Source organism: Micromonospora pisi, assembly GCF_003633685.1.
In the GTDB taxonomy this organism is placed as follows: Bacteria; Actinomycetota; Actinomycetes; order Mycobacteriales; family Micromonosporaceae; genus Micromonospora_G; species Micromonospora_G pisi.
Map to the genome: position 1 here is coordinate 286,622 of NZ_RBKT01000001.1, position 56,509 is coordinate 343,130.

At 71.0% G+C, this 56,509-nt stretch carries 52 protein-coding genes and 1 pseudogene (2 of these 53 cut by a window edge); 24 read left to right on the plus strand and 29 right to left on the minus strand.

The features are described 5' to 3' along the window. On the minus strand, positions 1–149 hold the 5' portion of the coding sequence (locus BDK92_RS01215) for a DUF4012 domain-containing protein (protein ID WP_121153777.1). The gene continues 1,582 nt to the left of window position 1, outside the view; only the first 149 of its 1,731 coding nucleotides appear in the window; its start codon is at positions 147–149; the stop codon falls past the left edge of the window. A gap of 329 nt (positions 150–478) precedes the next feature. On the opposite strand from BDK92_RS01215, the gene BDK92_RS01220 reads away from it, so the two are divergent. Further along, positions 479–1,075, plus strand: coding sequence for an arsenate reductase/protein-tyrosine-phosphatase family protein (locus BDK92_RS01220; protein ID WP_121153779.1), 597 nt, complete (start codon positions 479–481; stop codon positions 1,073–1,075). Here the strand turns inward: BDK92_RS01220 and BDK92_RS01225 are convergent. The 9 genes from BDK92_RS01225 to egtA all read right to left on the minus strand — a co-directional run bounded on the left by BDK92_RS01225 (position 1,056) and on the right by egtA (position 9,393). Then, the gene (locus BDK92_RS01225; protein WP_121153781.1) at positions 1,056–2,582 is read right to left on the minus strand and encodes a tyrosine-protein kinase domain-containing protein; all 1,527 of its coding nucleotides are present in this window, start codon (positions 2,580–2,582) and stop codon (positions 1,056–1,058) included. The genes BDK92_RS01220 and BDK92_RS01225 overlap by 20 nt on opposite strands. A gap of 329 nt (positions 2,583–2,911) precedes the next feature. Further along, the gene (locus tag BDK92_RS01230) at positions 2,912–3,151 is read right to left on the minus strand and encodes a hypothetical protein (RefSeq protein ID WP_121153783.1); all 240 of its coding nucleotides are present in this window, start codon (positions 3,149–3,151) and stop codon (positions 2,912–2,914) included. A gap of 128 nt (positions 3,152–3,279) precedes the next feature. Next, the gene (locus BDK92_RS01235; RefSeq protein WP_121153785.1) at positions 3,280–3,576 is read right to left on the minus strand and encodes a DUF1622 domain-containing protein; all 297 of its coding nucleotides are present in this window, start codon (positions 3,574–3,576) and stop codon (positions 3,280–3,282) included. Beyond that, a complete protein-coding gene (locus tag BDK92_RS01240) occupies positions 3,573–3,986 on the minus strand; it encodes a DUF1622 domain-containing protein (RefSeq protein ID WP_121161461.1) in 414 nt (137 codons plus the stop codon). Before BDK92_RS01240 ends, BDK92_RS01235 begins: the two co-directional genes overlap by 4 nt. A gap of 135 nt (positions 3,987–4,121) precedes the next feature. After that, positions 4,122–4,709 (minus strand): TMEM165/GDT1 family protein, encoded by a 588-nt coding sequence (locus tag BDK92_RS01245; protein WP_121153787.1) that lies wholly within the window; start codon positions 4,707–4,709, stop codon positions 4,122–4,124. Positions 4,710–4,996: 287 nt separating this feature from the next. Next, a complete protein-coding gene (egtD, locus tag BDK92_RS01250) occupies positions 4,997–5,962 on the minus strand; it encodes an L-histidine N(alpha)-methyltransferase (protein ID WP_121153789.1) in 966 nt (321 codons plus the stop codon). Then, positions 5,959–6,780, minus strand: coding sequence for a class II glutamine amidotransferase domain-containing protein (locus BDK92_RS01255; protein WP_121161463.1), 822 nt, complete (start codon positions 6,778–6,780; stop codon positions 5,959–5,961). Before BDK92_RS01255 ends, egtD begins: the two co-directional genes overlap by 4 nt. 49 nt (positions 6,781–6,829) lie before the next feature. Further along, positions 6,830–8,155: an ergothioneine biosynthesis protein EgtB gene (gene egtB / locus BDK92_RS01260; protein WP_121153791.1), complete on the minus strand. Its 1,326-nt coding sequence runs from the start codon at positions 8,153–8,155 to the stop codon at positions 6,830–6,832. After that, a complete protein-coding gene (gene egtA, locus BDK92_RS01265) occupies positions 8,152–9,393 on the minus strand; it encodes an ergothioneine biosynthesis glutamate--cysteine ligase EgtA (protein WP_121153793.1) in 1,242 nt (413 codons plus the stop codon). Before egtA ends, egtB begins: the two co-directional genes overlap by 4 nt. A gap of 186 nt (positions 9,394–9,579) precedes the next feature. Between egtA and BDK92_RS01270 the strand changes: the two genes are divergently transcribed. Continuing rightward, complete coding sequence (locus BDK92_RS01270; protein WP_121153795.1) at positions 9,580–11,067, plus strand: serine/threonine-protein kinase; 1,488 nt, start codon at positions 9,580–9,582, stop codon at positions 11,065–11,067. A gap of 86 nt (positions 11,068–11,153) precedes the next feature. Then, a complete protein-coding gene (locus BDK92_RS01275; RefSeq protein WP_121153797.1) occupies positions 11,154–12,416 on the plus strand; it encodes a nucleotide sugar dehydrogenase in 1,263 nt (420 codons plus the stop codon). 69 nt (positions 12,417–12,485) lie between these two features. Here the strand turns inward: BDK92_RS01275 and BDK92_RS01280 are convergent, their stop codons facing one another. After that, entirely contained in the window at positions 12,486–13,079 is a 594-nt protein-coding gene (locus BDK92_RS01280) for a pentapeptide repeat-containing protein (RefSeq protein ID WP_121153799.1), read from the minus strand. A 52-nt stretch (positions 13,080–13,131) separates the two neighbouring features. Then, on the minus strand, positions 13,132–14,124 hold the full coding sequence (locus tag BDK92_RS01285; protein ID WP_121153801.1) for an NAD-dependent epimerase/dehydratase family protein: 993 nt from the start codon (positions 14,122–14,124) through the stop codon (positions 13,132–13,134). A gap of 218 nt (positions 14,125–14,342) precedes the next feature. On the opposite strand from BDK92_RS01285, the gene BDK92_RS01290 reads away from it, so the two are divergent. The 4 genes and pseudogenes from BDK92_RS01290 to BDK92_RS41065 all read left to right on the plus strand — a co-directional run. Continuing rightward, on the plus strand, positions 14,343–15,344 hold the full coding sequence (locus BDK92_RS01290; protein ID WP_121153803.1) for an NAD-dependent epimerase/dehydratase family protein: 1,002 nt from the start codon (positions 14,343–14,345) through the stop codon (positions 15,342–15,344). 2 nt (positions 15,345–15,346) lie between these two features. Next, on the plus strand, positions 15,347–16,414 hold the full coding sequence (locus BDK92_RS01295; RefSeq protein WP_121153805.1) for a glycosyltransferase family 4 protein: 1,068 nt from the start codon (positions 15,347–15,349) through the stop codon (positions 16,412–16,414). Then, on the plus strand, positions 16,411–17,670 hold the full coding sequence (locus tag BDK92_RS01300) for an LCP family protein (protein ID WP_121153807.1): 1,260 nt from the start codon (positions 16,411–16,413) through the stop codon (positions 17,668–17,670). Before BDK92_RS01295 ends, BDK92_RS01300 begins: the two co-directional genes overlap by 4 nt. Before the next feature lie 69 nt (positions 17,671–17,739). Continuing rightward, positions 17,740–17,835, plus strand: a pseudogene (locus tag BDK92_RS41065) (IS982 family transposase); the annotation flags it as partial. On the opposite strand, the gene BDK92_RS01305 reads toward BDK92_RS41065, so the two are convergent. After that, a complete protein-coding gene (locus BDK92_RS01305) occupies positions 17,828–18,085 on the minus strand; it encodes a hypothetical protein (RefSeq protein WP_147456874.1) in 258 nt (85 codons plus the stop codon). The pseudogene BDK92_RS41065 and the gene BDK92_RS01305 overlap by 8 nt on opposite strands. Before the next feature lie 551 nt (positions 18,086–18,636). On the opposite strand from BDK92_RS01305, the gene BDK92_RS01310 reads away from it, so the two are divergent. Beyond that, complete coding sequence (locus BDK92_RS01310) at positions 18,637–18,963, plus strand: hypothetical protein (protein ID WP_121153811.1); 327 nt, start codon at positions 18,637–18,639, stop codon at positions 18,961–18,963. Between the two features lie 151 nt (positions 18,964–19,114). Here the strand turns inward: BDK92_RS01310 and BDK92_RS01315 are convergent, their stop codons facing one another. Then, a complete protein-coding gene (locus BDK92_RS01315) occupies positions 19,115–20,017 on the minus strand; it encodes a 1-aminocyclopropane-1-carboxylate deaminase/D-cysteine desulfhydrase (RefSeq protein ID WP_246016715.1) in 903 nt (300 codons plus the stop codon). A gap of 178 nt (positions 20,018–20,195) precedes the next feature. Here BDK92_RS01315 and BDK92_RS01320 point away from each other — a divergent pair, with 178 nt between their 5' ends. From BDK92_RS01320 to BDK92_RS01330, 3 genes are all read left to right on the plus strand, one after another. Continuing rightward, on the plus strand, positions 20,196–20,360 hold the full coding sequence (locus BDK92_RS01320) for a hypothetical protein (protein ID WP_425462205.1): 165 nt from the start codon (positions 20,196–20,198) through the stop codon (positions 20,358–20,360). A 239-nt stretch (positions 20,361–20,599) separates the two neighbouring features. Next, positions 20,600–23,224: a class III lanthionine synthetase LanKC gene (lanKC, locus tag BDK92_RS01325; RefSeq protein ID WP_121153815.1), complete on the plus strand. Its 2,625-nt coding sequence runs from the start codon at positions 20,600–20,602 to the stop codon at positions 23,222–23,224. An 80-nt stretch (positions 23,225–23,304) separates the two neighbouring features. Next, positions 23,305–23,433 (plus strand): SapB/AmfS family lanthipeptide, encoded by a 129-nt coding sequence (locus tag BDK92_RS01330; RefSeq protein WP_121153817.1) that lies wholly within the window; start codon positions 23,305–23,307, stop codon positions 23,431–23,433. Between the two features lie 86 nt (positions 23,434–23,519). On the opposite strand, the gene BDK92_RS01335 is transcribed toward BDK92_RS01330, so the two are convergent. Next, positions 23,520–24,122, minus strand: a complete 603-nt coding sequence (locus BDK92_RS01335; protein ID WP_121153819.1) for a response regulator transcription factor — start codon at positions 24,120–24,122, stop codon at positions 23,520–23,522. A gap of 96 nt (positions 24,123–24,218) precedes the next feature. Then, positions 24,219–24,824 carry a response regulator transcription factor gene (locus tag BDK92_RS01340; RefSeq protein WP_246016716.1) on the minus strand — a complete coding sequence of 202 codons (606 nt, stop codon included), beginning with the start codon at positions 24,822–24,824 and terminating at the stop codon, positions 24,219–24,221. Positions 24,825–25,022: 198 nt separating this feature from the next. Between BDK92_RS01340 and BDK92_RS01345 the strand changes: the two genes are divergently transcribed. After that, positions 25,023–26,216, plus strand: coding sequence for an aminotransferase-like domain-containing protein (locus tag BDK92_RS01345; RefSeq protein WP_121153823.1), 1,194 nt, complete (start codon positions 25,023–25,025; stop codon positions 26,214–26,216). Positions 26,217–26,250: 34 nt separating this feature from the next. On the opposite strand, the gene BDK92_RS01350 is transcribed toward BDK92_RS01345, so the two are convergent. Next, on the minus strand, positions 26,251–26,886 hold the full coding sequence (locus BDK92_RS01350; protein ID WP_147456875.1) for a hypothetical protein: 636 nt from the start codon (positions 26,884–26,886) through the stop codon (positions 26,251–26,253). Positions 26,887–27,129: 243 nt separating this feature from the next. Between BDK92_RS01350 and BDK92_RS01355 the strand changes: the two genes are divergently transcribed. Then, positions 27,130–27,639, plus strand: a complete 510-nt coding sequence (locus tag BDK92_RS01355; RefSeq protein WP_121161467.1) for a GNAT family N-acetyltransferase — start codon at positions 27,130–27,132, stop codon at positions 27,637–27,639. Positions 27,640–27,673: 34 nt separating this feature from the next. Here BDK92_RS01355 and BDK92_RS01360 read toward each other — a convergent pair whose 3' ends face one another. The 5 genes from BDK92_RS01360 to BDK92_RS01380 form a co-directional block, all read right to left on the minus strand. Further along, a complete protein-coding gene (locus BDK92_RS01360; RefSeq protein ID WP_121153827.1) occupies positions 27,674–28,660 on the minus strand; it encodes an aldo/keto reductase in 987 nt (328 codons plus the stop codon). A gap of 134 nt (positions 28,661–28,794) precedes the next feature. Continuing rightward, entirely contained in the window at positions 28,795–30,882 is a 2,088-nt protein-coding gene (locus BDK92_RS01365; protein ID WP_121153829.1) for an NPCBM/NEW2 domain-containing protein, read from the minus strand. A 387-nt stretch (positions 30,883–31,269) separates the two neighbouring features. Beyond that, the gene (locus BDK92_RS01370; protein ID WP_121153831.1) at positions 31,270–31,863 is read right to left on the minus strand and encodes a hypothetical protein; all 594 of its coding nucleotides are present in this window, start codon (positions 31,861–31,863) and stop codon (positions 31,270–31,272) included. A 249-nt stretch (positions 31,864–32,112) separates the two neighbouring features. Beyond that, a complete protein-coding gene (locus tag BDK92_RS01375) occupies positions 32,113–32,979 on the minus strand; it encodes a bifunctional 5,10-methylenetetrahydrofolate dehydrogenase/5,10-methenyltetrahydrofolate cyclohydrolase (protein WP_121153833.1) in 867 nt (288 codons plus the stop codon). Then, on the minus strand, positions 32,976–33,596 hold the full coding sequence (locus BDK92_RS01380; RefSeq protein ID WP_121153835.1) for a cyclodeaminase/cyclohydrolase family protein: 621 nt from the start codon (positions 33,594–33,596) through the stop codon (positions 32,976–32,978). Before BDK92_RS01380 ends, BDK92_RS01375 begins: the two co-directional genes overlap by 4 nt. A 281-nt stretch (positions 33,597–33,877) precedes the next feature. Between BDK92_RS01380 and BDK92_RS01385 the strand changes: the two genes are divergently transcribed. Then, the gene (locus tag BDK92_RS01385; RefSeq protein ID WP_121153837.1) at positions 33,878–34,801 is read left to right on the plus strand and encodes a TIGR03620 family F420-dependent LLM class oxidoreductase; all 924 of its coding nucleotides are present in this window, start codon (positions 33,878–33,880) and stop codon (positions 34,799–34,801) included. A 73-nt stretch (positions 34,802–34,874) separates the two neighbouring features. Here the strand turns inward: BDK92_RS01385 and BDK92_RS01390 are convergent, their stop codons facing one another. From BDK92_RS01390 to BDK92_RS40730, 3 genes are read right to left on the minus strand one after another with little or no spacing between them, the layout of a single operon-like run. Beyond that, on the minus strand, positions 34,875–35,150 hold the full coding sequence (locus BDK92_RS01390; protein ID WP_121153839.1) for a DUF2087 domain-containing protein: 276 nt from the start codon (positions 35,148–35,150) through the stop codon (positions 34,875–34,877). Positions 35,151–35,205: 55 nt separating this feature from the next. Continuing rightward, entirely contained in the window at positions 35,206–36,684 is a 1,479-nt protein-coding gene (locus tag BDK92_RS01395) for an ATP-binding protein (RefSeq protein ID WP_121153841.1), read from the minus strand. Further along, positions 36,681–38,339, minus strand: a complete 1,659-nt coding sequence (locus BDK92_RS40730) for an NAD(P)/FAD-dependent oxidoreductase (RefSeq protein WP_121153843.1) — start codon at positions 38,337–38,339, stop codon at positions 36,681–36,683. The genes BDK92_RS01395 and BDK92_RS40730 overlap by 4 nt, the downstream gene beginning before the upstream one ends. 288 nt (positions 38,340–38,627) lie before the next feature. Between BDK92_RS40730 and BDK92_RS01405 the strand changes: the two genes are divergently transcribed. From BDK92_RS01405 to BDK92_RS01435, 7 genes are all read left to right on the plus strand, one after another. Further along, complete coding sequence (locus BDK92_RS01405) at positions 38,628–39,323, plus strand: SDR family oxidoreductase (RefSeq protein WP_121153845.1); 696 nt, start codon at positions 38,628–38,630, stop codon at positions 39,321–39,323. Continuing rightward, a complete protein-coding gene (locus BDK92_RS01410) occupies positions 39,317–40,924 on the plus strand; it encodes an MFS transporter (protein ID WP_121153847.1) in 1,608 nt (535 codons plus the stop codon). Before BDK92_RS01405 ends, BDK92_RS01410 begins: the two co-directional genes overlap by 7 nt. 2 nt (positions 40,925–40,926) lie before the next feature. Beyond that, entirely contained in the window at positions 40,927–42,225 is a 1,299-nt protein-coding gene (locus BDK92_RS01415; protein WP_121153849.1) for a low temperature requirement protein A, read from the plus strand. Positions 42,226–42,366: 141 nt separating this feature from the next. Further along, positions 42,367–43,587 carry a M20 metallopeptidase family protein gene (locus tag BDK92_RS01420; RefSeq protein ID WP_121153851.1) on the plus strand — a complete coding sequence of 407 codons (1,221 nt, stop codon included), beginning with the start codon at positions 42,367–42,369 and terminating at the stop codon, positions 43,585–43,587. Continuing rightward, on the plus strand, positions 43,584–44,459 hold the full coding sequence (locus BDK92_RS01425) for an NAD-dependent epimerase/dehydratase family protein (RefSeq protein ID WP_246016717.1): 876 nt from the start codon (positions 43,584–43,586) through the stop codon (positions 44,457–44,459). Before BDK92_RS01420 ends, BDK92_RS01425 begins: the two co-directional genes overlap by 4 nt. Positions 44,460–44,477: 18 nt before the next feature. Then, complete coding sequence (locus tag BDK92_RS01430; RefSeq protein ID WP_121153853.1) at positions 44,478–45,752, plus strand: enolase C-terminal domain-like protein; 1,275 nt, start codon at positions 44,478–44,480, stop codon at positions 45,750–45,752. Positions 45,753–45,992: 240 nt separating this feature from the next. Next, on the plus strand, positions 45,993–46,700 hold the full coding sequence (locus BDK92_RS01435; protein WP_121153855.1) for a carbonic anhydrase: 708 nt from the start codon (positions 45,993–45,995) through the stop codon (positions 46,698–46,700). An 87-nt stretch (positions 46,701–46,787) separates the two neighbouring features. Here BDK92_RS01435 and BDK92_RS01440 read toward each other — a convergent pair whose 3' ends face one another. The 3 genes from BDK92_RS01440 to BDK92_RS01450 all read right to left on the minus strand — a co-directional run bounded on the left by BDK92_RS01440 (position 46,788) and on the right by BDK92_RS01450 (position 50,179). Beyond that, complete coding sequence (locus BDK92_RS01440) at positions 46,788–48,035, minus strand: esterase-like activity of phytase family protein (protein WP_121153857.1); 1,248 nt, start codon at positions 48,033–48,035, stop codon at positions 46,788–46,790. 107 nt (positions 48,036–48,142) lie between these two features. After that, the gene (locus BDK92_RS01445) at positions 48,143–49,177 is read right to left on the minus strand and encodes an extracellular catalytic domain type 2 short-chain-length polyhydroxyalkanoate depolymerase (protein WP_121153859.1); all 1,035 of its coding nucleotides are present in this window, start codon (positions 49,175–49,177) and stop codon (positions 48,143–48,145) included. A gap of 138 nt (positions 49,178–49,315) precedes the next feature. Further along, complete coding sequence (locus BDK92_RS01450; RefSeq protein WP_121153861.1) at positions 49,316–50,179, minus strand: alpha/beta hydrolase; 864 nt, start codon at positions 50,177–50,179, stop codon at positions 49,316–49,318. 222 nt (positions 50,180–50,401) lie between these two features. Here BDK92_RS01450 and BDK92_RS01455 point away from each other — a divergent pair, with 222 nt between their 5' ends. Genes BDK92_RS01455 through meaB form a run of 3 tightly spaced genes read left to right on the plus strand, consistent with a single transcriptional unit; the run spans position 50,402 to position 55,466 of the window. Then, entirely contained in the window at positions 50,402–52,258 is a 1,857-nt protein-coding gene (locus tag BDK92_RS01455) for a methylmalonyl-CoA mutase family protein (protein ID WP_121153863.1), read from the plus strand. Beyond that, positions 52,258–54,477 (plus strand): methylmalonyl-CoA mutase, encoded by a 2,220-nt coding sequence (gene scpA / locus BDK92_RS01460; protein WP_121153865.1) that lies wholly within the window; start codon positions 52,258–52,260, stop codon positions 54,475–54,477. The genes BDK92_RS01455 and scpA overlap by 1 nt, the downstream gene beginning before the upstream one ends. Continuing rightward, on the plus strand, positions 54,474–55,466 hold the full coding sequence (gene meaB / locus BDK92_RS01465; RefSeq protein WP_121153867.1) for a methylmalonyl Co-A mutase-associated GTPase MeaB: 993 nt from the start codon (positions 54,474–54,476) through the stop codon (positions 55,464–55,466). Before scpA ends, meaB begins: the two co-directional genes overlap by 4 nt. Before the next feature lie 9 nt (positions 55,467–55,475). On the opposite strand, the gene sthA is transcribed toward meaB, so the two are convergent. After that, positions 55,476–56,509: the 3' portion of a Si-specific NAD(P)(+) transhydrogenase gene (gene sthA, locus BDK92_RS01470; protein WP_121153869.1), read on the minus strand. 370 nt of this gene lie beyond the right edge of the window; only the last 1,034 of its 1,404 coding nucleotides appear in the window; its start codon lies beyond the right edge, outside the window; the stop codon is at positions 55,476–55,478.

The following is a 56,509-nucleotide window of genomic DNA, read 5'->3' on the forward strand; positions in this document are numbered from 1 at the left end:
GCTAGCACCTGCTGCCCGAGTTCGCGGGCCAGGCCGGCAGCGCTGAGCAGGTGCCCCCGGGCCTGCCAGCCGCGTAACCCGAGCCAGCCGACGCCGAGGAAGAGCAGGCAACTGACCACGAGGACCGTGATCAGGGCACGGCGACGCATCCGGGCTCGTGACCGGGACCGGTGGGACCGGTGTCGCGAGCCCTGGGTCGGGGCGGTTCCGCCCTGTGTCACGCCAACACACTCCACATCTTGGGCAAAACGAACATAAGGATTTAATTGCTACAGATCTCTATAGCACGCGCATTAGATGTTTCGCGGGAGTACAGCCCCTTTTATGGCTCATAAACGGCGAGTCGCGAAGAAAGCTCACAATCACCGAAGGCTGTACGGAAATCGGGCCCGCCGCACACGCATCGCGTGAACCACCCGCTCGTTGCATCCCAATGGGCTACCGGCCACCGGATCGGCCGGAGCAGCGAGGAGGAGACATGTCCAGCGGGGTGCTCATGGTGTGCCACGCGAACCTCTGCCGGTCCCCGATGGCCGAGTACCTCGCCCGGGAACTGCTGTTCCAGCAGCTCCGGGAGGAGGCGCCGGGCGTGCCGGTGTCGAGTGCGGGCACGCACGCGGTGCCCGGCTATCCGATGCACCCGCACGCCGCCCGGCTCACCGCCGAACGGGGTACCGACCCGGAGTTGTTCCGCAGCCGGCCGCTCCACGCCGACCAGCTCCGTACCGCCGGCCTGATCCTCACCGCGACCCGGTCCCAACGGAGCACCTGTGTCGCGCTCGCCCCCTCGGTGCTGCGGCGTACCTTCACCATGCGCCAGTTCGCCCGACTCGCCAGCGCCGCCATCGACCAGGGGTGGCCGGCGCCGGACGGTCAACGCGACCCGGCGGGACGGCTGGAGCGGGCGGTGGCCGCCGCCAGCCGCGCCCGAGCCGGTCTGCAGCCACCCGCCCAACCCGAGGACGACGACCTGACCGACCCGGTGGGCCACCCGCTCGACGAGTTCCGCCGCTGCGTACGCGAGATCGAGCGGGCGTTGCGCCCGGCCGTGGGGCTCATCGCGGTATCCGGGTGAGTTCCTGGGTCGGCGTCGAGTCGATCATCCTCGGGTCGTCCCGTCGCGGGGTCAGCTCGTCGTCGATGTACCCCACCGACCCGAGTTGTCCACCCGGCCAGTCGACCTCCTGCGCCGACTGCGCGGGCGCCGTTGACGCCGGGGGCGGGGGCGGGGCGGAGACCATGGTCCGGTACATCTCGTACTGGTGATTGTCGGACCGGGCGACCTTGGCCATGTTCAACACGCAGCCGAGCACCCGCGCCGACACCGCCTCCAGCGCCTCGGTCGCGGTCGCCACCTGGGCCCGGGTCGTCTTGCCGTGCCGGGTGGCCAGCAGCACCCCGTCGGTCTGCACCGCGACGACCGCGGCGTCGGTCACCGCCAACAGCGGCGCGGTGTCGACGATGACGATGTCGGCCGATTCGCGCAGCGCACGCAGCAGGTCCGCCATGCCCTTGGACCCGAGCAGCTCGCTCGGGTTCGGTGGCATCGACCCACCGGGAAGTACGAGCAGCGACTTGTCCCCCCACGGCTGGACCACGTCGGCGACATCCACCTCGCCGATGAGTACATCGGTCAGCCCGATCCCGGACTCCAGCCCGAGGTACTGCGCGATCTTCGGGCGGCGCAGGTCGGCGTCGACGAGGAGCACCTGCCAGCCCGCCTCGGCGAGCGAGATGGCCAGGTTGCAGGAGAGCGTCGACTTCCCCTCCCCCTGCACCGAACTGGTGACCGCGATCACCCGGGCCGACTCGTGCACGTCGACGAAGCGCAGGTTGGTACGGAGCTTGCGTAACGCCTCCGCCCGCGCCGACTGGGACGCGGTGCCGACGATCAACGGCGAGCTGAGCGCCTCGACATCCCAGGGAATCTGTCCCAGCAGCGGGCTGCCGGTGAGCTGTTGCAGGGTGGAACCGTCGCGGACGGTGGTGTCGATCAGCCCCCGCAGTACGCAGAGCGCGATGCCGAGGAGCAGACCGAGCAGACCGCCGACGGCGAGATTACGGCCCGGGCGGGGCGAGACCGGATCGGCGCTGACCCGTGGGCCGCTCACCGTCTCGATCTTGACCGGCGGCTCCTGCGCGCCCGGCGGCGTCTCGAGCCGCTGGACCAGCGCGACGAAGTGGGCCGCGACCGCCTCGGTGAGCCGTAGTGAACGAGCCTGGTCGCTGTCGGTGACAGTGGCCCGGAGCAGGACGGTGTTCGCCTCCACCCGGGCGGCGATCCGCCCCCGTACCTCGTCGGCGGTGAGGCCGACCGGCTGGTCGGCCACGACGCTCTGGGCGAGCCGATCGCTGGTGAGCAGGTCGGCGTAGGACTTCACCCGTTGCTGGAGGAAGAGCCCGCCCTGGTAGGCGTCGGTCACGCCCTGGCTCTGCGTGGTCACGAAGAACGTCACCGACGAGGTGTACAGCGGTTCGGTTCGCACCGTGACGAGCCCGGCGGCGCCGAGCCCGACCATGACCGTCGCCAGTACGAGCCACCAGCGTTGACGCACAACGGAAAGGTGGGTACGCAGATCCATCAGGCCAGACCTCCCTATCTGCGGACATTAACGGTTGATCCGGCACGAAGGCTGCTGAGTGCGTACTGAAGGTCACACAGCACGAAAAAGATCCATATCAGCTGCATTCATGGCCGAACAAAATGTAGAGGACCGAACGGCACTTCTGCGTGGATTCAGCGCAACCCAGCGGATATTGCCCGCGACCTCTCGTACATCGGCTCAACGACGGTGCGGCGCACCGGGACGCGACCGTCTTGCCGCGTCCCGGTGCACCGCACCGTTTGAACCACCGTTGTCACCCGGAGCCCGGAGCCCGGAGCCGGAGCCGGAGCCCGGGCACGCGAGCGCTACGCGCGCTTCCCCTCCGGATCCGGGTGCTGCCGCTCCCACTCCCGCAGGCGTTCCTCCTCGAGGGACTCACTCAGCCCCTCGGTCAGATCGTCCCCAGGCACCGCCACCTGCTCAGCCTCGTCCAGTTCGTCGGGGCGGTTCGCCCGCTCCGGTTGCGGCGCCGTGGGGTCACCGGCGAAGCCGTAGTCGTTGGGCTCGTCGTGTCGAGCCCCGTCACCGGGCTGTTCCCTGCTCATCGGTCGACCCCCTCTCCCTCTCCGCCGACCGGTCGCTCGGGCGCGACCGAACCGTGGGCCGGGCCGGAGCCGGCCCGAACACCACTCACGGTAGGCACGACGGAGACCGGGGACTGGCAAACCGGGCTTTACCCCACGGCGGAGTCCGGTCGTCCCGAGGAACGACGCGCCGTCGGGCCACGCCGCCGCGGAGCGGCCGAGGTGGAGAGGAGTGCGCCGATGACCGTACGCAGCAGCACGATGGTGGCGGCGGTGGCGAGATCCCGCCAGTGCTCGGTCGCGGCCAGCCGGATCAGGCTGGCGGCGGTCAGCAGATCCAGCACCAGCCGCAACGCGATCCGCCAGTTCCGTACCGCCAGCACCGTCACCACCCCGGTGACGAGCGCGAACGCGGTGATCAGGTCAACCAGAGTCGAACGGATCATGACCGCTCCGGCTGCGTGGGGTCCACCTGACGCCCCGACGGCAACGGGCCGTCGTGCGCCCCGCCGTCCACCGTGACCTGCCGCTGTTCCTGCTCGATCTCACGACGGAGGAAGAAGTTCAGCGCGGTCCGAATGGTCGCGATGGCCGCCAGCTGCCCGATCTGCTGGAAGCTCGGCGCGATCGCGGTGCGGAGCACGTCCGCGGCGAGCTGGAACTCCAGGCCGAGGGTGAGGAAACGCCCCAGTGAGAGCCGGACCGGGGTGAAGACGGCGGCGGTACGGCGGCCCACTCCCAGCACCACGAACCGTACCGCCGCCCAGACCGCCCCGATGAAGATCACCACGGCGCCGATCGCCTCCACCGCCGTGACCAGCACGTCGGCGAAGTCGCGCAGCAGCTCCTTGGACACCTCAGCTCCCTCGGCCCGCCCCTGGGCATCCGCCACCTGGCCCGCACGGTCGGAACCGGCGTGCCCCGGCGGCGGTTACCCCGGGACGGACCGAGTAGGCGCCGGCCCGCGCGAACCGGAGGCCGGCCGCACGACTCAGGTCAGTTGCTGCACCCCGTCGAGGAGCAGCCAGAGACCGGAGATGGCGAAGAGCGCGGCGGCGCCGTACTTGATCACCTTTTCCGGCAGCCGACGGCCGAGCATCCGCCCGACCAGGATGGCCAGCGCGTCCGCCGCGACCATGCCGATCGTCGAACCCACCCAGGTGCCGACCCAGCCGTGCTGGGTGGCCAGGGTGATCGTGGCGAGCATGGTCTTGTCGCCCAACTCGGCGACGAAGAACGCGACCGCCACGGCGAGGACGGCCGACTTGTTCGTCCGCTCCGCCTTGGCCCGCTCCTCCTCGGTCAGCGTGTCGCCGCGCAACGTCCACGCGCCGAAACCGAGAAACGCCACGCCCGCGCCGAGCGCGATCCAGCCGGTCGGCAGCGTCGCGCCGAGGCCGTAACCGATCGCCACCGAAGCCAGATGCACCAGCGCGGTCGCGATCGTGATGCCGATGAGCACCGGCACCGGTTTGAACCTGGTGGCGAACGTCAGCGCGATCAGCTGCGACTTGTCGCCCAACTCGGCGACGAAGATCACGCCGAAGCTGACCACCAGAGCAACGAGGAAACCTTCCACAAACACCCTCCCGGTCGGGACCGGGTCCAGGGCGCCAGCGACCTCGACCCGGCTTGACAGCCTGGTCGAAGGTCTCGCCCGCCCCACCGCAGTGAGGCCGCGTGGCCGGGTACGCGTACGCACCAGTATGTCGACCACGACGTTGGGAGCTACTCCCCTTCGCGTCGCCGAGCCTAGCCGACGCCGCCCGGCACCGTGCCGCCGGGCGGAGACAAGTACCCCGCCCCGGCGGCACGGCGACGACTCCGAGCGGTGCCGGCCGAGGTGCGCGCGGCCCGGTGCCAGGCTCAGCCGGCCTGGGCGAGCAGCACCGCGAAGAGGTTCTCCTCGTCGCTCCAGCAGCAACGGACCAGGAAATCGGCGCCGGCCAGCTCCGCCGCTATCCCCGCCGGGCGGAACTTCGCGGAAACCTCGGTACGCATCTCCTCCCCCTCGGCGAAGTCCACCTCGAGGTCGAGCACCCGCACCCGGCTGGGACGGCACGCTCGCAGCCGCATCTCGATCCACTCCCGCTCCGGGTCCCAGAGCGCCACGTGCTCGAACGCGGACGGGTCGAAATCCGCCCCCAGCTCACGGTTGACCACTTCGAGCACGTTCCGGTTGAACTCGGCGGTGACCCCGGCGGAGTCGTCGTACGCCGGCACCAGCCGAGCCGGATCCTTCACCAGGTCGACCCCGAGCAGCAGCCAGTCGCCGGCCTCCAGCGCCGTACGCATCCCCCGCAGGAAGTCCGCGCGCTCGGCGGGCAGCAGGTTGCCGATCGTCCCGCCCAGGAAGGCCACCAGCCGGCTGCCCCCGGTCGGCAGCCGGTCCAGTTGATGGGTGAAGTCGCCGACGATGCCCCGCACCCGCAACCCCGGATACGCGGCGGCGATCTCGGCGGTGGACTGGCGCAGTGCGCTGATCGAGACGTCCAACGGCACGAAGGTGCCGAGCCCGCCGTGCCGGGTGAACGCGTCCAGCAGCAGCCGGGTCTTCTCCGACGATCCCGAACCGAGTTCGATCAGCGTCTTCGCGTCGGTGAGCGCGGCGATCTCGTCGGCGTGCGCGGCCAGGATGGCCCGTTCGGTCCGGGTCGGGTAGTACTCCGGCAGTCGGGTGATCTCCTCGAACAGCTCGCTGCCCCGGGCGTCGTAGAACCACTTCGGCGGCAGCCACTTCGGTCGCGCGGTCAGCCCGGTACGGACGTCCTCGCGCAACGCCCGGGCCAGGTCCCGCTCCTCCAGGTAGATCTCCAACGGATCCGCGCTCACACCAACTCTCCTATCGGTCGCAGGTGTACGTCGTCGATGGTGGCGACGACCAGGTGGCCGTCGGGTACGCCGGCCCACGCCGGGTCGTCGTCGAGCGGTTCGGAACAGATCAGCGTCGAACCGGCGCCGGCCCGTACGGAGAGCGCGTGTCCCGCCGCGGAGGCGACCGCCGTACGGCCGTCGGTGAGCAGCAGGTTGAGCCGTGCCCCGGGCGCGGCGTCGGCGACCGCGCGTACGGTCTCGGCGACCGCCCGCTCCGGTGACGTGCCCGATCGCAGCCGTTGCCGGACCAGCGCCCAGAGCAGTGCCGCGTCGGTGGGCGCGTCGAGCGTGAGCAGGTCCCGGGTCGGCAGCTCGGCGGCGAGCCCGACGAGGGTGTCCGGCCATCCGGGCACCATCCCGTTGTGGCTGAACAGCCACCGCCCGTCGCTGAAGGGGGCGGCGGCGGTCTCCACCACCGGCATGCCGACGGTGGCGGACCGGACCGCGGCCAGCACCGCACCGGATCGGGTCGACGCGGCCAGCGCCGGCAGGGCGGCGTCCGCCCAGATCGGGATCGCCCGCCGGTACCGCGCCGGCTCGCCGGTGCCCGCCCCCGTGCCCGGAGCGGAGCCGGAACCGGAGTCGGTCTGCCACCCGGAGTCGGAACCGGTCGCGGTCGCCGGATACCAGGCGACGCCGAAGCCGTCGGCGTTGACCGTGCCGCCGCCACGCATCTCCCTCGGCGCCCAGGACTGGTGGACCAGCCCGTGCGGCGGGTCGAAGAGCAGCGCCGCCAGCGGCACCGGCGGTCCGAGGTAGACCAGGTGCCGGCACATCACCGTACCGCCGTGCTGGTCGCGGGTCGGCCGGGTGCGCGCGTACGACTCACGCGCCGGTCTCCTCCGGCCGGGGATCACGGGCGCAGCGGAACCCGCTGAAGATCTGGCGCCGGATCGGCAGGTCCCAGTTGCGGAACGTACCCCGGCAGGCGGACCGGTCGGTGCCGAACGAGCCCCCACGCAGCATCCGGTACGAGTTGCCGAAGAAGACCTCGGAATACTCCTGGTACGGGAAGGCGACGAACCCCGGGTATCCCTCGAACCCACTCGACGTCCACTCCCACACGTCACCGATCAACTGGTGCACGCCGAGCGGCGACGCCCCGGTCGGATAGGCACCGACCGGCGCCGGCGCCAGGTGCCGCTGGCCCAGATTGGCGTGCTCCGGGGTCGGATCGGCGTCGCCCCACGGGTAGCGCCGGGAGCGCCCGGTGGACGGGTCCCAGCGCGCCGCCTTCTCCCACTCCACCTCGGTCGGCAGCCGCTTGCCGGCCCAGGCCGCGTACGCCTCGGCCTCGTAGAAGCAGACGTGCACCACCGGTTCCTCCATGATCAGCGGTGCGTACCGGCCGAACCGGACGTACCCCCACTCCACCCCGTCGTGCCGCCAGTGCAGCGGCGCGGTCAGTCCCGCCTCCCGTCGGTGGTCCCAGCCCGGTCCGCTCCACCAGCGCTCGTCGTCGTAGCCGCCGTCGGCCATGAACGCCAGATACTCACGGTTGGTCACCGGCGCGGCGTCGATGAAGAACTCCGGTACGTCGACCACGTGCGCCGGCCGCTCGTTGTCCAGCGCCCACGGGTCGGTCGACGTGCCCACGGTGAACCGACTACCGGGCACCCGTACCTCGCCGGAGACGGATACGGCGGCGGCCGGCGGCGGCGGCGCGGAGAGGGCCGCCGGCCCGACCCGCAACTGGTGGGTGGCGAGCATCGTCTCGTCGTGCTGCTGTTCGTGCTGGACGATCATCCCGAAGGCGAAGCCCTCCGCCACCAGCCGGCTGCCGTCGAACCGGATCCCGTCGAGCAGGTCCAGCACCTTGCTCCGCACCGTGGTCAGGTATCCACGTGCCTCGTCCGGGCGGAGCAGCGGCAGCGCCGGGCGGTCCTTGCGCGGCTGCTTGAACGCGTCGTACAGGTCGTCGATGTCACGCCGGACCGGTTCCCGACCGCCGACGTCACGGACCAGCCACAGCTCCTCCTGGTTGCCGACGTGGGCCAGATCCCAGACCAGCGGCGACATGATCGGCGAGTGCTGGCGCATCAGTTCGGTCTCGTCGACCACCTCGGTGAGCAACGTGCTGCGGGACCTGGCCCGCTCCAGCTCACCGGCGATCCGTAGCCGGAGATCCTGGTCCGATCCCGGTGCCGTCATGACGTACTCCTGTCCGCGGCGGCCAGTCGCCGCTGCACGATGTGGGTGATGTCGTCGCGGGTCGCCGGCTCCAGGTCGGTCCGGTCCAGCGCCGCCAGCGCCACCCGCAGTACGGCGGCAGCCGCCCCGGCCAACGTCGGGTCGGCCAGACCGTGGCGGGCGGCGACGTCCCACTGGTCGAGCACCGGTTCACACGCCTCCCGGGCGAGGTTCAGGGCGGAGTCGTCGCCGAGCAGCGCGGCGAGCACGCCGACCGGGGCGATCCATTCACCGGGCGGTTGCGCGTCGAGGTAGCGGACCTCCAGGTAGCCGCGCGCCCGTACCGGTGGGAAGAGGGTGCTGAGGTGGTATTCGAGATCGTCCACGGTCGGCGGCTCGGGCAGGGCGCCCCCGATCCAGTCGCGGAAGGTGATCCCGGCCGGTGCCCGCCAGTCGCCGTCCGGACGTCGTACGCAGAGCAGCGGCGCGCCCAGCGCGTACGCCGACCAGACGTTGACCGGGTCGGCGCCGGCGCCGGTCGACCTCCAGGCCGGCCTGGTCCGGGCCGGGTCGATGGCGAACCAGGTGGCCATTCGGGCCGATGCCCAGCCGGTGTCGATGCCGGCGTGGTGCCGCGCCGTGGCGAAGGCCGCGAGCATCGGTGGGCCGAGCGCGTGGACCGCGTCCCAGCGGGCACCGAACCGCTCCGGGGTGCCGGCGTCGACGCAGACCTGGAGTCCGGCGGTGCTGTACATCATGGTCCGGCCGGCCGGACCGCGCCGGTCGAAGGCTGCCCGCATCGCGCGGTAGCGGGGCGTCTCGACCGCGGGGCGGGGCGGGCGGTGCGGGTCGATACCGCTGGTCCCGAGGGTCAGACCGGCGGCGCCGAGAAGCTGACTGAGCTGTTCGATGTCGGCATCGGTGTGGGCGCACAGGGCGCGCAGCGAGCGGTGCGGGGCGGAGGAGATCTCGACCTGCCCGCCGGGCTCGACACTGACGGTGCCGTGACCCGGCAACGGCGACTGGGCGCCGGCCGGGTCGAGAGTGGATGGTGCGTGTGGTCCGAGGGCATCCCGTAACCGGTCCGAAGATACCGGCTGTGTGGGGTCGTCGCGGTCGTGGACGGTCCATTCAAGTTCGACGCCGCTGAGCATCGGTGGACCGGTCTTGAAACAGATCTTCGCCAGGTAACCCTCCGCGTCGGACAGCTCGCGCAGGACCACCGGCGTATCGAGGTCGGCCGGTATCACGACATCGATCTCCCCTCTTTCGACCGCCTGGATCTACCCATGCCCGTCGTCAGACAATCCGACCCTGGCCGGTCGGGTTGTCGGGAGTACCACCTCTTCGTGTCTACCAGACAAACACCGCCCTCCGGAACGAATCAAACTCACAATCTGGATCAACGGGAGTGGCTTGACTGGCAGTTGGGTACGGAGTGAGGCGTGCTGGCCCCCGGTGTCCTCCTCAGTGACCGCTACCGACTCGACGCGCGCCTCGCCACCGGCGGGATGGGCGATGTCTGGCGTGGTACCGACCTCCTGCTCGGACGCCAGGTGGCGGTGAAGGTGCTGTTGCCGGGGCTGGTCACCGACCCCGGCTTCATCACCCGGTTCCGGGCCGAGGCCCGGATGATGGCCGCTCTGCACCATCCCGGCATCGTGCAGGTCTACGACTGTGGGGAGGAGCAGCTCACCGCTGACACCCGGGCCGACTACCTGGTCATGGAGTACGTCGCCGGCGAACCGCTCGCGCAGCGGATCGAGCGGTCCGGCCGGCTGGGCGTCACGCAGACCATGTCGATGGTGGCGCAGGTGGCACGTGCCCTGCACGCCGCGCACCAGGCCGGAATCGTGCACCGGGACGTGAAGCCGGGCAACCTGCTGATCCAGCCCGACGGAACCGTGGTCCTGGTCGACTTCGGGGTGGCCCGGTCGTCGGAGATGGCCCGGATCACCAGCACCAACGCGGTGCCGGGCACCGCCCTGTACATGGCTCCGGAGCAGGCCGCAGGGCGGCCGGTGTCGGCGGAGACCGACATCTACGCCCTCGGCGCGGTGGCGTACCACTGCCTTGCCGGGGAGCCGCCGTACTCGGGCAAGACGCCGGTGGAGGTGGCGATCAAGCACCTGCACGACGAGCCACCGGTCCCGCCGGCGGAGCTGCCCGCACCCGTGGCGGCACTGATCAGTCGGGCGTTGGCGAAGGCACCCGGCGACCGCCAGCCGGACGCCGCCGCGCTCGCGGAGGAGGCCGAGGCCATCCTGACCACGCTTGCCCCCGGGGTCGCCACCGCCACGATCGCGCTGGCCGGTGTCGCGGGATCCCCGGCCGCCGAGGCCGCCCCCATGGGGCACGCGGGTGTCGAGGGCGGGCAGAGCGCTGGGATCCGGCCGGGAACGTCGCCCGAACTGCCGGTCGTGTCGCCGGGCCGGCCGGCCGGGCCCGGTGGACCGGCGGTACGTCGCCCGTCGCGGATACGCGCGCTCCTGCTGGCCGGGGCCGGCACCCTGCTCGTCACCGGCGCGCTGGTGGGCGTACTCGGCTTCGGGCTGGGCGACGGCGGTAAACCGGGCCGGGACCAGCCGGTCACCCCGGTGCCCTCCGGTGCCCCCGCTGCCGGGTCCGACGGAGGCGACGACGAGGCGGGTGAGGAAAGGACCTCGACACCGGCGCGTACCTCCGAGGGCTCCGCTCCCGCCACCCGGCCGGGCCCGGGCGCCACCGCTTCCGCCGCCCCGTCGGCTGGCTCGACGCCGAGCGCACGGCCCAGCACGACGACGACCAGTGCCGCACCGCCGAGCACGACGCCGGAGCAGGGGACCCCGGAGCCACCGGCGAGCGAGGACCCGCCCGCCACCCCCGACGCCCCGGCACAGTCGGGGGCGGCAGCGGGCGAACAAGGAGCCCGATCACCCCTGTTCCAGCACTGAAAGGTTATTAATCCCGTTTCACACTTGTGCCGCCATAAGTCGCCCTAAAGTGCGGGTTACCTGGTTACATGCCCTAGGAGCCCCACATGAGCGTTGAAAAGCTGGTTGTCATTGGACAGGGATATGTCGGCTTGCCATTGGCGATCCGCGCGGTCGAGGCCGGCCTCGACGTCGTCGGACTCGATCTGGACGACAGCCGGATCAAACGCCTCGGCGCCGGGGAGTCCTTCATCGAGGACATCACCACCGCCCGGCTGACCGCCGCGCTCGCCACCGGCCGGTACCGGCCCACCAGCGACTACGGCGACGCCAAGGACTTCGACGTCTGCGTGATCAGCGTGCCGACACCGCTGCGCGACGGCGCTCCCGACCTCAGCTACGTGGAACACGCCGGCAGCTCGATCGCCCCGTACGTCCGGCCCGGCTGCACGGTCGTCCTGGAGTCGACCACCTACCCGGGCACGACCGAGGAGCTGCTGCGCCCACTGCTCGAAGAGGCCACCGGGCTACAGAGTCCGGGCGACTTCCACCTCGGCTACAGCCCGGAGCGGATCGACCCGGGCAACCCCACCTGGCGACTGGAGAACACACCGAAGGTGGTCTCCGGGGTGGACGCGACCGCGCTCGCCCGGGTGGACGGCTTCTACCGGCGGATCGTGGAACAGACGGTCGCGGTCGACTCGACCCGGGTGGCCGAGCTGACCAAACTCATCGAGAACACCTTCCGCCAGGTCAACATCGCGCTGATCAACGAGCTGACGATGTGCGCCAGCGAACTCGGCGTCGACGTCTGGCAGGCGATCGACGCGGCGTCCACGAAACCGTTCGGCTTCATGCCGTTCAAGCCCGGTCCCGGGGTCGGCGGGCACTGCCTGCCGATCGACCCCTGCTACCTCTCCTGGCAGGTCAAACGGACGCTGGGGCGGCAGTTCCGGTTCATCGAGCTGGCCAACGACATCAACCACGAGATGCCACAACACGTGGTCCAGCGGCTCATGGTCGGCCTCAACAAGCAGGGCCGGACCATCAACGGCGCCCGGTTGCTGCTGATCGGGCTCGCCTACAAGAAGAACACCGCCGACATGCGGGACTCCCCCGCCGTGGAGGTGGCCGCCCGGCTGCGCGCGCTCGGCGCGGACGTACGCGCGGTCGAGCCGTACGCGGAGGCGCACCACATCCCGACCGGGGTGACCGTGGTGGACCTGACCGAGGCGGAGGTGGACGCGGCCGACGCGGTGCTGATCGTGACCGATCACGACGGGCTGGACTACGAGATGATCGGCCGGTCCGCGAAGTACGTCTTCGACAGTCGCAACCGGTGCACCGGGCGCGTGGTCGAGCGCCTCTGACCCGGCCGGCTCTGGCCGGAGCGGATCAGATCACGCCGAGCGGCGTCGACTCACACGTGCGGACGGCGGTCAGCGGATCACCAGGCCGAGGGCCTGTGCGATCACCACCGCCTGGGCCGGGTCGATGATCGCACCGCCCAGTTGGGCGGTGCTCGGGTCGAGCCCGGTCAGGTCACTGCCGCGCAGGTCGCAGCGGACGAGGTTGACACCGTGCAACTGCGCGCCGGAGAGGTCGACGTCGACCAGGGCGGCCTCGGCGCAGTTGGCCGAGGTGAGGTCGACCTCCCGCATCCGGACGCTGTTGACCGTCACCCCCCGCAGGTCGGCGCCGGGCAGCCCGACAAACGACCAGTCGCCGCCGACCACCCGCAACGGGCGCAGCGCGGACTGTGCGAAGGTGCTGCCGACCAGCTTGCAGCCGGTGAACTCGGCCTCGAAGAAGTTGCAGCGGGTGAAGGTGCACCGGAGAAACGCCGAGTCGTGGTGCCGGGAAGCGTTGAACTTCACGTTGCCGAAGGTGCAGTCCTGGAACACGGCGCCCCGAGTCGTCGCCTCGGTCAGGTCGACGTGCAGGAAGGTGCACCCCTGGTAGGTGCGGTCGGTGACCTCGTCGCCATACCAGTCCTCGTTACGGAACGTCTCGCCCTCGATCGTCTCGGCCACCGCGGCAGCCTAGCGCCGGGGTGCGACAGCGGTGGCGACGCCGGGCCACGGGCTAGCCGACCGCGTGGGCCGGCTCCGTCTCCGCGACCGGCTCCGAGGTCGCGTCCTCGGCATACCTGAACAGACCCTGGTACCACCGCACGGTCTGGGCCAGGCCGTCGTCCAGCGGCACCGGTCGGACCTCGGGGAACAGGGCGGTGAGCCGGGTGGAGTCCGCCTGCGACTCCCGGACGTCGCCGATCCGGGCGGGGGTGTGTTCAACCTCGACCGGATGCCCGATCAGGGTGGCGAGCTTGCCGATCAGGGTCAGCAGTGACACCCGGTTGCCGTACGCGAGATTCACCGGCACGGTCGAGGTGATCCGGTGTACGACCGCGTCCGCGAGCACCTGGGCAACGGTGCCGACGTAGGTGAAGTCGCGGCTCTGTGCCCCGTCGCCGTGCACGGTCAACGGCTCCCCGCGCAGGGCGGCGTCGACGAAGGCCGGGATGACCGCGGCGTACGCGTGCCCGACCGACTGCATCGGCCCGTAGACGTTGAAGAATCGCAGCGCCAGCGTCGGTACGCCGAACGCCGAGTGGTACGCCAGCACCTGGGCCTCGGCGGCGAGCTTGCTGGCCGCGTACGGGCTCATCGGGCGGGTGGCGAGGTCCTCGTGCTTGGGCAGCTCGGCCACGGAGCCGTAGACCGAGGAGGAGGAGGCGGCGACCAGGTAGGTCCCGGCCCGCCGGCACGCCTCCAGCAGGTAGAGCGTGCCGGTGGCGTTCGCCTCGTGACTGGCCACCGGGTCGGCGAGCGAGCGGGGCACCGACGGCCGTGCGGCCAGGTGGATGACGGCGTCGACCCCGTCGATCAACTCTGCGAGCAGGGCCCGGTCCAGGATCGAGCCGGTGACGAGCCTGACCGGCAGATCGTCCAGGTTGGCCGCGAAGCCGGTGCTCAGGTCGTCCAGCGCGATCACCTGTCCGATTTCCGGCCTATCAACCAATTCGCGACAGGTGTTGGCGCCGATAAAGCCGGCGCCGCCGGTAACGAGGACTCTCACCCGATATCCCTCTCTCGTCTGACGAGTTAGACAACCTGGACGTCGGGCCGACATCGCACTAACCAACTGCTTTGCCGTCAAGATGCCCATAAAACGATCATGTAGGACGAAATCAGCATTCGTCGCCCTGGCGATGGTATATGCCCTATCGTGCTCAACGGGGCCGATTACCAACGAGACTCGCGGCACGGCGGCGAGCGATACAGAGGGGACGTTTCATGCCACGCGGCACGATTCTGGTCACCGGCGGAGCGGGCTTCATCGGCTCGCACCTGGTGGACGCACTACTCGCCCGAGGCGACAGGGTCGTCGTACTAGACAACCTGTCCACCGGGCGGATCGCCAATCTGGACCAGGCATCGACCCATCCTGACCTGCACTTTGTCCAGGGGTCGGTGCTCGACGAACTGGTCGTCGACGAACTCGTGCACCGGTGCGACACCGTGGTGCACCTCGCCGCCGCGGTCGGCGTCAAATTGATCGTGGAACAGCCACTGAAATCTCTCACCACCAACATCCGTGGCTCGGAAATCGTGATCGAGGCGGCACACCGCTACCGACGCAAGATCCTCATCGCCAGCACCTCCGAGGTCTACGGCAAGAACTCGCGCGGTCCGCTGAGCGAGGACGCCGACCGGATCCTCGGCAGCCCCGCGGTCGTACGGTGGGCGTACAGCACCGCCAAGGCGGTGGACGAGATCCTTGCCAACGCGTACCACCGGGAGCGGTCCCTGCCGAGCATGGTCGTCCGACTGTTCAACGTGGTCGGCCCCCGGCAGAGCCCGGCGTACGGCATGGTCATCCCACGTCTGGTCCGGCAGGCGGTCCGGGAACAGCCACTGACCGTCTACGGAGACGGCTCGCAGACCCGCTGCTTCGCGCACGTGACCGACGTGGTCGCCGCGCTGATCGGGCTGCTCGACTGCGAGGCGGCGATCGGCGAGACGGTCAACGTCGGCTCCCCCGCCGAGATCAGCATCCTCGACCTCGCCTGGCGGATCGTGAAGGCCACCCAGAGCACCTCCGACGTCCGGCTGGTCCCCTACGAGACCGCGTACGGCGCCGGCTTCGAGGACATGACCCGCCGCGTCCCCGACATCGGCAAACTCAACCGCATGATCGGCTGGTCGCCGACCCGCACCCTCGACGACATCCTCCGGGAGACCGTCGCCGAGGCGAGAGCGGAAGAGGTTGCCCGCACCCAGATGCTCCCGGCGTGAACATGCCTCTGCCGGCCACCGGAACGGTGCTCGCGACCCTTGCGGCACTGGTGCTCATCGCCGTACTCGTGGAGCCGGCACGCCGGGTCGCGCTCCGCTACGGCCTCACCGACCGACCCGCGCCACACAAGGCACACCACCAGGTCACGCCGTACCTCGGTGGCGCCGCCATCGTCGTGGCGACCCTGGTGCCGGCCGTCGCGGTGATCGAGCCGACCGGGTACCGGATCTGGCTGGTACTCGGGGCCGCCCTCTGCATCGCCCTGCTCGGCCTGGTCGACGACGCCCGTACGCTCAGGCCGAGCACCCGGATGGCGGTCGAGGCGCTGTTGGCCACCGCCGTGGCCCTCGGCGGCGTACGCCTGCACCTGGTCGGTCAGGACCAGCTCGACCTGGCCCTGACCGTCGGCTGGATCATCGTCGTGACCAACTCGTTCAACCTGCTGGACAACACCGACGGCGCACTCGCCACGGTGGCCTGCGCCACGGCCGTACCGCTGGCGGTCTTCGCCGTCGTCGCCGGCATGCCGGAACTCGCCCTGCTCCTGCTCTGCCTCGCCGCCGCCTGCACCGGGTTCCTGCTGCACAATGCCGCGCCCGCACGGATCTTCATGGGCGACAGCGGTTCCCTGTTCATCGGGTTCCTCATCGCCACCAGCGCGGCGATGGTCGCCCCCGGCCGGGCACCGGTCGACCGGGCCTCGATCCTGCTGCTGATCGTCTTCGTGGCGGCGACGGACACCGGGTTGGTGCTGGTCTCCCGGCAACTGGCCGGCAGGTCCTGGTTGCAGGGCGGCACCGACCACGTGGCACACCGGCTCAAACGCGCCGGAGTCGGTCCGCACGCACTGCTCGGCACCCTCTTCCTCGGCGCCTCCACCGCCGGTCTGGTCGCGGTGCTGGTCTCGGCCGGCGTGGTGCCGGGGAGCACGGCGCTGCTGGGGACGTTCGGGGCGGCAGTGCTCCTGATCGTGCTGTTGATGCAGGTGCCGTCCGGCTACGGACGCCCGGCCCGGCACGCGCAACGGAGGCCCGCGGCAGGTCGCACCCGTGACACGGTCCGAGGTTGACCGACGTCCTTTCCAACGCCCGACCCGACGGAGAAATCGACAACATCATGACGGGAAGCAACGCGCGGCCGGAAGAGCCTTCCGACGCCCCGGTGCCGGAGACCCGCACGAACCGCTGGGCACGACGGCTACGTCGCCTCGGACTGGCCAGCGTCATCCTGCTCTCGGCCGGCATGGTCGGGGTACTCGCGACCGGCTACCTCACCAGCTCCGACCTGACCGGCCGGATCACCCGGGTCGGAGAAGTCTTCGGCCCGATGGAAGCTGCCAACCGACCGGTCTCCAGCACGACGACGTCGAACGGTCGGACCATCCTCGCCGTCGGCGCGGAGCTGGGCCGGGAAGCCCCGAGTCCTGCTGCCTCGTCACCGACCGACCACTCCGAGCCAGGCCCGGCCGACGGGTCGGCCGAACCGAGGCCCGGCGAATCCGGTGGAAACGCCATCGGGCAGGCGGGCACGGAACGGGTCGGCGAGGCGGCCGGGACCACAGCCCCGGAGCCGGCGCCCGAGGTGCAGTCCCCGCGCGGTGCGGTAATGATGATCCGCTTTACCCCCGACCAGAACTCCGTCGCGGTGGTGTCGATCCCCGACCGGATCGAGGTTGACGTACCCGGGCACGGAGTGGTCGCCGTGGGCGCCGCGCACGCGCTCGGCGGGCCGCCGCTGCTGATCCGTACGGTCGAACGCTATACCTCGGTACGGATCGACCACTTCATGGTGATCGACTTCGAGGAACTGGCGACGGCCGTGGACGTGCTCGGCGGTGTCGATGTCGCGGTCGCCGCCGACGTGACCGATCGAAACGGGATCCACTTCCGGGCCGGCGTCAACCACCTCGACGCCGAACGGGCGCGGGCCTACCTGCGACAACCGGACGAGCTGCCCGATGGCACGGTCGACCGGTCCCAGCGGCAGCAGAACCTGCTCCGGGCCCTGCTGACCAAGGCCGCGTCGATCCGGTTCGACGTCAACCCGCTGGAGAACTACCGGCTACTCAACGCCGTCACCCGGGCGGTCTCCGTTGACGACCGCTTCACCGGCGACGAGTTGCGCGACCTGGCCCGCTCGGCGGCTCTGGTGGAAGCCCACAAGATCTGGTTCCTCACCGCCCCGGCACCGGGCGCCAGCGAAGGCGAAGGCGTCCCCTCGGACGGCGATCGGAGTTCGGCGCTCTGGCGGGCGTTCCACACTGGCACCCTGGCCCAGTACGTCGCCGAAGAGCCTGAGAGCCTGCTGTTCAGCAGCCCGAGGTGACAGGCCAGTACGCCCGAGCAGGTGGGGGGACGGCGAACTGCGGGCAAGGTCTACGTCTTCCAGAAGATGAACCGGTGGCTGGCCGAGCGCGGGGCACGGCTGCTGCGTGCGTCACACCGCAACCGCACCCCACGACCCGGCGAACGCCTATCCAAACCTAGTAGGTGAAGGTCCAGAGAAAGTAGAAACCGGGACCGCTGGTGCCGTTCGGGCGGTACTCGCAGTAGTACCAGCTCCACAGGCCGGTCGCTGCGCCCTCGCTGCCGTAGCTGTTACAAAACTGGCCGTCGTAGTAGACGCCGCGCAGCGTGCCGCCCGGCGGGTCGGCAGCCGCCGGATTGGCCGCGACTCCGACCAGCCCGCCCAGTGCGAGCGTGACCCCCGCTACCAGCGTCACCCATCTGTGTCCGCGCATGGAGCCTCCTCCTGATGCTGTCCACGGTGCACGGACTCCTCGTCGAGCCCCGCCCGAGACATTGAAGTTAATCGACGTCAGGCTCACATGGACGGGCGTGGTCCGGCTCGGGACAACGGGCGATACTGCGGCGACGATCCGCCAGCGCAGTCTCCGTCGAACGGGCAGGACGCGGCCACGACTCTCGGTCGGGTTTCCGGTCCGAGCGCTGGCCAGCAGCAGGGCTGATATCCGTACCCATATCAGCATCGCGGCGAATGCGCTTGGACGGTGATCGTCAGCGCGTGATTGGGTTCGGGGCATGCGACCGCTCGACCGACCGAAACGGCGGGCACCGGCGCCCGTTCGGCGCCACGGAGGTCCGCATCGCGCAAGATTAAGGACGTCGCCATGCTGTTTCTCGTACTCCTCGTCGCCTCACTGGGCGGCGTTATCACCGCGGTGGCCCTCACGGTTCGTGGGCTCGTCGGGGCGCTCAGCAGAAGCGGGCGCTCCCGGCCGGGTCGGCTGCGGGCGGTGGCGCTGCTCGCCGGCGCGGGTGCCGTCGCCATATGTACACCTGGGGGATGCTCCACGTCGGCTACGCGGTGATGGAGGCGGAGGACGGGGGCACCGGCTCCTCGCCGTCCGCACCCTGCCGGGCGGCCGGCGAGGAACTGGCCAGCCAGGTCGTCGGGTACGGGGTCAGCTTCGTACCGATTCGTTTCGAATGCCAGCTCAGCGGTGGTGGCACGTACGTCGGTTCATCCGCGCCCGCGTACGTCAACCCGGCCACGGCCGTCCTTGTACTCATCACCGCCGGCTGCGGAATCCTCGCCGCCACGACAGCGAAGGGCGCTCAACCGTCGACCCTGCGCGGGGTTGATCACGAAAAGTGACTTCGTGACGGCGATCCTTTCGGGGGGGCGACATCGTTCGTGCCACCCGTCATTGCCCTCGCTGTGGCGGGGTGAGTCGAGCCGTTCGGCATTACCGACTTCGGACTGGCGCCGCGGGTGAACTGCAGGACGCTCGGCGCCCCATCCACTCTCAACCGGTCACCACCGCGACGATCGTGGTGCCCGCGACAAAACCTCCCGCCGCGACCAGGGCGAAGAGGCCGTACATCATCTTCGCCGGATAGATCCGGTCCAGGCGGACGCCGTGTCGGGCCGCGAAGTCGTCGATGAACGCCTCCAACTCCGGCTTCGACTTCGCGTAACCGCCGAAATGAAAGTCGTACTCGATCCGCCAGTTGCCGGTCGTCGAGCCGCAGGCGGCACGTTGCAGGCGCTCGACCTCTGCGACCAGGAACTGGCCACCTCTGAGGACGGAGAAGCCGATCGCGGACCGTCCCTGCGCCAGGCCGGCGGCTATTCCGGCGAGGGTTCCGCCGGTGCCGACCGGTACGCAGACCACGTCGTACGGCTCGGTGATCTCGCCCGGGACCTCGGCGCAGCCGCGTACCGCCAGTGCGTTGCTGCCGCCCTCCGGGATCAGGTAGTGCTCGCCGAACTCCGCCCGCAGCCGGGCCAGCAGTTCCGGTGCGGCTTTGTCGCGGTAGCGACCCCGATCCAGGTACGTCAGCCGCATCCCCCGGTCCACCGCGTACGTCAGTGACGGGTTGAGTGGAAGGTGCTGCTCGCCCCGGATCACTCCCACGGTGTCGAACCCGAAGTACGCCCCGGCCGCCGCCACCGCACGGACGTGGTTGGAGTAGGCGCCGCCGAACGTCACCAGCGTGCGCAAGCCCTGTTCCCGCGCCGTCCGCAGGTTGTACGTCAACTTCCGCCACTTGTTGCCGGGCAGTTCGGGGTGGATCAGGTCGTCCCGCTTCAGCAGGAGCCGCACGCCGGCCCGGCTGAGCCGGTCGTCGACCACTTCGGTCAGGGGCGAGGGCAAGCGGAGCGACACCTCCCGACTCCACCACGCCTCGTCCGCCACCCCGGTCACCCTCTTTCCCGACTCGGCAGCCACCGTATCCGTCTCCACCCCGGCCGCGCCGACACGCCCGGGTTTGCGCGACCCGCCGGGCTGGGTATCAGGAGACCGCACATCCAGGCTCTCGGACGAGGAGGCAGCAATGCGTCGTAGAGGTACATCCGCGGGAGCGGCCATCCTTGTCATTTGGTTGATCATCGGAGCGATAGCGGCCGGTCAGCGGGGCTACTTCAACGACGAGAACGACAACTGCGCGGAGGCGGGTACGACGATCGTCACGATCATCGCCGGTCCGCTCAACTATGTCGGCCTGAACCCGAAGGTCAACTGTGAGGTACCGCAGCCGTCCCAGTGACACACCTCTTCATTGACGTACGGCCGTCGGGCCGGTGCGCGGTCCCCCACCCGCGTACCGGCCCGATGGCCGTACGTGAGGGGGTCCGGGGCACGCTGACATTTGTCATGAATGGGTATGCGTCCGGCATGGGCGGTGATGACTTAGCGCACTAGAGCCCGACGGTCCCGTGCACGAGACTCGAACCATCGATCGAGTCACGGAATTCCGCGCAGGATCCGCCGGAGGAGCCGCCCACGATGGACGAACGCTACGACGCGTACTGCGCTGCCGACCCGCTCTTCTACGACTCCCTCGCCACCACCGGCGCGTCCACCGTCGAGTTCGCGGTGGCGGCCCGACCGGTGCCACCCGGCTGGCAGCGTGAACCAAAGGACGACTGGTTCGTCTACGGGCCGGCCGGCGACACCCTGCCCGCACAGGGTTGGAAGATCCACCTCTCGGCCGGGCTGGAGAACGCCGAGCGGGTGCTCGCCACGGCCTGGGACTACTGCGTAGCGCGTGGGCTGTCGTTCAAGTTTCTCCGGGGGCCGCGCCTGCTGCTGCTGCGAAACGCCAAGTACGCGCCGCGCGGTTCCAGCGGAAAGTTCGTCACCATCTATCCGCACGACGTCGCCGAACTGGAACTGGCCTGCAAGGAACTGGGCGAACTGCTCACCGGCGAGGTCGGGCCGTACATCCTGAGTGACCTGCGGTACGGCGCTGGCCCGGTCTTCGTCCGCTACGGCGGCTTCGCCGCGCGGTACTGCCTCTCCCCCCAGGGGCAGGTGGTGCCGGCGATCGCCGACGCGGACGGGACCCTGGTGCCGGACCGCCGGGATCCGGTGCTGCACGTGCCGGAGTGGGTGACGTTGCCCGACTTCCTCGCCCCGCACCTCGCCGCGCGGAACGCGACCACCACCAACGACCTGCCGTACCGGATCGAGCGGGTGATCCACTTCTCGAACGGCGGGGGCCTCTACGTTGGGCGGGACCTGCGTACCGACACCCCGGTCGTACTCAAGGAGGCCCGCCCGTACGCCGGGCTGGACGCCACCGGCGCGGACGCGGTGCGGCGACTGGCCCGGGAGGCGGAGATGCTGCGCCGGCTGGCCGAGGTGCCACAGTTGCCCCGGGTGCACGACGAGTTCGACCTCGGCGAACACCGGTTTCTGGCGATCGGGTTCGTCGAGGGCCGGGCGTTGAACAAGGTACTGGTCGAACGTTACCCACTGATCGACGCCGACGCGGACCCCGAACGGCTCGGCGCTTACGCGGCCTGGGCCCGGGACGTCCACCAGCAGGTCGAGTCGATCATCGACGCGATCCACGAGCGCGGCGTGGTCTACGGCGACCTGCACCTGTTCAACATCATGATCAGCCCGGACGACCGGGTGACCCTGGTCGACTTCGAGGTCGCGGCGCCGGTCGACGAGCCCGGTCGGCCCGGGTTGCGCAACCAGGGTTTCGCCGCGCCGCGCGACCGGACCGGCTTCGCGGTCGACCGGTACGCGCTGGCCTGCCTCCGGTTGGCGCTGTTCCTGCCGCTGACCCAGCTGGTCCGGCTCGCCCCGGCCAAGGCCCGACACTTCGCCGACATCATCGCCGCCCACTTCCCGGTTCCCCGGACGTGGTTGGCCACGGCGGTCGACGAGATCACCGGCGCTGCCCCGACCCCGTCGACGGCAACAACGACGGCAACGACAACAGCGGCAACGACAACGCCGGCAGCGACAACGCCGGCCGATCCGGCGGACTTTCCCGCCGATCCGGAGGGCTGGCCCCGGCTACGGGACCAGCTGGTCGGGACGATCCTGAGCAGCGCCACCCCGGACCGCCCTGACCGGCTCTTCCCCGGTGACATCGAACAGTTCCGGTCCGGTGGACTCAATCTCGCCCATGGCGCCGCCGGCGTGCTGTACGCGCTCGCGGTCAGCGGCGCCGGCCGGTACCCGGAGCACGAGGACTGGTTGGTCGAGCGGGCGCTCGACCCGCCGTCGGGCAGCCGCTGCGGCTTCTATGACGGGCTGCACGGGGTCGCGTACGCGCTGGAACACCTCGGTCACCGGCAGCGGGCGCTGGACGTACTCGACATCTGCCTGCGTGAACCATGGCGACGGCTCGGCCACGATCTGGCCGGTGGCCTCTCCGGGATCGCACTCAATCTGGCCGAACTGGCGGCGCGAACCGGTGAGCCGGGACTCTGGGACGCCGCCTGGCAGGCCGCCGACCTGGTCGGTACGCAGGTACCGGCGACCGATGCGGACTCCGGCACCGCGACCAGCGGCGGGCAGCATCCGTACGCCGGGCTCACCCGGGGCCGGTCCGGCCCGGCGCTGATGTTCCTGCGCCTGTACGAGATCTCCGGTGACCCGGCCCTGCTCGACCTCGCCGCGACCGCGCTCCGCCAGGATCTGCGGCGCTGCGTGGTACGCCCGGACGGTGCGATGGAGGTGGACGAGGGCTGGCGGACGATGCCCTACCTGGCGCACGGCAGCGTCGGCATCGGACTCGTCCTCGACCAGTTCCTGCGGCACCGTCCCGACGAGGAGTTCGTTCGGGCCGGCGCGGCGATCCGGCGGGCGGCCCGGTCACCGCTCTACGTGCAGTCCGGGCTCTTCGCCGGCCGGGCCGGCATCATCGTCTACCTCGCCGCCCGCGCCGCCGAGGAGGACCGGCGGGAGTTGGACGGCCAGTGCCAGCGGCTGGCCTGGCACGCGATGCCGTACCAGGGTGGTCTCGCCTTCCCGGGCGAGCAGTTGCTGCGGCTCTCCATGGACCTCGCCACCGGGACCGCCGGTGTACTGCTCGCGATCGCGGCGGCCCGCTCGGCGCAGCCGGTGACCCTGCCCTTCCTCACCCCGTGGGGACTGCCGCCGCAGTGACGCCACGGGCGGCACCAACTGAGACTCCCTCGCGTTCGCGGGGGTGGACAACCGATCGAACCGGAATGAGGTGGCACGACATGGCGCTTCTCGACCTGCAGGGCCTGGAACTGACCGCGGCCGAGCTCAAGGGGGGCGACCCGGGTGGAAGCCGGGCCAGCCTGCTGCTCTGCGGCGACAGCTCGCTGTCCCTGGTGACCTGCAACTGATCGGGTCATGACCGGGCCCTGGGTGGGTGGGACATGCCGCCTACCCAGGGCCGTTTTCTGGTCGGCCGGCGGAGATCAGGCCGCCGTCAGATCCAGCCTGCGTCGTGGGCTATCCGGACCGCCTCGATCCGGGTCCGGGCGCCGGCCTTGGTCGCGATCCGGGACAGGTGATTGCGTACGGTGCCCGGTGACAGACCGACCCGGGCCGCGATCTCGACCACCGGGGAGCCGTCCGCGGCGATCTCCAGCACCTCGGTCTCCCGGGCGGTCAGCGGGCTCTCGGTGTTCAGCGCCGCCACGACCAGTTCCGCGTCGACCACCGGCTCTCCCCGGGCGAGCCGGCGCACCCCGTCGACCACCCGTTGCGGAGGTACGTCGTTGCCGAGGAAGCCGACGTTGCGGCTGCGGCTGTGCAGCGCCCCGCCGAGTGCGCGGGGCCGGCGGGTGTCGACCAGCACGAGCACCGGGCACGGCTGTTCGTAGTGTGGCGCCGTCCCGGCGGATCGGCCGGTGCCGTAGAGCCCCGAGTCGACGACCGCCACGTCGGGACGACTCGACCGGATGGCGGACTCGACCTGTTCGATCCGATCGAGTTCGGCCACCACGTCGATGTCGTCCTCAATGGTCAGTACGAAGGCCAGCGCGCCACGGATGAGCGCGCCGTCGAGAGCCAGCAGTGTGCGGATCAATCTATCGTCGCCTCTTCCGGGTTCGACAGAGTCACCATATGTAGGGATTTAAACACGGACATCCCTGGACCGCTCGTTGGCGCGGCGATCCACCCCTCACAGCCATCCGTCCCGCTGGGCCCGCCGGACCGCCTCCAGCCGGTTCCGGGCACCGGTCTTGCGCAGGATCACGGTGAGATGGTTGCGCACGGTCCCGTACGCGAGGTAGAGCCGGCAGGCGATCTCCCGTAGCGGCAGCCCCTCCGCCGCCGCCCGCAGCACCTCCCGCTCCCGGTCGGTGAGCGGGCCGACGGGGGGACTCAGCGCCGCCACCGCGGTCGCCGGGTCGATCACCCGCTCCCCCGCCGCCACCAGCCGCACCAACCGGAGCAGCTCGGTTGGCGGCAGGTTCTTGTCGACGAATCCGCGTACGCCCGCGCGCAGCGCCGCCTGGAGGGTCTGCGGGCACCGGCGGCCGGTCAACGCCAGCACCGCGCTCCCCCGCGCCCGTGCGCCGAGTTGTCGCAGCACCGCCAGCGGGTCGACGTCCGCGAGCTCGATGTCGATCAGTACGACGTCCGGACGTTCCCGACGTACGACGGAGACGATGTCGGCGCCGGGCGCGAGGTCGGCGACCACCTCCAGGTCGTCCTCGCTGGCGAGCATCATCCGGAGCGCGCCCCGGAGCAGCCCCATCTCCTCGACGATCAGCACGCGGATCACGAAGCCTCCCGATCTCGGTGCCGGCCGGTGATGAGCCTTCGTGTCAACTGGACCGCCCGACATCGTAACGTCAGGTCACCGAACCTGCACGTTAAGCAAGCGGGAGACTGGTCGCGCTGCTGTCCAGCCGTCAGGGCGCGGGCCTACCCGGCCCGGCGGCGTCCCGGACAGTTCGATGGCGATGGTTATCTTGTGCAGATGTCAGCCAGGGCCTCGAACGGGCTTCCACTCGTGCAGTTCCACAGCGCCCCGGAGACCGTCGACCTCTCCTGGGGCCACCCCGACCCGGCGAGCCTGCCGCTGACCGAGTGGGCCGAGGCGTCCGTCGGCGGCCTGCGCCGGTACGGCGGCGCCGCGCTGGCGTACGGCTACGCGAACGGTCCGGGTCCGCTGGTCGAGTGGCTGTCGGAACGGCTGGGCCGGACCGACGGAGGCGCCCCGGACGCCGGGCGAATCTTCGTCACCGCTGGCGCCTCGCACGCGTTGGAGCTGGTGGCGGCGCTGCTCTGCCGACGCGGGGACACGGTGCTGGTCGACGCGCCCACGTACCACCTGGCCTTCCGGGTGCTCGCCGATCACGGCGTGACACTCGTACCGACCGCGTCGGACCCCGACGGCATCCTTCCGGAGGCCACCGGGGAGCTGGTCGAGCGGCTGCGCCGGGAGGGGCGGCGGGTGCCACTGCTCTACCTCGTACCGACCTTCGGCAACCCGACCGGGCGATCCCTGGCGCGGGCACGCCGGACGGAACTGGTCGCGATGGCCGAACGGACCGGACTCGTCCTGGTCGAGGACGACACCTACCGCGAACTCGCCTACGACGCTCCGGCTCCGCCGTCGCTGTACAGCCAGGCCGAGGACGGGGCCGTGATCCGACTCGGATCGTTCTCGAAGACCGTCGCACCCGGGCTGCGGCTCGGCTGGCTCACCGCCGCACCGACGCTGGTCACCGCGCTCGCCCGGCGCGGCTACGTCGACAGCGGCGGTGGGGTCAACCACGCCACGGCACTGTCGATGGCGGAGTTCGCCCGACTCGGCTCGTACGAGCGCCACCTCGAGCGGATGCGGACCCGCTACCGAGGACAACGCGACGCGCTGGTCGCCGCCGTACGGCAGCACCTGCCGGAGGTCGAGTTCACGGTGCCGGCCGGCGGCTGGTTCCTCTGGCTACGGCTACCCGGGCCGCTGCGCGCCTCCGCGCTGCTGCCGTACGCCGAGGCGAACGGTGTGTCGTACCTGCCCGGAACGCACTTCTTCGTGACCGCCACCGGGGACGCGTACCTGCGCCTCTCCTTCTCCCTCTTCGCCCCGGACCTGCTGGCGGAGGGGGTTCGGCGGCTCGCGACGGCGACGGCGGTGGCGGTGGCGGTGGCGGTGGCGGAGTCAACGTGACCGGGCGCGGACCCGCGTCCGCGCGGACCTGACCTCAGCCGGCGGTGTCCCCGGTCGACTCCGGGATCCCGGTGCCGCTCGGCGTCGGGTCCGGGGTCCGGGTCGGATCCGGTGTCACGGTGGCCGTCGGAGTGGGCGTGGCCGGGACGCTGGGGGTGGGGTCGGGGGTCGGCGAGGTCGACGGCGGTGGGTCGCTCGGCGCCGGGGACGGGGACGGGCTACCGCTCGGTGTCGGGGTGACCGTCGGGGTCGACGACGGGTGGGTCGGCGGCGGGGTACGCGGGGTCTGCGTCGGCCGCGGCCGGCCGGGGGTGCTCGGGTTCGGGAGCGGGGTCGACGGGGCGAGGGGCTCGGCCGCTCCGCTGCCACTGGTGTCGGGTACGAGTTGCGCCTCGACGATGCTCTCGTCGGCGGTCGGGGTCATCGGCGCGCCGGTGTCGGTCGGTGCCACAGACCGGCTCCCGGCGGGCGGAACCGTCAGGGCGGCGGGCGCGGCGGGGCCGATCTCCTGGGCGGTGTGGCTGCCGGGCCGGGCCGGCGGCCGGTGCGGATCCGAGGTCTCGACGGCGGTGAACGCGACGCCGAGTCCGGCGCTGCCGACGAGGAGGGCGGCGAGCACCCCGATCGCGGGCCGGGGCGGGGGTGGCGTCGGACGGCGGTGGGCGGGCACCAGAACTCCCGTACGGGTGAGACGAAAAGGCCAGGTCAGAGCGGCAAGGCTTGACCTTGCCGGGGTTCGCGGCGGCACGCAACGAGGCAGGGGAACCTGTGCCCTATCTCATAACCAATCAATACCGATCCGCCAATACAAGCCCTGGCCCGGCATATCGGAATAATGCGTCGCACCCCCCGAGACCAGCCAGGTAGGCTGCTCGATCGCACCATCCAGGCCACCGTGGGCGAAGGGCGGGACATGACCGAGGTGCTGATCGCGCCATGGGACTCCGGCGACCTCGACCTGCTGCGCCGTCTCAACACCCCGGAGGTCCGCCGGCACACCGGCGGCCCCGAGTCCGGCGAGCAGGTGCTCGTACGACACGAGCGGTACGTGCGTTTCGCCGACACCGACCAGGGGTGCATGTTCACCGTGGTGCTGCCGACGGAAGACCTGAAGGTCGGCAGCGTCGGTTACTGGGAACGCCTCTGGCACGACGAGACGGTCTACGAGATGGGCTGGGCGATCCTCCCCGAGCACCAGGGGCGGGGCCTGGCCACCGCGGCGGTCCGGGCCGTGGTCGAGGTGGCCCGCGACCGGCGCCGCCACCGGTACGCCCACGCGTACCCGTCGGTGGGGAACCCGGCCTCGAACGCGGTCTGTCGCAAGGCCGGTTTCACCCTGCTCGGCGAGACCGAGTTCGAGTATCCACCGGGCCGGATGATGCGTTCCCACGACTGGCGCCTCGACCTGACCGGAGCGGACTGAGCGCAACCGCGCGGGTCAGGTCGAGGCGGACCGGTCAGCCGGCCTGGTCGAGGCGGGCCCGCTGCTCGTCGGTCAACTCCAGTTCCACCGCTTCGATGCTCTCGTCGAGCTGGGCCACCGAGGAGGCCCCGACCAGTGGGATCGCCGGTGTGACGCCACCCATCAGCCAGGCCAGCACCACCTGGTTGACCGTCGCCCCGGTCTGCGCCGCCACCTCGCGCAGCACGGCCAGCCGGCCAGGGGCACTGGGCAGGTCGTACGCCGGGCCGAACGGCTTGTCCGGGCGGGCGTAGGAGCCCCTAGCCAGCGGCGAGTACGCGACCAGCGTCAGGGTGGGCTCGACCCGCAGGTAGCTGGCGAGCTCCGGGCCGACCGAACCGGGGTCGCCGTCGGGATCCAGCTCGCTCGGCAGGTCGGTACGCCGCGTCAGGTGCGTGTGGTGGTACTGGAGCACCTCGTACCCGGGCAGGCCGGCGGCGGCGGCGATGTTGCGCGCCCTCTCCACCCGCCAGGCCCGGTGGTTGCTCGCCCCCAGCAGACCCACGCTGCCCTCGGCGACCAGCTCGCCGAAGGCCTCCACGGTCTCCTCCAGCGGCACCGTCCGGTCCTCGATGTGCGCGTACAGCAGGTCGAGCCGGGCCATGCCGAGCCGTTCCCGGCTGCGCTCGGCCGACTCGCGGATCACCTTCGCGGAGAGCCCCTCCGCGTTGTCCGTGTAGCTGGTGCCGGGGGCCAACGGGCGGGCGCCGAGCTTGGTCGCGATGACGATCTCGTCGCCGATGCCCCGGCTGCGCCGCCAACGGCCGAGCAGTTCCTCGCTCTCCCCGCCCTGTCCACCGTTCTGCCAGAACGCGTAGTTGTCCGAGGTGTCGACAAAGGTGCCGCCAGCCTCCACGTACCGGTCAAGGATGGCGTACGAGGTGGCCTCGTCGGTGGCGGTGCCGAAGAGCATGGCCCCGAGGCTGAGGACGCTCACCTCGCGTCGGGTCCGCGGGTCCGTGCCGATCGTGCGGTACCTCATGGTGTTTCCTCTCCCTCCCGGCCAGACACCGGGCGTCGGAGTCCACTTTCGACCTTCGAGCGCACTCGAAGTCAAGAGGTCTCACACAGGAGCGCGCCCAGGTGACCGGGTCACCTGGGCGCGACTCCGACGGATCAGCAGCTGGCGTTCAGGCCGACCCAGTTGGCACGGTCGTTGTAGCCACCGTCACCCGCGTCGCCGACCACCAGGTCGAGCACGCGGACACCGGTCAGGTCGACGTCGAACTGGCGGGGATCGTCCCGGCCCACCACCCCGCTGTCGAACAGGACACGGCCGTCACCGACCACCTGGAAGGTCGCCGTGCCACCCTCGGGTCCGACGTTGCGGACCGCGTCGTCGATGCCGACGAGGCCGGTCAGCTGGCGGCACTTGGCACCCGTGTAGTAACGGATCGTCGACGGCGAGGCCACCCCGATCCCGGTCGGGTGGACCTGGCCCACCACGCTGATCGGCGTCCAGCCACCAACACTCAGATCGATCGTCGGGCTCATCCACCCGCTGGTGGCGCTGATCCAGGTGTGGTGCGAGAGCGCGACCTCGCCCTGTGGCGGTGTCGGGGCGAGCACCACCGTGGAGACCGTCACCTGCCGCAGCCGCCCGTGCCCGACCGCCTCGTACGTGGTGGTGGCGGTCAGGGTGGCGGTGCCGGGAGCGGTCGCCGCCGGGACGGTCACCGTGAAGGCGAGGGTGGTGGACTGGCCACTGGTCAACGCCACCGGCGCCCGGCCGATCGGACGGACCGTCCAGCCGCTGGGTGCAGCGAGCGTGACCTGCGGCGCGAGGACCGGCAGCAGCCCGTCGTTGCGTACGACGACCTCGACCCGAGCCTCGTCGCCACCGGCGAGGACCGGTGCCGTGCCGTCCGGCAGGGCGGCGGCGCCGACCCGCGTCACCTGCGGCAGGCCGGAGGTGACGTGCGGTACGCCGGGGAGGCCCCGGTTCGGGCCGACCCGGAACAGTGCCGCGCCGTGGGCCGCGACGGCGGCGCTGATGGTGCCGGCGCTCTCGGTGACCTGGTTGGTCCACGCGTTCTCGACGGTGAAGCGGGCCCCGGAGAGGCCGACCGAGGATGCCTTCGTGGTGAGGATCTTCGGGCTCTCGCCCCGGTTCAGCAGCATCACGGCCCGGTCGCCGTCGGCGAGCCGCTTGACCCACGTCTCCGTCGTACCGGCGGCGCCGACCCGTACGGCCTGCACGCCGGCGGGGTCCTGGTTGATCGCCAGTGCCTCACGGTCGGCGAGGATGTCGATCGATGCCTGGTTGAGCTTGCGGACGTCGCTGCCGATGACCAACGGCGCGGCGGCCATGGACCAGAGCGTCATCTGGGTACGGAATTCCTCGCCGCTCATGCCCAGGCCGGGGGCCAGGTAGTCCGGGTCGTTGAAGTGCCCGGGACCGGCGACCTCGGGGTGCCGCGCGTTGGCGTCGTAGTTGCGCAGCACGTCCTTGAACTTGATGTCGCCGACAAAGCCGACGTCGGTGTAGGTCCGCCAGGACTGCGCGATCTCCGGTGCGTAGCTCCAGGAGTACGTCGACTGCTGCTCTTCCGGGTAGTTGCCCCAGTCGGGCGAGGTCACCGGGTTGCAGAGGTTGAAGATGATCGGCCGGCCGCTGGCGTTGTTCCGCAGCGCCCGCGCGAACTCGGTGTAGACCGTCTTCGGGTCCAGGTCGGCGGCGATCCCGCAGAGGAAGTCCACCTTCACCGCGTCGAACTTCCAGGCGGCGAACTGGTCCGCGTCGCGCTGGTAGTAGCCGCCGCCGCTGCCGAGTCCGCACTTGCCGGGGATGTACGGTCCGGCGTCGGTGTAGATACCGGCCTTCAGGCCCTTGGCGTGGATGTAGTCGACCAGCGGCTGCAACCCGTTCGGGAAACGGGTCCGGTCGGCCTGCAGGTCACCGGCGGCCGTACGCGGCTCGGGATCCTGCCAGCCGCCGTCGAGCCAGACGATGTCGTAACCCGCCTTGGCGAGGCCACGGCTGACCATGGCGTCGGCGACCTCCCGTACGGACTGCTCGCTGAAGTCGCCGCCGAGACCGAAGTAGGTGTTCCACCCCTGGTACGGCGTCGGGCTGAGCACCTGGGCGGGTGCCGGCTTCGCACCCGCCGCGGTGTCCGCGGTGGCGCTGGCCTGGGCGGGTACGGGGGCGATCAGCAGACCGGTGGTGAGGGCGAGTAGGCCGGTGAGCAGATGTCGTTTCACATTGGATTCCTTTGCTGCGAGAGGGACGGACGCCGCACCGGGACACTCACCGGTCTTCGTCGGGGAGCTGCTCGTGTTCCGGCTCGACCTCGCTCCGGGACCCGCGCCGCCCGGCCGAGACCCCGTTCGTGGTGTCCAACGTGGACATGGCACACCTGCCGGCTAGAACTGCGGCGCACAGCGCCCGGAGATCTTCGAGGGAGGTGGGCCGACCGCCGGTCGGACAGGTCGTGCCCGGTACTCCCAGTTGCTTCCAAGATCCTGCAATCCATTACGGGGGCGTGTCAATAATATTTCGTAAATTATGAGTTCCGATGCGGCCAAGCGTTCCCCGCCCCGGGGCCGGGTGCACCACGAAGGATCGGGCCCGTCCGCCCGACGAGAAAATCAGAGACCGGCGGCCTGGTCGTAGCGCTGGCGCAGCTCACGCATCGACTGCTCCCCCAGCGACTCCTTCAACGCCTGCTCCTGGTAACGCTCCGGAAAGAGCTGACGCACCCGCTCGACGAAGGGCACCTCGGTGGTCGCCTCGGCCACCTGCACCACCGGAGGCTCGGAGTCCATCGCCACCACGATCGGCCCGACCAGCTTCACCGCCCAGTCCCACGGCCGGTTCGGCTCCGCCACACCGCAGAGATGGAACCCGTACGCCGTGCGGACCTCCGAGACGGTGGTCGCCTCCGCCGGCTCGACGCCGAACACCCGTACCCCGCAGACGATCCTCGTCTCCTCGGCCACGTCCCGCGCGTGCTCACCGTGGCCCTGGTGCTGCTCCGGCTCCAGTTGCTCCAGCGTCGCCACCAGGCGACGATCGAGCTGACCGAACAGGTGGTCGGCGGACGCCGGACCGGAGCCGGCGCGCTCGACCAGTAGCACGACGGTGGCCGAGACCCCCAACAGGATCACCGCGACCCAGACAAAACGGTTACGCCACCAGGCCACAGCCGTGGCCGACTCGACACTCCCCGGAGCAGCTCGCATGATGTCCCATCACCGATCGGACGCCCTGGCGGCAACGCCAGCACGGTCAGTTCGCGCGGTGACGGCGACGTGCAGCGCCGGACAGCTTCCCGATCGAGCCCGGGGGATGCCATCGGCGCGGAGGTCGCCCACCACCTGGTGTCTGATCCGGCTCCGCCGGCCGGCGCGGTTGCCCCCGACGCCGTGGCGATACCGCCCATCGGAGCATGCCGGGCACCGAGCGGTCAATGGCTACCCGTCGATCCCCTGCTACCCCGTGGACGCCGGCCGGGTCAACGCGGTCGCCGCCCGTACGGTGTGATTCAGCAGCAGTGCCGTGGTCACCGGACCGACCCCGCCGGGAACCGGGGTGAGTCCGGCGGCCTGCTCGGCGACCGGGCCCGCGTCCACGTCACCGACGAGACCACCGTCCGGCGTCGGGTTGGTGCCGACGTCGACCACCACCGCCCCCCGCTTCACGTGTCCCGCGGTGACCAGGCCGGGCCGGCCGACGGCGGCGACCAGGACGTCGGCGGTGCAGGTGACCGCGGCCAGGTCGGGGGTACGCGAATGGCAGACCGTCACCGTGGCGTGCCGTTCCAGCAGCAGATGCGCGACGGGTTTGCCGACCACGGTGGAACGTCCGATCACCACCGCCCGGCGCCCGGCCAATTCGACCCCGTGGTGGTCGAGAACGGCCAGCACCGCCGCGGCCGTCGCGGGCGGGTACGCGGACAGCCCTGCGGCGAGCCGGCCGAGACTGAGCGGATTCGCCCCGTCGACGTCCTTCTCCACCGCGATCGCCCCGGTCAGCTCCTCCAGCCTCACCCCGCCCGGCAGCGGGGTCTGCAGGATGATGCCGTGCACCAGATCGTCGGCGCTCAGCGCGGCCAGGGTGGCCCGGATCGTCGCCAGTTCCGCGTCGGCACCGAGGTCGAGCACCTTGCAGACGATGCCGAGCTTGACCGCCGCCGTGCTGATCGAGCGGACGTACCCGGCGCTGGCCTCGTCGTCGGTGGCGACCACGACCGCGAGTCTGGGCGGTGTCCCGGCGTCGGTGAGCGCGGCGGCCTGTCGGGCGGTGTCGGCCCGGAGCGCGGCGGCAAGTTCACGACCGCTCAGGATCAGCCCGCTCATCCGGCGATCCCCCGCCGTACGGTGGCGGTCAACCGGTCCGCGCGAGCGGCGAGGTCGTCGACCCGGTCGGTTCCCGCGACGAGCGTGGCCCGGGCGGTGTGCTCCCGGACACCGGCGAGGTTGACCTCGACGTTGACCCGGGCGGTGGTGGCGGCGGCACGGGCGGCCTCGGCGGCGGCGGCCACGTCGGTGCTGACGTTCGGGTTGCCGATCGGCAGCAGCTCCTCCGCCAACGTCAGCACCTCGGCGGCGACCGCGATCACCTGGACCGGGGGCTGCGCCGCGCCGACCAGGGCGGTGGCTATCGCGGCCGACCGGTCGACGCGCTGCTCCTCGGAGTCCCTCGGCAGTCGGTAGGCCTCGGTGACGGCGGTGAAAGCGGCGGCGTCCTCGGCCGCCAGCCGGAGCGCGTCCGCCCGGAGAGCGTCACTGGCGCCCACGATCCGGTCGATCGCCGCCTGGTGTTCTGCGTACCGTTCGCCGGTGCTGTACCGGGCCACCATCCCGACCAGTGCCGCCGCCTGCGCGGCGTGCAGGGCCGCGGTGGCGCCGCCGCCGGGCGCCGGCACCCGGTCGGCGAGCCGGTCCAGGAACTCGCCGATCTTCTCGTCGCGCATCCGCGCTCGTCCTCCACGTAGGGTGACTGGAACTGGCGCTGCCGGAACAGATCATGCCAGCACTCGTCGGCCCGCTCCGGTCACCCCGACGGCGCGTCCCGTCGCAGTGCGCCGGAGTGGGTGACGCCTCGTCGTTTTCCTCAACCTTCCTGCCGGACCACGCCGGACCACGCCGGACCTTCCGGAGCGGTGACCGGACCGCGACCCGGTCGGCGCCATAAGATCCAGATCAGCGGCCGGAACGATGTCGGCCGACCCGAGAAGTGAGGCGGTGAGGGTCGATGCAGCAGGAACGCCCCAGCGGTGTGGACCTGGCCCAGTTGCGGCAACGAATGGGCCGGGTCGGGGTCTGGAGCAGCCGGTTGAGCCAGGAGTCGGCCTCGGCCGCCGGCGCGCTGGTGTCCGAGATCGAGGACCTCGGTTACGGGACCGTGTGGGTGGGTGAGACCCCGGCGAGCAAGGAGGCGCTCGTCCACGCCGGACTCCTGCTCAACGCCACCCGGGACCTGATGGTCGCCACCGGCATCGTCAACATCTGGGGCCGCGACGCCACCGCCGCGTCAAACGGGGCGAACGCGCTGGCCGAAGCGTACGGGGGCCGGTTTGTCCTGGGCCTCGGGGTGAGCCACGCGCCCCTCGTCTCCAGCCGGGGGCACGACTACCGCAAGCCGCTCTCGGCGATGCGTGACTACCTCGACGCCATGGACGCGGTCCAGTACGAGGGGCCACTGTCGGCCCCCGCGCCCCGGATGCTGGCCGCGCTCCGGCAGGGCATGCTGGAGCTGGCGGCGGAACGTACCGACGGCGCCCACCCGTACTTCGTCACGCCGGAGCACACCGCCAAGGCCCGTACGATCCTCGGCCCCGAACCGGTGCTCGCACCCGAGCAGACGGTCGTGCTGACGACCGACCCGGAGCGGGCCAGGGCCGTCGGGCGGGCGTTCACCACCGGATACCTCGCGATGCCGAACTACTACCAGCACATGCGGGCGCTCGGCTGGGAGGAACGGGACCTCGCCGACGGAGGCAGCGACGCCCTGGTCGACGCGATCGTGGCCTGGGGCGAACCGGAGCAGGTCGCCGAACGGATCCGGGCGCACCACGACGCCGGCGCCGACCATGTCTGCGTGCAGCCGCTCGCCGGCAACGCCGCAGACCAGTTGGCCCAGCTCCGGGCGCTGGCGCCGCTGCTGAACCAGGGCTGAGCCGTAACGGACGCCGACCCGGCCCGGATCGCGGCGGGTCGGCGTCCGCCGGGTCGCTCCGGGTCGTTGGCGGTCAGACGTCGACCGGACCACCGGTACGCCAGTAGATTCCGTTCTCCCGGGACATCAGCCCCTCGCTGATCAGGTAGCGACGCAACGACACCCAGTCCGGCTCGTAGAACGCCCGCAGCACCGCGTCGACCTCCCGTTCGGTCAGCCGTACCCCGGGCTCGAACGAGGTGACGATGTGCTCCAGCAGCACCCGACGCTTGCCGGCCTTGGTCGGGATCGCCACCAACCGGTCGTCCTTGAGGAACGCGCGCAGCACCTTTTCCCGGTCTTCGCTCATCCTTCGCACCGTAGTCGCCGGGGCAACCCGTTTTCCGGGCCGCCGCCCCCGGCCGTCACCTGCCGGCGGTCGGCCCGGCGGTCGGCTCCGCGTCGGTGAGCACGACCGGCGGCGGGCTGATCGGCAGGTAGACCCGGAACCGGGTGTCACCGGGCCGCGACTCGACCCGGATGTCGCCCCGGTGCTTGGTCACCACGATCCGGTACGAGATGTCGAGACCGAGGCCGGTCCCCTCGCCGACCGGCTTGGTGGTGAAGAACGGCTCGAAGATGCGGTCCCGGACCTCCGGCGGAATGCCCGGTCCGGTGTCGCCGATCTCGACCACCAGCATGTCGCCCTCCCGGGCGGTACGGATGGAGAGCGTGCCGGTCTCCCCCATCGCCCCGAGCGCGTTGTCGATCAGGTTGGTCCAGACCTGGTTCAGCTCGGCCGCGTACGCGGGAATGGCGGGCAGGCCCTGGCCGTACTCCTTGACCTTCCGCACCCCGGCCGGGATCTTCGCCTTCATGATGGTGAGCGTGGCGGTGAGCAGGTCATGCACGTCGACGACCTGGTACGGCGCCCGGTCCAGCTGGGAATACTGCTTGGCCGCGCCGACCAGGCCGGAAATCCGTCCGACCGCGTCGTCGATTTCCCGCATGAGCTGCTCGGTCTCGACCGTGTAGGTCAGCCACCGCACGGCCGGGTCGAGGTTCTCCGTGCCGACCGCGAGCGCGACCTGGTCCAACCAGTCGGTGTCGATCCCGGCGGCGACCAGCGAGGGTGCCAACCGCCAGCCGTCCGCGAAACCGTGCTCGTCGAGCCAGTCGGTCAGGGTGTCCTCGGCGTCGCTGGTCTCCAGTGCGGAAAGTTCCGGCGCGCCGGCCGCCCGCTTGACCGCGTCGTCCTGCAGCTCGACCAGCTGGTGCAACCGGGAACCGTCGAGCCGCCCATCGGCGATCATGGCGAGCTTGTGGCGCATTCCGGCGACCTGGCCGCGCAGCGTCGCGGTGGCCCGTACGGCCGCGGCGGCGGGGTTGTTCAGCTCGTGGGTGAGCCCGGCCGAGAGCGCGCCGAGGGCGAGCAGCCGCTCCCGCTCGCCGAGCCGGGTCTGGGTCCGGCGCATGCCGTAGAAGAGCCCTTCGAGCAGGTGCACCGCCATCGGGAACCAGTCCCGCATGGCGGTGGCGAAGGCCGTCGCCGGCAGCACGAACAGCTCACAGTCGGTGATCGCCCGCAGCGTGTTGGCGTACCGCTGGTCCGGGTCGTCCGGCATGTACGCCCGGATCGCACCGCCGTAGACACCCCGCTTGCTGGTCCGGGTGACCTCGACCTCTTCGCCGCGTACCCGGCCGGACTGCATCACGGTGCCGCGCAGCAGCACGTAGAAGCAGGTGGCCAGTTCGCCCTCGGCGAAGATGTTGGTCTCCGCGTCGCGCCGCTCGACCCGCCCCTGCTCGGCGAGCCAGTCGAGTTGCTCGTCGGTCAACGCCTCGAACAGGAACAGGGTGCGCAACTCTTCCCGACCCAGCCGGTCGGTTCCCTGGTCACTCACTGCGCCTCCAGATACCGGTGTACGACCGTGACTGCCATGGCGCCCTCGCCGACGGCCGACGCGACCCGCTTCACCGAGTCTGCGCGCACGTCGCCCGCGGCGAACACCCCGGGCAGGCTGGATTCCAGGTGGTACGGGTCCCGGGGCAGTGACCAGCCGGCGGGGCGCTGCCCGTCGCGCAGGAGCGCGGGTCCGGTGACGATGAAACCGCGCGCGTCCCGGGAGACCACGCCCTCCAGCCAGTTCGTCCGGGGTTCGGCGCCGATGAAGATGAACAGCCAGGACGTCTTGACGGTACGGGTGGTGCCGGTGCTCCGGTCACAGACCGTCAGGGTCTCCAGGTGCTCGTCGCCGTACCCGCCAACCACCTCGGTGTGCGGGTGCACGGTGATGCAGGGCTCGCGTTCGACCTGCTCGATCAGGTAACGCGACATCGACGACGTCAGGCTGGCGCCACGGATGAGGATGTGCACCCGGCGGGCGTACCGGGCGAAGTGCAGCGCCGCCTGGCCGGCCGAGTTCGCGCCGCCGACGATGTAGATGTCCTCGCCGCTGCAACTGGGCGCCTCGGTCGCCGCCGAGCCGTAGAAGACCCCACGACCGGTGAGATCGGACAGGCCCGGCGCGTCGAGCCGCCGGTAGGCGACCCCGGTGGCCAGCACCGCGGCGTGCGCGGCGAGTGACGTACCGTCGCCGAAGCGGAGCAGCCGGGCGGTGCCGGCCGCCTCCAGGCCGACCACCTCCCGGGTGCTGAGGATCTCCGCGCCGAACTTCAGCGCCTGGCGGCGGGCACGGTCGGTCAACTGCGCCCCGGACACCCCCTCGGGGAAGCCGAGGTAGTTCTCGATCCGGCTGCTCTGCCCGGCCTGCCCACCGGTGGCCCGCTGCTCGACCAGGACCGTACGCAGCCCCTCGGAGGCGGCGTAGACCGCCGCGCCCAGCCCGGCCGGGCCGGCACCGACCACGATCACGTCGTAGAAGTCGGACGCGGGTGTGGTGCTGAGGCCGACGTGGCTGGCCAGGTCCGACTCGCTCGGCATGGCCAGTGCCTTGCCGTCGGAGGTGATCACGACCGGTACGTCGGCGGGACTCAGGTCGGCGGCCGCGAGCAGCCGGCCCCCCTCCGGCTCGTCGGCGAGCAGCCAGCGGAACGGGACCAGGTTGCGGGCGAGGAAGTCACGTACGGCGAACGACGGCGCCGACCACCGGTGCCCGATCACCCGGGTCTCGGTGGCGCTGGTGTCCGGGGTGGCGGCCCAGAGCTCGAGCAGGTTGTCGAGCACCGGGTAGAGCTTCTCCTCCGGCGGATCCCAGGGCTTGAGCAGGTAGTGGTCCAGATCGACGATGTTGATCGCGTCGATCGCGGCATCGGTGTCGGCGTACGCGGTCAGCAGCACCCGCCGGGCCCGTGGGAAGAGATCCATCGCCGCTTCCAGGAACTGGATGCCGTTCATCACCGGCATCCGGTAGTCGGCCAGGATCACCGCGACCTGCTCGCCGCGCAGCTTGATCTCCCGCAGCGCGGCCAGCGCCGCCTCACCGGAGTCCGCCCGGACCACCCGGTACCGGTCGCCGTACCGGCGCCGGACGTCGCGCGCCACGGCACGGGAGACTGCGGGGTCGTCGTCGACGGTCAGGATCGCCGGGTTCGCCATGAAGTTCCACCCTGAGAAATCGCCACGAAGTTCCATCCTGAAGCAGTGCGGGCCCGCCAAGCCCCCGGCAACCCTAGATGACGCCGCCGGAAACGCCCGTCGCCCTCACCCCGATCGCCTGGTCAGCACCGGAACAGGTCAATTCTCCCGCCGGCTCCCCGGCTCCCCGGCTCCCCGGCACTCACGCGGCCACCCCGATCGGGCGACATCTCGACCGGCTCGCCCCACGCGCCCGGGAACGGATGACAGTGTCGCTGGGTACGGCACATCCGGCGGGCTGGAGGCGACATGGGCGCGAGGACGTTCGTCGTGGCCGGCGGCACCAGCGGCCTCGGGCTGGAGATCGCCCGGATGCTCACCGTCGACCACCGGGTCTTCGTACTGGGCAACGTCGCCGACGAGGTCGCCGCCACCACCAGCGAACTCGAGTGCGCCGGCACGACCTGCGACGTCTCCTCGTACGACCAGGTCGCGCACGCCCTCGACGAGGTCAGCCGGCGGTACGGCGCCATCGACGGGTTGGCCCACTGCGCCACCATGTGGGCCGGCGGGGCGCTGGAGGAGATGTCGCCGGAGATGCTGCACAAGGCGATCGACGTCAACGTCCTGGGCACGGCGTACCTGCTGCGCGAGACGCTGATCCGGATGCGGGAACACGGCCGGGGCAACGTGGTGTACATCGGCGCCATGGCCGTGGACAAGCCCCGACCCGGGATTCCGGTCTACCGGGCGACCAAGAACTTCGGCAAGAGCCTGGTCGAGTCCCTCGCCCAGGCCGAGGGGACCAGCGGCATCAAGGTGATGCAGATCCACCCGGGGCCGATGCACACCAGGCTCCAGGAACGGGTCGGCGCCGAGTTCCTCGACGAGGTGTACGCCGAGCCGGAACAGGTGGCCCGGGAAGTGGTGCGGCTGCTGCTCCTGGAGCCCGACGACCTGTACGTCTCGGGCCAGGAAGTTCTCCGCGCCGACGGCAGGTGGTAAGCGCCGGCCCCGCGACCGCCGAGCCCACGACCTCGGCCTGGGCACCACTGCGCGGCGCCGCATACCGCAACCTGTGGCTGGCCCTGCTCGCCGCGAACATCGGCACCTGGATGCAGACCGTCGGCGCCCAGTGGCTGCTGATCGAGGAACGCAACGCCTCGACCCTGGTCTCGCTGGTACAGACCGCGAGCATGCTGCCGATCCTGCTGCTCGCGCTGCCGGCCGGGGCGTTGGCCGACGCGTTCGACCGACGGCACCTGCTCATCGCGGTGCAGCTCTACCTGGCCGCCGTCGGCGTACTGCTGACCGTTCTCACCGCCACCGGCCGGATGCCGCCGGCGCTGCTGCTCACCCTCACCTTCGCCATCGGGGTCGGCCAGGCGCTGACCCTGCCCTGCTGGGCGGCGATCATCCCGGAGCTGGTGCCACGCGCTCAGCTCCAGTCCGCCTCCGCACTCGGTTCGATCAGTGTGAACGCGGCCCGCTCGATCGGCCCGGCGATCGCCGGTCTGCTGATCGCCCGCGCCGGTGTCGCGCCGCTCTTCGCGCTCAACGCCATCGCCGTACTGATCTTCGGGTTCGCGTTGTACCGCTGGCGCACCGACCACGCCCGCGCGGTGGAGGTGCCGGAGCGGTTCACCGCCGCGCTGCGCGCCGGGGGGCGTTTCGTCCGTCACTCCCCGGTGGTCCGGCGGTTGCTGTTCCGGGCGCTGCTCTTCCTCGTACCGGGCAGCGCACTCTGGGCATTGCTGCCGCTGGTCGCCAACCGGCGGCTCGGCCTCGGCTCCAGCGGGTACGGCGTGCTGCTCGCCGCCCTGGGGGTCGGCGCGATCGCCGGTGGACTGGTGCTGCCCTGGGTACGGGTGCACCTGACCGCCGGGGCGTTCCTGTTCGTCGCCGGTCTGCTCTATGGCGGGGCGCTGACCGTGGTCGCACTGGTGTCGAGCCTGCCGGTGGTGCTGGTCGCCCTGGTTCCGGCCGGGCTGGCGTGGGTGACCGTGCTGTCGAACCTCAACGCGGAGATCCAGCTCTACCTGCCCGGCTGGGTACGCGCCCGCGGTCTCGCGGTCTACCAGGTGGTCTTCGCCGGTGGGCAGGCGCTCGGCGCCCTGGCCTGGGGAGTGGTGGGCGACATGGCCGGGCTGGTCGCCGCGCACCTCGCCGCCGCCGCGCTGATGTTGCTCGGCGCGTTCACGGTACGGCTCTGGCCCCTGCCCGACCTGCGTGGCAGCAACCAGGACCCGGAGAGCTACTGGCCGGCGCTGCGACTGACCCATGAACCGGACCCACGGATCGGACCCGTGGTGGTCATCGTGACGTACGTGGTGCGGGCCGAGCACGAGGTGGCGTTCGTCGACGCGATGGAGGAGGTACGGGGTTCGCGGCAACGCACCGGCGCGACCCGGTGGGGTCTGTACCGGGAGGGCGAGTCACCGGCGTGTTTTGTCGAGGTCTACCAGCTGCCCTCCTGGGACGAGCATCTGCGCCAGCACGGCGGCCGGCTGACCGGCGCCGACCGGGAGGCGGAGCAGCGGGCGGTGGCACTGGCCGACGGGCCCCCACAGGTGCGCCACCTGCTGCCGACCGAGGCGGGCTCGTAGCGGTGCCCGATTGGAGCGCACGGCGCCCGCTGCGGATCCGGGCCGCCGCCGAGGGCACCCGGGTCAACCGGCTGGAGCTCTTCTTCGACCTGGTCTTCGTCTACGCCTTCTTCAACATCGCCCGCGCGACCACCGACGACCTCAACGGAATCAGCCTGGTCCACGCCCTGCTGATCATTTCCTTGCTCTGGTGGTGCTGGGTCGCCTACGCCTGGGCGGGCAACAGCATCCGCTCCGGCGAGGGCATGGTGCCGGTGGTGATGTTCACCGTCATGGCCGCGATCTTCATCGTGGCACTGACCATCTCCGAGGCCTTCGTCGACATCCGCGGCGGCCTCTCCGGACCGCTCGTCTTCGCCTGCTGCTACTTCGTGGTCCGGATCCTCTTCGTCGCGTTGCAGTGGCACGTCAGCGCGGACCAGCCGCAGCTGAACGCACAGATGATCCGGGTCAGCGCGACGATCGTGCTCGCCACCGCGTTCCTGCTGCTCGCCGCGTTGCTACCGGAACACCTGCCGGCGGGGACGATCCGTACCTGGACCCAGATCGGTCTCTGGGCGCTCGCCGTCCTGGTCGAGTACACCGCCGGCTACCTGGCCGCCCCGCACGGTTGGCGGATCGCCTCGGCCGGGCACTGGGCCGAACGGTTCTCGCTGATCCTGCTGGTCGCGTTCGGTGAGCTGATCATCTCGGTCGGCGTGGGCGGCACCCAGGTCCCGCACCCGATCACCTGGCCGCTGGTGATCGCGGCGGTCCTCGGCATCGTGATCACCGCCGCCCTGTGGTGGGCGTACTTCGACATCGTGGCGCTCGCCGCCGAACAGGCCCTGCACGCCGCGCGCGGGGTCGACCGGGTGATGCTCGCCCGGGACGCCTACATCTACCTGCACCTGCCGATCATCGCCGGGCTGATGCTGCTCTCGCTCGGTGGCAAGGAGGCGCTCAAGCACATCGGCGACCCGGACGTGGCGCACGTCCCGATGCACCCGGTCGCGATCACCCTGCTCTACGGTGGGCTGGGCCTCTACCTGCTCGGCCACCTCTGCTTCCAGCTACGCATCCTGGGCACGTTGACCTGGACCCGGGTGGGCGCGATCGTCCTGACCGGCGTGTTGATCCCCCTCGCCGTCGACCTTCCCGCACTCGTGGCACTCGGCGTACTCGCCGGGATCTGCGTCGCGCTGGTCGGCGGTGAGCTGATCCTGCTCGCCGGGTCGCGGCGCAGCCTCCGGGAGGCGGTGCTGGAGGAACATCTCGCGCACGAGGCCCGGGAGACCGCCTGGCGGCGCCAGCACCGGTGAGGCCCGCCGGGCAACGGCGACAACCCGGGCCGCACGGACGCGCGCCGCGACCGCCAAGGTCGTTAGGATTCGATCGTGGGCTGCCCGGCACCGGCTCACCGGTCGTCGGTGCCCCGTCGGCGACCCGGCTGGGGAGGAAAGATGGGCCTGCGCGAGGACGCCGCGTCACTACAGGACGAGTTGGCGCTGCTGCGGCGGGAGCTGCACCAGATACCCGAGATCGGCCTCGACCTGCCCCGTACCCAGGAACGGGTGCTCGCCGCGCTCGCCCCACTCCCGCTGGAGATCAGCACCGGGACCGGTCTCTCCTCCGTCACCGCCGTGCTGCGCGGTGGGCGCCCCGGTCCGGTGGTGCTGCTCCGGGGCGACATGGACGCGCTGCCGGTGACCGAGGCGAGCGGCCTGCCGTACAGCTCCCGCCACCACGGGGTGATGCACGCCTGCGGGCACGACCTGCACACCGCCGGCCTGGTCGGGGCCGCCCGACTGCTCAGCGCCCGACGCGACGAACTCGCCGGGGACGTGGTCTTCATGTTCCAACCCGGCGAGGAGGGCCTCGACGGCGCCGCGCACATGATCTCCGAGGGGGTGCTGACCGCCGCCGGACGCCCGGTCGACGCCGCGTACGGGCTGCACGTGCTCTCCTCCACCGTCCCCCGGGGGGTCTTCTCCGCCCGTCCCGGACCGCTGATGGCCGCCTCCGCCGGACTCTTCGTGCGGGTGGTCGGGGCCGGCGGGCACGGTTCCACCCCGCACCGCACGCTCGACCCGATCCCGGTCGCCGCCGAGATGGTCACCGCGCTGCAAGCCATGGTCACCCGGCGGTTCAACGTCTTCGACCCCGTGGTGCTGACCGTCGGGGTGTTCCAGGCCGGCACGAAGCGCAACATCATCCCGGACGACGCGACCTTCGAGGCGACCGTACGCAGCTTCTCCACCGCCACCAGCGCCCAGGCCGGCGAGTACGCCCTCGCGCTCTGCGAGCACATCGCCGCCGCGCACGGGATGCGGGTGGAGGTCCGGTACGAGCAGGAGTACCCGGCGACGGTCAACGACGCCGACGAGTACGAGTTCGCCGCGGCGACCGTACGGGACGTCTTCGGCCCGGACCGGTTCGAGGACCTGGTCGACCCGATGACCGGCTCCGAGGACTTCTCCCGGGTGCTGGACCGGGTGCCCGGCGCGTACGTCTTCCTCGGCGCGTGCGCCGGTGACGACCCGAAGACGGCGCCGAGCAACCACTCCCCGCGAGCGGCGTTCGACGACAGTGTGCTCGCCGACGGGGCGGCGCTCCTGGCCGAACTCGCCGTCCGGCGGCTCGCCGGGACGGACGCGACGTCGGTGAAGGCACCGCGGGCGTGAGCACCGTGGCCCCACGGCGGGTCCTGGTGACCGGCGCCGCCGGACTGATCGGCCGGGCAATGCTGACCTTCCTGGCCGCCCGGGGCGTGCCGGCGACCGCGCTGGTCCTGGAGAAGGCCGACGACCTGGCGGCGGATCGGGTGGTGGTGGGCGACGCGGGCGACCCGGAGACGGTCCGGTCGGCGCTGGCCGGAGTCGACGCCGTGGTGCACCTGGCGGCGATCCCGGCGCCGACCCTGGACACCGCGCACGCGGTCTTCAACCGCAACACCCGGGCGACCTTCGCCGTGCTGGAGGAGGCCGGCCAGGCCGGCGTACGGCGCGCGGTGATCGCCTCCAGCTTCTCCGTCACCGGTCTGCCCTGGGCGCAGGTCGACCTGCACCCGGCGTACGTGCCGGTGGACGAGGGGCTGCCGTTGCAGGTGACCGACGCGTACGCGCTCGGCAAGCAGGCCGACGAGGCGACCGCGGCGATGATGGCCCGGCGGCACGGCGGCAGTGTCGTCGCGCTGCGGCTGCCGTTCGTGGGCGAGCGGGACGACCGGCTGGCCCGACGCGCCGCCGAGTTCGCCCGGGACCCGGGGTCCGGTGCCCGGGAGCTCTGGAGCTACCTGGACGTACGGGACGCGACACGCGCCTGCTGGCTCGGGCTGACCCGGCCGGGGCCCGGCGCACACGTGGTCTTCGTCGCCGCTGACGACATCCTCGCCCCGTTCCCGACCGCCGAGTTGCTCGACCGCTACCACCCTGACGTGCCGCGCCGCGCGGACCTGCCCGGGCGTTGCTCGGCGATCGACACCCGGGCCGCGCGGGAGCTGCTGGGCTTCCAACCGGAACACCGGTTCGCGCCCGACCCCGCGCCGCTGCCCTGACCCCCGTGAAGAGGATTGATGAGCGAGGCTGAGCTGCCCGTACTGCCCGAGACCCAGGCGCCCTGGCCGGCCCGGGACGGGTTGCGGATCACCCGGGTGCGGGCGATCGTCACCGCGCCCGAGGGCCCACCGCTGGTGGTGGTCCGGATCGACACCAACGAACCCGGCCTGTACGGGCTGGGCTGCGCCACCTTCACCCAGCGTTTCACCGCCGTGGTCGCCACCATCGAACAGCACGTGGCCCCGATGCTGATCGGCCGGCACCCGGCCGACATCGAGGACATCTTCCGGATGGTCCACTTCTCCTCGTACTGGCGCAACGGGCCGGTGACGAACAACGCGCTGGCCGGGGTGGACCTGGCGCTCTGGGACATCGCTGGCAAGAGGGCCGGGATGCCGGTCTACGAGTTGCTCGGCGGGCGGGTCCGCGCCGCCGCCCAGTGTTACCTGCACGCGGGTGGGGCGACGGTGGCGGAGACGCTGGACCAGGCCCGGGAGATCATGGCCGCCGGCTACCGGCACGTCCGGCTCCAGGTCGGACAGCCGGGCCTGGGCGCGTACGGCGCCGCCGGGGTCGGTGGCGGCTATCCGGGGCAGCCGTACCCGGACGGCTGGGACGTCCAGCAGTACCTGCGCACCACCCCGGCGCTCTTCGCCGCCGCCCGTGGCGAGTTGGGCGAGGAGGTCGAGCTGCTGCACGACGTCCACAGCCGGCTCAGTCCGAAGCAGGTGGTGTTGCTGGCGCGTGCCCTGGAGCCGTACCGACTCTTCTTCCTCGAGGACGTGATCGCGCCCGAGGAGTACGACCGGCTGCCGCAGATCCGGGCCGAGTCACCGGTGCCGATCGCGGTCGGCGAGCAGGTCAGCTCGGTCGCGGACGCGGCCCGGCTGGTCCTCGGCGGCGGGGTGGACCTGCTCCGGCTGCACATCACCGCGGTCGGCGGGCTCACCCCGACCCGCAAACTGGTGGCGCTCTGCGAGCTGACCGGGGTGAAGACCGCCTGGCACGCGCCGGCCGACGTCTCGCCGATCGGCGCGGCGGCGAACGTGGCGTTGGACGTGACCACGCCGGCCTTCGGTATCCAGGAGGGACACGAATACCACGAGGCGGCCCTCGAGGTATTCCCCGGCACCCTGGTGGCCCGCAACGGTTACCTCTACCCGAACGACGCACCGGGCTGGGGCATCGAGCTCGACGAGCGGGTCGCGGCGAAGTACCCGCCGGTGACGCACCTGCACGAGCGGTGGTCCGCACGGGTACGTCGCCCGGACGGCGGGATCGAGGCACCTTAGCCGCGCCCGGCCGGGTGGTGCCGGACACGAAAAACAGCAGTTGTCCACATCACTATCTAATTTCTGACTAATTGTCTTTGCGCAGGTCGCCCGGACCGGTCCGGTCCGGCGTGCCGAATCGGGGTTTCGCGCCCTCCTCGGACAGGCGCAATATCGGCGAAGTTCCGCCGACCCGGACACCCTCGTCGGCGGCGCGCATCCTCTCGTTCCCCGTTCGTCCCCATCACGAGGAGACACCCCTTGTCTCAGCAGACCGTTTCTCGCCGCTCGGTGCTCGCGGCGGGCGGACTCACCGCCGCCGGCGCGGTCGGCGCCCTCGGCCTCGCCACCCCGGCCTCCGCCCACCCGACGGAGCCGCCGGCGCTCACCCCCACCTCCGCCCTCAACCGCCTGCTCGCCGGCAACAAGCGCTTCTACAAGGGCGACGCCCGGCACCCGCACCAGTCCATGAAGGACCTGCACGACCTGGCCGCCGGGCAGCACCCGTTCGCGGTCACGCTCGGCTGCGCCGACTCCCGGGTCGCCCCGGAACTCCTCTTCGACCAGGGGCTGGGTGACCTGTTCGACAACCGGGTCGCCGGCAACATCGTGGACGACCTGCTGCTCGGCAGCATCGAGTTCGCGATCGAGGAGTTCGGGGTGCCGCTGATCGTGGTGCTCGGCCACGAGCGGTGCGGCGCCATCACCGCCACCGTCGACGTGATCGAGCACGGCGGCGAGGCCGCCGGCCACATCGGCAGCATCGTGGCGGCACTGCGCCCGGTGGTCGAGCCCCTGGTGGGCGGCCCGGGCGACGTGGTCGAGGCGGGCGTACGCGCCAACGTCCTCGCCCAGGTGCAGTACCTGCTCGACCACAGCGAGATCGTCCAGGAGAAGGTCGCCAACGGCACCCTCGGCGTCGTCGGGGCCCGCTACGACCTCGACAACGGCAAGGTCATCCTGCTCTGATCCCCCGTCGGCCGGCTCCCCCCGGCCGACGGCAAGCTGCCCCGGTCCGCACTCGGCGGGGCCGGGGCAGCTCCCTTGTGGCTCCGGTTACGGCAGGATGCGCTTGTCCGCGTCCAGGTTCGCGCTCAGCCGGATGGTGATGAACTCGTTGTTGTCCGGCTGGCCCGGGGTACGCCCGTTCGACGACGGGAAGTTGTTGTCGTTGAGTACGCCGAGCGTCCGGTCGTCCAACACGACCAGGCCCTCGATGGTGGTGAACGGGAACCGGAAGACCGGCCCGAACCCGCCGATGTTGTGCGGGTTGGCGAGGTTGAGCAGGTCCGCGACGAGGGTCTTGTCGACCTTGCCGTCCCGGTCCCGGTCCCGCCGGTCGATCAGGTACACCTTCTTGACCAGGGCGCCCGCGCCCTCGCCGCCGTCCCGCTCGATCACCAGCATGCGGTTGTTGTCGACGCTGATCGCGTCACCGATCGCGTGGTTCGGCGAGTCGAGCTGGTACGTCCACCAGGTGCCGGTGTAGCGGCCCGCGACCAGGTCGAACTGGTACAACCGCAACGCGCCGGCCGGGTCACCGGCGACGGTGCCCTCCAGCAGCGGGTAGAGCGAGCGGCCGTCCGGGGAGAGCGCCATGCCCTCGAAGCCCTTGCTGCTGGGCAGGTTCGGCTGGCCCGCCGGGTTCTCCGGGGCCCGTACGCCGGGCAGCGGCACCGGAGCCTGGAGCAGTCGGCCGGCCCGGTCGAAGTGGAGCAGGTACGGGCCGAACTCGTCACCGAGCCAGTACGAGCCGTCCTTGGCCCGCACCATCGACTCGACGTCGAAGTCGGCGCCGGTGAGCACCCGGTCGGGTCGGGTCAGCGCGAACGGTACGTACCCGTTGGGGTCGGTGAGGCTCACACCACCGAGGACGTCGACGCTGCCGCTGTCGAAGTTCGGCGCGATCCGCTGGATCCGCAGGACGAAGTCGGAGCTGTTGGCCTTGTTGCCGAAGCCGTTGTCGGAGAGCACGTCGAAGGTGCCGTCGGCGTTGCGCTGGACGCCGCTGAAACCCTGCACCGGCTGGTCGGCGAAGGGTGCGGTGACGCCGTTGACCGGGGTGGTGCCGAGCAGCGAACCGGAGGGCTCGCTGCCCGGTACCCAGGTCAGGGCCGGAAGTGAGGCAAAGTTGGTGAGCGTGGCCTGGCGGAACGGCTTCGCCGGCCCACCCTGCCCGGTGAGGTTGACCTCGGTACGGTCGGCCCCGATGAGGTTGGCCGCGGCGGTGGGCACGGCGAGTACGGCGAGCGTCAACGCGCCGATACCGAGGCCGAGCCCGAGCCGTCGAGCGGTAGCTGTCATGGCCGGCAGGCTAGGCGGCCCGGTTGAACACCGGTTGGCCGTCGGGGTAAGGAAGGGCCCCTTGTTATCGCTTTCTGTATAGGAAGGGCCCCTTCCTAACACCTCACTCAGCCGCCGAGGCGACGCACCATGTTCATCACCGTCTCCAACTGCAACCCGCCCTTGATCGGGTACGCGGTGCTACCCAGGTAACCCCACCAGTCCCAGCACCCGTTCGGGTTGACCGCCGACGCGGTGGCCTGGGGGTAGAGCACGATCACCCGGTTGGTGTCGGCGTACTGGTTGAGGTTCGCCCGGTCCACGAAGGCCGTACCGACGGTGTTGTAACCCTGCTGGCAGCCGTGCAGCGCCACCAGCAGGCGGCAGGACTGTCCGGCGGCGCAACTCGACGGCACGTACGCGAAGCCGGTCGTGCCCATGCTCAGACCGGCCGCGTACCCGTTCACCGCGAACGTGTTCTGGTTGAAGCTGGTCAGCGTGCCGGTCAACGGACCGGTGTTCGGTGCGCTGACGGAGCCGAGCAGTTTGCGCAGGAAGGCGTTCTGCGGGTCGGTGCCGCAGTCGTTCAGGAACGGCGACACGGTGGCGGTGCAGGCACCGGTGCCGTACGGCGTGACCCAGGCGTGCCCGGCCGAGGAACCGCTGTCGTACTGCACGCTGGCGCCGAAGTTCTGGTAGTACCTGACCAGGTCGTCGGTGACCGACTTCTTGATCGCCGTGTCGTTGTTGCCGTGGTAGACGTAGACGGGCTGGCCGGAGAGGCGGCTGACCGGGTCGACCCAGCCGTAGCCGGCCCAGGTGCGGGTGTACGCCTGCAGGTTGGTCAGGTACGTCGGCAGGCTGTTGTCGGCGCAGCCGTAGAGCGCCTGGCTGACGTTGTTCTGCGCACAGTAGTAGGGCCCGGCGGCGAAGACCGCGGCGCCCTTGATCCGGCTCGAGTAGGCGACCTGGAGCTGGGTCGCGAGGTAACCGCCGGAGGAGACCCCGGCTACGTACACCCCGGACACCTGGAATGTGCCGAGCGTGCCGGCCACCGGGGTCTTGGTGTACGGGTCGGCGGCGGCCTGGGCCGGGGCCGTGCCGGGAACGAGCAGTAGCAGGGCCGCGACGGCGGCCGTGGCGGTGCGTACGAGGAACCTCATGGACGCCCTCCTGAAGGGAAGACGCCGGCGGTGGGGCGCGGCGTGCACCGAGGCTAGGAGGTCAGTCGCGGGTACGACATCCTCGCCTGTGACATGTTTCGATGCGCGCCAGTGTGGTCGGACACCAGGGGCGGTGGCTCAGTGGCCGGCCACCGGTGCCGGTTTCCGCTGGTAGTCCGGCGTGTGTGTGGCGGTCGCCTCGACCGCCCACTCGAGGGCGTAGTCGGCGACCTGCTGCCAGCCCGGCTGCCCGAGGGTGAAGTGCGCCCGGCCGGGGAACTCGTGGTAGCCGGTGATGGCCCGGGAGCGCCGGTACCGGCCGGCGTTCGACTTGTTCAGCGCGGGTGGGGCGACGTGGTCGGCGCCACCGGCGATGAAGAGCAGCGGGGCCCGGTCGCTGTTGGCGTAGTTGATCCTTAGCGCCGAGCGCGGGTTGAGGTTCGCCATCGCCCCTTCGAAGAGCACTCCTCCGGCGGCGGGCACGTGCTGGCGCCCGTAGATCCGGTTGGACTCCTCCCGGCTCAGGGTGTTGGTGAAGGCGTAGTGGAACTGCGCCGGGCTCAGCGGTACGGCCTTGCTCCGGTTGCCCAGGCTGCGCAGGATCGGCCAGGCCGTCCGTAGGGTCGACAGCGGCACCCGCAGCACCCCCTTGACCCCGGCGGAGTCGATCGCCACTGCGGCCGCGCCGAGTCCCCGGTCGGCGAGCACCTGGGTGAACGACCCGCCGAAGGAGTGCCCCATGATGATCGGCGGCCGGTCCAGGTCCCGGATGATCCGGTCGTAGTGGTCGATGATCCGGCCCATGTTGAGGCGCGCGATCGGCGACGGGTCCCGTCGGAGCTGCTCGACGTCGGCCTCCATGCCGGGCCAGGCGGGGGCGAGCACCCGGAAGCCGGCGCGGGTGTAGTGGTCGACCCACTGCTCCCAGCTTCGCGGCGTCATCCAGAGACCGTGGATCAGCACGATGGTGTCGGCCGCGCTGCGGTCGGCGGGAGTTGTCATGGTTGGCCGGATACCCGCAGTCGGGGGGACCAATCCACTGGTTATCGGTCCCGGCAACCCGAGCCGAACAACCGATATGCCCGAATAGTGAATATTTGTTTCCCGTACACCGGACACAGCGTCACCGGGGCGGCCATGGCGACGGGCACCGAAGCGGTCACCGTGCCCGCCGACCCACCCACCGGTGAGCGGGCCACCCGGCGCTCCCCTTAGTCTCCGTTCATGACCCGGTCACCAGGAGAGCTGAGCCTCGCCGCTGACTTCGTGCCCGCGACCCCGGCCCAGTGGCGCCAACTGGCCCTCGCCGTCCTGCGGAAAAGCGGCGTCGCCGACGAGCGAACCGGCCCGGAGGACGTCGACGACCTGCTCTCCCGGACGACGTACGACGGCATCCGGCTGGCCCCGCTGTACACCGCCGCAGACGTCCCCGTACCACCCGGTCTACCCGGCCTGCCACCGTTCACCCGTGGTGGGCGGCCGACCGGATCACTCGGCCCCGGCTGGGATGTCCGGCAGCGTCACGTCGACCCCGATCCGGTCGCCACCCGCGAGGCCGTCCTGACCGACCTGGAGAACGGCGTCACCTCGATCTGGCTGGCCCTGGAACCGGGCGGACTGGACCACGAGTCGCTACCGGCCGTACTCGACGGGGTCTATCTCGACGTCGCGGGCGTGGTCCTCGACGCCGGCCCGGCGACCGAACAGGCCGCCGCCGCCCTGTTCGCCCTCGCCGCCAGGCGGAAGGTCGACACCGCCGAACTGAACGGCAGCCTGGGCGCCGACCCGCTCGGCTGGCAGGCGCGCACCGGCACCCCGGCGGACCCGCGTACGGCGGCGACACTCGCCCGCCGCTGTGCCGCCGACCACCCCCGGCTGCGGGCGATCACCGTGGACGCCACCGTCTACCACGACGCGGGCGGCAGCGACGCCGAGGAACTCGGGTGCGCACTCGCCGCCGGGGTGGCCTACCTGCGGGCGCTCACCGACGCCGGGCTCGACCCGGTCGCCGCGCTGGGACAGCTGGAGTTCCGGTACGCCGCGACGGCCGACCAGTTCCTGACCATCGCGAAGTTGCGGGCCGCCCGTCGGGTCTGGGCCCGGGTCGCCGAGGTCTGCGGTGTCCCGGCAGCCGGCGCGCAGTACCAGCACGCGGTGACGTCGTCGGCGATGATGACCTCGCGCGACCCGTGGGTGAACATGCTGCGTACCACCCTGGCCTGCTTCGCCGCCGGGGTGGGCGGAGCGAACGCGGTGACGGTGCAGCCGTTCGACGCCCGGCTCGGGCTGCCGGACGGGTTCAGCCGCCGGATCGCCCGCAACACCCAGTCACTGCTGCTCGCCGAGGCCAACGTGGACCGGGTGATCGACCCCGCCGGTGGCTCCTGGTATGTCGAGCGTCTGACCGAGGACCTCGCCCAGGCGGCATGGGCCTGGTTCACCGAGATCGAACGGGCCGGTGGCCTGGCCATCGCACTCACCAGCGGGCTCGTCGCGCAACGGCTGGCCACCACCTGGCAGCGGCGTACGGAGAACCTCGACCACCGCCGTGATCCGATCACCGGTGTGAGCGAGTTCCCGAACCTGGACGAGGCCCTTCCAACCCGTGCGCCGGCACCCGTGCCGGTCGACGGTGGCCTGCCCCGACACCGGTACGCGGAGCGGTTCGAGGCCCTGCGGGACCGGTCCGACGCGCACCAGGCGGGCACCGGCGCCCCACCCACCGTCTTCCTCGCCACCCTGGGTCCGGTCGCCGCGCACACCGCCCGGGCGTCGTTCGCGGCGAACCTCTTCGCCGCCGGTGGCGTCACCACCACCCGGAGCGGACCCGGTACCGACCCGGCGGAGATCGCCGCCGCCTTCGCCGCCAGCGGCGCCACCGTGGCGTGCATCTGCGGCACCGACAAGAGCTACGCCGCGCTGGCCTCCTCCGTCGCCGGGGCGCTCGCCTCGGCGGGGGCCACCCGGGTGTGGCTCGCCGGTAAGCCCGGCGGGTACGACAACGTGGACTCCTACCTGTTCACCGGCTGCGACGCGGTCGCGGTGCTCGAAACGACGCTACGTGACCTGGGGGTGGCGTGATGATCCCGGATTTCTCCCACGTTGAGCTCGGTACGCCGAGCCCCGGTACCGGGGCTGATCGGGACCGGTGGCGGGCCGAGGTGCGCGACCAGACCGGTGTGGACCCGGAGAAGTTGGCCTGGGAGACCCCGGAGGGGATCAGCGTCGCCCCGCTCTACACCCCGGCGGACCTGACCGGCGTCGACTTCCTGGGCACCTATCCCGGGATCGCCCCCTACCTGCGGGGCCCCTATCCGACCATGTACACCACCCAGCCGTGGACTATCCGCCAGTACGCCGGCTTCTCCACCGCGCAACAGTCGAACGCCTTCTACCGGCGCAATCTCGCCGCCGGACAGAAGGGACTGTCGGTCGCGTTCGACCTGCCCACCCACCGGGGGTACGACTCCGACCACCCCAGGGTCACCGGCGACGTCGGCATGGCCGGGGTGGCCATCGACTCCATCTACGACATGCGGGAACTCTTCGACGGCATCCCGCTGGACCGGATGAGCGTCTCGATGACCATGAACGGGGCCGTGCTCCCCGTCCTCGCTCTCTACATCGTCGCCGCCGAGGAACAGGGCGTCGCGCCGGAACAGCTCTCCGGCACGATCCAGAACGACATCCTCAAAGAGTTCATGGTCCGCAACACCTACATCTACCCACCCGGGCCCTCGATGCGGATCATCTCCGACATCTTCGCCTACACCTCCGCGCGGATGCCCCGGTTCAACTCCATCTCCATCTCCGGTTACCACATTCAGGAGGCCGGGGCGACCGCCGACCTCGAACTCGCCTACACCCTCGCCGACGGCATCGAATACCTCCGCGCCGGCCAGGCCGCCGGTCTGGACATCGACGCCTTCGCGCCCCGGCTCTCGTTCTTCTGGGCCATCGGCATGAACTTCTTCATGGAGGTCGCCAAGCTCCGCGCGGCCCGACTGCTCTGGGCCAAGCTCCTGCGCGAGTTCAAGCCCCAGAACCCGAAGTCGTCGAGCCTGCGGACGCACTGCCAGACCTCCGGCTGGTCGCTCACCGCCCAGGACGTCTACAACAACGTCATCCGTACCTGCGTCGAAGCCATGGCCGCCACCCAGGGCCACACCCAGTCCCTGCACACCAACGCCCTCGACGAGGCGCTCGCCCTGCCCACCGACTTCTCCGCCCGCATCGCCCGCAACACCCAGCTCCTGCTCACCCAGGAATCCGGCACGACCAGCGTGATCGACCCCTGGGGCGGCAGCGCGTACGTCGAACGCCTCACCCACGACCTCGCCGCCCGTGCCTGGGAGCACATCCAGGAGGTCGAAGCCGCCGGTGGCATGGCCCGCGCCATCGACGAGGGCATTCCCAAGCTGCGGATCGAGGAGGCGGCGGCCCGTACCCAGGCCCGCATCGACTCCGGTCGCCAGCCGGTGATCGGCGTCAACACCTACCGGCCCGAGGCGGACGAACCGATCGACGTACTCCGGGTCGACAACAGCGCGGTCCGCGCCGAGCAGATCGCCAAGCTCGAACGGCTGCGCGCCGAGCGTGATCCGAAGGCATGGGCGGACGCGCTCGACGCACTGCGCCGGGCGGCCGCCGCCACCGAACCCGCCGCCCACGGCGACCTCTCCGGCAACCTGCTCGCCCTCGCGGTCGACGCCGCCCGAGCCAAGGCCACCGTCGGCGAGATCTCCGACGCGCTGGAGGAGGTGTACGGCCGGCACGCCGCGCGGATCCGTACGATCTCAGGGGTGTACCGCAACGAGGCCGGCGAGGTGACCAACATCGAACGGGTCCGGGCCGCCACCGCCGCGTTCGGTGCCGCCGAGGGGCGTCAGCCCCGCATCCTGGTGGCCAAGATGGGGCAGGACGGGCATGACCGTGGCCAGAAGGTGGTGGCCACCGCCTTCGCCGACCTCGGCTTCGACGTCGACGTCGGACCGCTGTTCCAGACCCCGGCCGAGGTCGCCCGCCAGGCGGTCGAAGCCGACGTGCACATCGTCGGGGTGAACTCCCTCGCCGCCGGTCACCTGACCCTGGTGCCGGCGCTCCGCGACGAACTCGCCGCGCTGGGCCGCGACGACGTCATGATCATTGTTGGTGGGGTGATCCCCGCGCAGGACTTCGACGCCCTCCGGGAAGCCGGCGCCTCGGCCATCTTCCCCCCGGGTACGGTCATCGCCGATGCCGCTCTCGACCTCCTCACCGAACTGGGCCGCCGGCTCGGCCATTCGGCGCCCACCGCATGACCCGAGCCGCACCTGACGTCGAGGCGTACGCCGCGGGCGTGCTCGCCGGGGCCCCGGCCTGGATAGCCCGGGCGATCACCCTGGTGGAGTCGCGGCGCCCCGACCACCGGGCGCTGGCCCAGCAACTGCTCGTCGCGCTCACCCCGCACTCCGGCAACGCCCGCCGGATCGGGGTGACCGGGGTGCCCGGCGTCGGCAAGTCGACCTTCATCGACGCGCTCGGCAGCCTGCTCACCGCCGACGGTCACCGGGTGGCGGTGCTGGCGGTCGACCCCTCCTCCACCCGCACCGGCGGCAGCATCCTCGGCGACAAGACCCGGATGACCCGGCTCGCCACCGACCCGGCCGCGTTCGTCCGGCCCTCCCCCACCGCCGGCACCCTCGGCGGCGTCGCCCAGGCCACCCGGGAGGCGATGGTCGTGGTGGAGGCCGCCGGCTACGACGTGGTCCTGGTGGAGACCGTCGGCGTCGGGCAGTCCGAGACCACGGTCGCCGAGATGGTCGACTCCTTCCTGCTCCTCGCGCTGGCCCGCACCGGCGACCAGCTCCAGGGAATCAAGAAGGGCGTACTCGAACTCGCCGACGTGATCACGGTCAACAAGGCCGACGGCCCGCACGCGGCCGAGGCCCGTACGGCGGCGCGGGAACTGGGCGGCGCGTTGCGGCTGCTGCGTACGGCCGAGGGCGGGTGGCAGCCGCCCGTGCTCACCTGCAGCGCGCAGGAGGGCACCGGCCTGACCGAGGTGTGGCGACACCTCGTCGCCCACCAGGAGACGCTCCGCGCCAGTGGCGAACTCGACGCCCGGCGCAGCCGACAGCAGGTGCGTTGGCTCTGGGACCTGGTCCGCTCGGGGCTGCTCGACCGGCTGCGTGCGGACCCGGCGGTCACCGCGCTCGCCCCGGACCTGGAACGTCAGGTACTCGAGGGGAACCTGACCCCGGCGCTCGCCGCCGACCGGCTGCTCGCCGCCTTCACCGCCCACGACTGACCCGACGGGTCACTTCGGCAGTTGGGCGATGTGTCGCAACTTGTTCATCGCGTCAAGCGCCGCGACCTTGTACGCCTCGGCGAGGGTCGGGTAGTTGAACACCGCGTCGACCAGGTAGTCGACGCTGCCGCCGCAGCCCATCACCGCCTGCCCGATGTGCACCAGCTCGGTGGCGTCGGTGCCGAAGATGTGCACGCCGAGCAGGGTGTGGTCGGCCGGTGAGACCAGCAGCTTCAGCATGCCGTGCGAGTCTCCGATGATCTGGCCACGGGCGAGTTCGCGGTAACGTGCTACGCCCACCTCGAACGGCACCTGGGCCGCGGTCAACTCCTCCTCGGTCCGGCCGATGAAACTGATCTCCGGGATCGAGTAGATGCCGATCGGCTGTTGCTGCGAGAGTTCCCGTACCGGCTCGTCGCAGGCGTGGTGACCGGCCAGCCGCCCCTGCTCCATCGAGGTCGAGGCGAGCGCGGGAAAGCCGATCACGTCACCGACCGCGTAGATGTGCGGTACGTGGCTGCGGAACCACTCGTCGACCTTGATCCGGCCCCGCGCGTCCGCGCTCAGCCCGGCCCGTTCCAGGTCCAGCGCGTCCGCGGTGCCCTGACGTCCGGCGGAGTACATCACCGTGTCCGCGGCGATCCGCTTGCCGCTCTCCAGGACGGCGATGGCTCCACGGGGATGCCGCTCCACCGATGCGACGGCCTCACCGAAGCGGAACGTCACCGCGAGGTCCCGCAGGTGGTACTTCAACGCCTCGACGATTTCCAGGTCGCAGAAGTCGAGCATCCTGTCCCGCCGCTCGACCACGGTGACCTTCGTGCCGAGGGCGGCGAACATCGAGGCGTACTCGATGCCGATGACGCCGGCGCCGACCACCACCATCGAGCCGGGGACCTGTTCGAGATTGAGGATGCCGTCGGAGTCGACCACCGTACGTTCGTCGAAGGCGACCCCGGCGGGGCGGGCCGGACGGGTTCCGACGGCGATCACGATCTTCTCGGCGGTCACCGCGGATTCGCGCCCCCGGCCGTCGGTGACCG

Bases quoted from the DNA above. Each gene is read 5' to 3' on its own strand.
- BDK92_RS01225 (WP_121153781.1), bottom strand. From the start codon at position 2,582: ATGGATCTGCGTACCCACCTTTCCGTTGTGCGTCAACGCTGGTGGCTC.
- BDK92_RS01380 (WP_121153835.1), bottom strand. From the start codon at position 33,596: ATGCGCGACGAGAAGATCGGCGAGTTCCTGGACCGGCTCGCCGACCGG.
- BDK92_RS01220 (WP_121153779.1), top strand. From the start codon at position 479: ATGTCCAGCGGGGTGCTCATGGTGTGCCACGCGAACCTCTGCCGGTCC.
- lanKC (WP_121153815.1), top strand. From the start codon at position 20,600: ATGGACGAACGCTACGACGCGTACTGCGCTGCCGACCCGCTCTTCTAC.
- BDK92_RS01345 (WP_121153823.1), top strand. From the start codon at position 25,023: ATGTCAGCCAGGGCCTCGAACGGGCTTCCACTCGTGCAGTTCCACAGC.
- BDK92_RS01385 (WP_121153837.1), top strand. From the start codon at position 33,878: ATGCAGCAGGAACGCCCCAGCGGTGTGGACCTGGCCCAGTTGCGGCAA.
- BDK92_RS01235 (WP_121153785.1), bottom strand. From the start codon at position 3,576: ATGATCCGTTCGACTCTGGTTGACCTGATCACCGCGTTCGCGCTCGTC.
- BDK92_RS01440 (WP_121153857.1), bottom strand. From the start codon at position 48,035: ATGACAGCTACCGCTCGACGGCTCGGGCTCGGCCTCGGTATCGGCGCG.
- egtB (WP_121153791.1), bottom strand. From the start codon at position 8,155: ATGACGGCACCGGGATCGGACCAGGATCTCCGGCTACGGATCGCCGGT.
- BDK92_RS01275 (WP_121153797.1), top strand. From the start codon at position 11,154: ATGAGCGTTGAAAAGCTGGTTGTCATTGGACAGGGATATGTCGGCTTG.
- BDK92_RS01255 (WP_121161463.1), bottom strand. From the start codon at position 6,780: ATGTGCCGGCACCTGGTCTACCTCGGACCGCCGGTGCCGCTGGCGGCG.
- BDK92_RS01455 (WP_121153863.1), top strand. From the start codon at position 50,402: ATGACCCGGTCACCAGGAGAGCTGAGCCTCGCCGCTGACTTCGTGCCC.
- BDK92_RS40730 (WP_121153843.1), bottom strand. From the start codon at position 38,339: ATGGCGAACCCGGCGATCCTGACCGTCGACGACGACCCCGCAGTCTCC.
- BDK92_RS01360 (WP_121153827.1), bottom strand. From the start codon at position 28,660: ATGAGGTACCGCACGATCGGCACGGACCCGCGGACCCGACGCGAGGTG.
- BDK92_RS01450 (WP_121153861.1), bottom strand. From the start codon at position 50,179: ATGACAACTCCCGCCGACCGCAGCGCGGCCGACACCATCGTGCTGATC.
- scpA (WP_121153865.1), top strand. From the start codon at position 52,258: ATGATCCCGGATTTCTCCCACGTTGAGCTCGGTACGCCGAGCCCCGGT.
- BDK92_RS01290 (WP_121153803.1), top strand. From the start codon at position 14,343: ATGCCACGCGGCACGATTCTGGTCACCGGCGGAGCGGGCTTCATCGGC.
- BDK92_RS01430 (WP_121153853.1), top strand. From the start codon at position 44,478: ATGAGCGAGGCTGAGCTGCCCGTACTGCCCGAGACCCAGGCGCCCTGG.
- BDK92_RS01375 (WP_121153833.1), bottom strand. From the start codon at position 32,979: ATGAGCGGGCTGATCCTGAGCGGTCGTGAACTTGCCGCCGCGCTCCGG.
- meaB (WP_121153867.1), top strand. From the start codon at position 54,474: ATGACCCGAGCCGCACCTGACGTCGAGGCGTACGCCGCGGGCGTGCTC.
- BDK92_RS01370 (WP_121153831.1), bottom strand. From the start codon at position 31,863: ATGCGAGCTGCTCCGGGGAGTGTCGAGTCGGCCACGGCTGTGGCCTGG.
- BDK92_RS01355 (WP_121161467.1), top strand. From the start codon at position 27,130: ATGACCGAGGTGCTGATCGCGCCATGGGACTCCGGCGACCTCGACCTG.
- BDK92_RS01230 (WP_121153783.1), bottom strand. From the start codon at position 3,151: ATGAGCAGGGAACAGCCCGGTGACGGGGCTCGACACGACGAGCCCAAC.
- BDK92_RS01445 (WP_121153859.1), bottom strand. From the start codon at position 49,177: ATGAGGTTCCTCGTACGCACCGCCACGGCCGCCGTCGCGGCCCTGCTA.
- BDK92_RS01420 (WP_121153851.1), top strand. From the start codon at position 42,367: ATGGGCCTGCGCGAGGACGCCGCGTCACTACAGGACGAGTTGGCGCTG.
- BDK92_RS01295 (WP_121153805.1), top strand. From the start codon at position 15,347: ATGCCTCTGCCGGCCACCGGAACGGTGCTCGCGACCCTTGCGGCACTG.
- BDK92_RS01390 (WP_121153839.1), bottom strand. From the start codon at position 35,150: ATGAGCGAAGACCGGGAAAAGGTGCTGCGCGCGTTCCTCAAGGACGAC.
- BDK92_RS01305 (WP_147456874.1), bottom strand. From the start codon at position 18,085: ATGCGCGGACACAGATGGGTGACGCTGGTAGCGGGGGTCACGCTCGCA.
- BDK92_RS01310 (WP_121153811.1), top strand. From the start codon at position 18,637: ATGTACACCTGGGGGATGCTCCACGTCGGCTACGCGGTGATGGAGGCG.
- BDK92_RS01330 (WP_121153817.1), top strand. From the start codon at position 23,305: ATGGCGCTTCTCGACCTGCAGGGCCTGGAACTGACCGCGGCCGAGCTC.
- BDK92_RS01405 (WP_121153845.1), top strand. From the start codon at position 38,628: ATGGGCGCGAGGACGTTCGTCGTGGCCGGCGGCACCAGCGGCCTCGGG.